The organism is Succinivibrio dextrinosolvens DSM 3072 (assembly GCF_900167015.1).
In the GTDB taxonomy this organism is placed as follows: Bacteria; Pseudomonadota; Gammaproteobacteria; order Enterobacterales; family Succinivibrionaceae; genus Succinivibrio; species Succinivibrio dextrinosolvens.
In genome coordinates this window covers 1-46,645 of record NZ_FUXX01000020.1, presented here as the reverse complement: position 1 = coordinate 46,645, position 46,645 = coordinate 1, and the positions used below count along the sequence as shown (strand labels likewise).

Here is a 46,645-nt window from a genome sequence, read left to right as displayed (position 1 = left end):
ATGCTGGCAGTGTAGGGAGATTACCAATTGGTATCGCTTGTACCTATATTATGCTGACTAGCAAGCCCTCGGATTTATCCGAGGGTATTTGACATATACCTCAAATTGATACTCATATACTCCTTACAATGTTCAATATTCTTTTTTTCTTTCAGAATTCTCTATTTCCCTGAATTTCTGCTGATAAGAAACCTGTATTTCTTTAATGACAGACCTAAACCAGTCTCAAATCCACCAGAAGTACCGCTCATCAGAGAAGACATCACGGGAGGCAGAGATTTGGATAAAACAAAAATAAAAAGGGAAATAAAAATCATCACCATACACTCAGAGTGCTTTAACACGCTGAGTCCTTCCTCATAAAGTTTTGTGGCATCAATAACATCATTAAGAATTCGGCATCCAGTTTTGGTGATAATAAGCACGGTAATAAGCTCAAGACCTTTTGATATAAGGAGCTTTAAATAGTTCACCGCAAGATATCTCGTTGCTTTAAGACCTCCAAAGCCAAGGACAAACACTCCGATTACACATAGGATTTGAGCTGTAAGATAAATGCTGACAAAACGCAGAATTACAAAAAACATCACCACTGAAAAAACAATCATGCAGATAACGATCTGAAGCTTTGAAACCAGACCTAATACATTTGAAGTCATCAGATTGTTTATCTGTCTGTCGATATTGAAAACCAGATCTATAAGCTCCGACGGGCCCATATAATCGTCATCAACCATGGTTACAAAGGAGTCGATAATGGACTTGCCGATTGCATAGTCGTGGCTTAAGAGATAATAGAAAATTCCCGTAAAGAGCACACTTGTAACAAGAGAAAAGAAGAAATCTGAAAAATCACCATTAAAGACACAACGGATGCCTGAAATCACCAGATTTATAGGCACCAGAAGCCAGAACAGGCGCATAGCAGCCTGATGAATAGGACCTGCACTGTCATTGACACAAGAGACAAACTCATCGATTAAAGAATTTAAAATCCCATCAGCATTAAGTTCGACAGCTGCAGCAGAACCAGATAAAAATATAAGGTTCAGTAATAGAAGCTTCACTTACCCCTCCTACATGGTCACATCAAGATGATGAGATTTTGTCTGATTATTGTTGCGTAAAAAAAGCTCATCAGCCTTCTCTTTTAGCTGCTCCTTTTCATGAGCTTTAGTAATTTCACTTGTGGAGATTCTGTTCAGATCAGAAACCTGAGCTGTAAGCTGAACCAGTGCGTTAGCCTGTGTAGCATTTACCTTTGAGAGAGTATCAATAGAATCATTAAGGCCTAAAGATTCCTCAGACTGCATGGAGAATTCATTAAGCTTATCTATGCTTTCAAGCAGCATCTTTTGTGTTTTTACAGCATTCTCTTTTGTATGAGCACAAACGGATAGAGCATCATTATCAATCATCTGATTGAGTTTTCTGAAATTACACGATTCGCTTTTTAAACACTTAAGCCAGGCATCTGATCTGAGTGCATCTTCTGAATACCCAGCTGCCGACTCTGTACTTTTGGCAAAGGCATAGCTGGCCTCAAGAAGCATCAAGGAATTCTGATTAAGCTCGTAAACCTCTTTCCAGGACTCCTTGTTCTGAAAATTTGAATTGTTCTCCTCTCGAGAATTCTCATTTTCAAAATACTTCTCAAGTCTGTTTGCCTTACGGGTATTATCCTCAGACCATGCTTTAATCGCCTTATAGGTTGAATTAAGCTTATCCAGCATCTCACTGCCCTGATGATAAGTCATGCCATATGACTCTGCATAAGTCAGATTGAATATGAGATAACACACGGTACATAGCAGAATAAAGTTAGTATTTAATAAAGTACTCTTCATGATTCGCTCCGTAAGGCTCTTTGAAGAAAATATCCTTGGTTAGAGAAATGGTAAATTTATAGCCGGGCTGAACTTTCAGAGTAGGCGCCAGATTGATGTTACGCTCAATAATCCGGCTCAAAGCCTCAGAGACATCAGATGAAAGTTCTCTTGCCTGGGTTGTATAAAGTGACTGCACACCTGCTGAATTTCTATAGGACTGCTGCACTGATGAAGCTGCAGTAGTAATTGAGGATAGAAAAAAGCAGTTACTTATAATTCTGAAAAGATGATTGTCTACATCTGCATCAAAACCAGCAAAGCCATCAGAAGACTGGCCTGGCATTGAGCCGATGTTTATGGAATGACCATTAGGAAAGATAATACGGTTAAAGCCTAAAAACAGACGCTGAGAACCAAAAGCTGCAGTTGCCCCGTACTGACCTAACAGCTTTGAGCCACGTGGAATTAAAAGAAACTTTCCTTTAATACTGTCTTTTATATCACGAGTCACCATTGCAGTAATCTGACCAGGAAGCTCTGAGTTAATACCGGTAGACAATATCGCCGGAATTACAGTACCCTGCATCAGAGCAAAAGGAGTCTTAGGTTTTACCACTTCATTGTCAAGGGTGAAACTGTCTCTCTCAAAGACATCATATTTGCTCAGTGTCTGATTCTCCTTCTCAAAGCCTGACTCGCGCTCATCAGATATGGAAAAGACATTGTCATCCTCTTTATGAGAAGCACTGACCTTATTACTCCCAGAATGGCTTATTTCCTCATCATGATTGAATCTAAGCTCAACTCTTGTGGGAGCTGTTTTTGCCCTGGTATACATCGCCTGCCTCTGAGGATTTAACTGCAAAGGCCTGGTCTTTACATTTTCAGATACAAAATTCTCCTCATCTGTATATGAGTCATCTGAAACTCTGGTGTTCCTATCAAGCAGATTCCCCTTCTCTCTGTACTTTATATATTCACGCAGATAATCCTCACTCTCAAGAGATGCTGCAGGAGACGTATGCTTATTCTCTGTTTCGTCTGTGTGACTGGAGGTTCTATCTGAAACGTTATCTGCAAAAGCCTCCTTTACATTGTATTCTGATGGAAGAATATTAGACTTTGCATCTGATTGAATATTGGAACTCTTTGTAAGACTGGAGGCCACCTTGTCTGCATATTTCAGAGAGGACTCTACACTGTACTGTTTGACTTCCGTTTTTGCACTGGTCTTCTCCGGAGAATTGAAAAAAAAGCCTGTAAGTACAATCATAAGAATGCACAGTGAAGCACCGATGGTAATGATATAGCCCCATTTCTTTGAAACCTGACCGGTTCGGATTCTCTCAAACATGACTAGCTTTCCTTTATGATATCTGCGTATATAGAATTACTGTCAGAACCGCAGACAAGTCTCAGATGCTCGTAAATACCATCAATGACAAAGGTATGATCTTCAACTCTGAAGTTTAAGAGCGCAGTTTTCTCCTCTCCAAAGAATGGAAGTCCCTCCTCTGTAACTCTGAATACTGTAGGCAGATCTTCGGTATGAAGATCCGGAGGCAACTGAATATAGGTGTTAACGCCATCATCAAAGGCATTTAAAGGCAGAATAGAATCATCACCTTCAACTGAGTAGGCATAGTTTCGTCTTTCTCCTGCTGATCTTGTAGCATCAGTAGGTTCATACTGATAGGAAACAGTAGAAAAATCCGAAGTTCCCCTTTGTGAAGATGCCAGAGAATAATCAAATCTTCTGCTGCTCTCCTCTACATCATAATAAGAAGGGTTAAGCTTTAATGAGGTTCCTGGATAGTTAAAACTTACTGCCGGCATAAAATCTTTTTGCGATGATTTAAGCGCGATGTGATATGTTCTCCTGTTGGTTGTAATGATAAGTGAAGTTTTAAGTCCGTTATCCAGAGCCTTGACCACAATATGCTCTGTTCTATCTGCTCCGCTTCCTGATACAGCACTGTCGATAAGCCATCTTGTGGAATCACCAAGCTGTACGGTAAAGACGCGCTCGCCCTTCTCCATGGAAATATCTGTGATTTCAAAAAGCGCACAGACAACAGTTGGAATACCGCTTCCATAGGAAAACACCACCTGACCTGGCAGTACAGCCTGAGCTGAGACCTGTCTTTTATCCAGAGCATCAAGTTTCTGTATAGTGCTCAGATCTCTTGCATCAAGATTTGAATCAGAATAGCTATAATCGTCATAACTTTCTGCAAAAACGTTAAAGGAGAGCAGAAACATGGTAGCAAGTACAGTTCTCCTAGGCATTCTCAGACTCCTTGGTTATTTTTCTTGAGGTCTTAATCTCGTAGATAAGCAATGACAGAGGATTCAGTCTCAGCTGCTCCACATTCTCAAAGCTTATACTGCCGATTCTGTAGCTTAGGACAGACTTGTAATGCTTTTCAGTGAGATCATCAAACTTCTCGGTAATAAGGGTGTAATCAACCGCAAAGCTGTTATCAGAAAGTCTTGAGACACTCTCAATTTTTACAGTCTGTGAAGTATTTATTCCGGATTTAAAGAGCTCAGAGCCGTTATAGTAGGCATCCAGATGTCTACGAGCCTGACTTTCAAGATCAACCATTGAGTACCCTCTGCGAACATACTCGCGCTGCAGATCAGAGTCATGGCAGATAGAAAACACCTTTTCAATAAAATCACACATAAAGGCAGCAACAGCTGTTTCCGGAATATTCTCATTAGCCTTGAGCTCATCTGAAGCGAGAATACTTCCCTGTCGATCCACTGTTACAATGTATGGAATAACTTTTGGCTCTTTATGGATGACCATAAGGTAAGCAAGTGAGAAAAAGCCAAGAGCAAGACCTCCAATACCTAAAACCATCGGAATGGCATTTCTCATATAAAGCTCTTTAGAGATACTGTTTAAAGTAACAGAGCTGTTATTTTTCTTTTTGTGTAAAAACATTTTTAGAGCTCCCATACAAATTCCCCGCCCTCACTGTTAAAGCGAAGATCCAGTTCAGAACGGTCCTTGGCAGTGAAGGATAAAAGCTTAAGCTCACTTTCTGATATGGCCAGATTGAACTTCATGAAATTCCCTTCCTTATGAAGAAAGAGATCCCGTTTAGGAGTTCCCTCAAAAATATCCTGCTGCTGAAGCTCATTTAAGCCAAGCTTTGAGTAAAGCTCCTTAAGAGAAGGACTTTTTATATCTGCATTAGGCAGATAGATTCTGGTCTTAACACAGTCGAGGATATCTTCAAGAAGCTTTGCTCTTGCAAAATCATTAACCGACTGAGTTGCCAGAATCACCATGGTATTGTGCTTTCTTACAGTCTTAATCCAGGAGAGAAGCTGTGAGCAGAAATAGCTGTTTGAAAGCATCAGCCATGCCTCATCAATAATGATTGCAGAGGATTTAACCTTCAGAATCTCGCTGTTGATTTGAGAGAAAATGCAGTTTAGAACAGGATAGAGATTCCTGTTTCCGCTCTCAAAAAAGTTCCCGCACTCAAAGACGGTCAGAGGAGAATTAAGGTTAGGATTCTCGTTGCCATCAAGAGGACTCTGCGGATTAACACTCCTTATATACTGTCTTAATGAACCTTTAAGCTCGGTATTGTTTAAAAGGTTGTAAAAATCAGTTAAAGAGTGCCTATACGAAGGATTCTCAGACAGTAATTCTACGGTCGAGAAAATCAGACCTCGCTCTGAATCTGTTAGTGTTTTACCAGCATATTCATAGAGTTTCTCTATAAATAGAGCACCTTCAGTAATCTTTGACTTATCTCCAAGATCATAAAGCGGACAGAATCTCTCTGAAGATGCATCACTAAGAGATATATGACGTCCATTTAGGAATCTGTTTAGAGCATAGAAGGACTGACCTTTATCAAAGGCAAAAATCTTCATGCCTTCATATTTCAGAAGGCTTAAAAGAACAGAACCTAAAAAGACTGATTTGCCGCTTCCAGGAGGACCGACCACCAGACAGTTTGCAAGATCCTTTACGTGCAGATTAAGATAAGCCTTCTCTGAATCGGATGAAACCACTGTCATAAGATGAGGTGCACTCTCACCATAGCCTTTATTCGGAGACCGTCTCTCCCCAAGATAATTTTTATGAAGAGGCATCAGATCAGCTACAACCTCACCTGAAACCATGGCTCGTCTTAAATTCTCAATACTGTGTCCTGGCAATGAGCCTAAGTACGCGTCAGTAGCGTTAACTGTCTCCACTCGTCCACTAAAGCCAAGTTTTTCAAAGACCTTAAGAGACATCTGAGCCTTCCGCTCAAGAGACTCAATGGATTCATCAAAAATAATCAGAGTTGATGACAGAGCACCGAAATTATGTTCTTTCTGGGCCATGGACTTTCTTGCCTCATCAACATTCTCCACCATCTCCTCTGCATCTTTGTTTACCTCACTGTCCGCAGAGGATGAGAACATGGAGAAAAATGACTTCCTTCGCTGAATCCAGAGACGACGCAGCAAGGCCAGCTTTAAAGATGACTCAATGGATGAGTAGGAGATAAAGCGGTTTGAGAAACGGTACTCAAAAGGAAGAGTGCATAAGGCTTTGAGCATTCCAAAATCTGATGTCAAAGGAAATCCATCAATACTTATAACACCGATATATCTGTTCCCAAGTTTTGGACATTTTCCAGGAATAAAATCCTCACTTGAAAGTAAAGTATCCAGAAGAGGTCGATGTGAAGGATAGCTAAGCGCAGTATTTACCCCCTTAATACAGCTGTAGAGAAAATTCACAGTCTCAGAGCTTTCTCTCTGATTCTTACCATGACTTATTCCCAGCTCCTTAATTTTACATACAGATGAGAAGCCTTCGATAAAGCTTTTAGCCTCATGATTAAATGAGTCAATCTCAGAGATAAGACTTTCCCTAAAGAACTTCTCTCCTTTTAATAATGAGATGATGTCATCAGAACCAACTGAGCTGTTTAATCTTGTAAAGCTGATAAAGAATTCGTTTTTAAACGTACGGTTACGCTCAAAATACTCTGAACGTTTCTCATAAAGACGTCTTGCAGCATTAGAACCGAAAAAAACAGAATCCTCCTTATCTAAATCAGCAGAACGAATCACATCGCAGTTGACCATATAGGTCTTATCCAGCTTTTTAATGCTGCTGCATAACATAGAGTGAATCTTATGAGCATCATGCTCACTAAGATATGAAGTACATACCGGAATGATTCTGTAAACCTTCATCAGAGCACCGTTTTTTAGAATTACGGTATCCTTTGGACCTAATACTGCATAGTCCAGAAGATCAGTAAAGCTGTATTGTCTTGAGAATCTCTTATATGGAAGAAAAAGCCCAACTGTAACAAAAGCACAAAGCAGCAGAAGAATAATGCCGCATAGCATAAAGGTGGATGGAAGAAGCATAGTTATCGGTTATATTTATTCTTGTATTTTGAATACTCAGATGGCTGTGCCTGATAAAAAGCTCTGTATCTGATGTTTCTTATATAGACCTGTCTGAACAAGGGATCTGCTCTCGTAAGTCTTGCAATTACACACCAGCCTATAAACAGCATTAATACAGTCTCTATTGAGCCTGATAATGAGATATTCAGAGTAAAACCCAGCATACACATCATCAGCCACAGCAGAAACAGAGTTCTTTCTGCGCCGAAGAGAGTATGTACTCTTAATAATGAAGGATAGATCTGATGTTTTTTATTCATGAAAAATAATCGGTAAAGGCAAAGACTATCAGGCTATGGCACTATTCTCGTCACCATTCTGTGAACAGACATTCTGTTTATATAAGACTGAGCTTACATGACTTACACGGCATCTTCTTGAATAGTCTGAATATACCTTTTCAACCACACGCTCATCTGATTCTCTAAAAGCAATGGTTGCTCCATTAAAGACACTGGACATAAAGCTGTTTGCGCCAACAAGCAGAGTCATCACAAACACAAGATAGATAACAGACTTCATGAAACGGTTAATCTCACCGCCTGAAAAGATTAAAGTCACGCCACAGGAGATTATTCCGATAATGGAGATTGAGAAGGCCACCGGACCGGTTAAAGATTTCTGAATAGTCTTAAGCCAGTTCTCATACGGCAGAACTGCGCTGGATGATGTATCTGCAGCAAAAGCAGAACCAACAACAGCACACAGAGAAACCAGAGTAACAAGTGTAACTATAAATCTGTTCATTACATACCTCAGTTATGATTAAAAAGCACATCAGGTGAAATACAGAATGCTTATTCAGGAAATTTTGCTGCACTTAAAGACTGACTTTAAGACAGCCTTTTCGTTTATTTGTTCTAAAGGAAAAAATCAGATAACGTAATCAAGCGTATAGCCTTTAATGTTGTAGCCTTTTATATAAACAATGTTTTCCACATGACGATTCGGGGACTTACCCAAAACAATGATTGCATCTAAAGACAGAGCAATTAGCTCTTCTATTCCTTTCTTCGGAGCATAAGGATGTTTGGAGATTAAAAGCTTTAATCTGTCCAGACACTGAAGAGCAGAGCCAGCATGAATCGAGGCAACACCTCCCTTATGACCGGTAGAAAAGGCATCAATCATATCCAATGCCTCAGCTGAACGAACTTCTCCTATAACAATTCTGTCTGGACTCAATCTTAGAGAGGTCCTGAGAAGCGCGCTCATTGAAATATTTTTTGAGGTAAAAAGACTGACACTGTTATCAATGCTTAATTTCAGTTCTGGAGTATCTTCAATACAGATAATGCGACAGGCAGGATCCAGTAAAGCGATTCTGTTTAATATCGAATTGATGAAACTGGTCTTGCCACAGCCTGTCTGTCCGCATATAAGACAATTCATACGCTTCTTTATGAGACTATCAATTATCTCTGCATGTCTTTCAGTAATAAAGTTACATGAAACAAGCTCGTCAAAACTTAAGTTCAATGCCTTTAAAACTCTAATACAGAAACAGGTTCCCTTAGATAAGGGAGGCATCAGTGCAGAGAATCTGGCATTGAATCTTTCAAGCTCACACTCCACAATGGGAGCCTTAATATCAATATCCATGTTATTGATAGAAGCCACTGTTCTTACAACAATTTCAGAACGAGCCTCTGATAACGTATCCTCATGCGCACAATGTCCGTCTGCATATTTAACAAACAGTCTTCCATCAGGATTAAGCATCAGCTCTTCAATATTCTTTTTATCAAAGGAGCTGATGATTCTCTCCCCCAGGGTCTCATAAAGAGAGCTGTAGAGATTATCTTTGTGCAGATCATATGTGCTATTCATTTTTACCTCGGGCACCATTATCAGGTAAAAAAAAACAGGACTCCGGCTAAAGGGGGCATTTTTTGTGAAAAACCGTAATAACTATATGAAAGCAATATAAAAAGACAGTTCTCGAATAACAGCTTTTTTGTTTAAAAAACAATACAAAAGGTGTTTTCTAAGTCTATCCTAAGGAACAAAAGAAAATGCAATTTTTTATCAGACAAGTCCAAACTAATATAAAGTGACTTAAATAAAGATTACGCCTGTGTCAGTAAGATAGAATCAAACGTTTACGAAAAAAAATTAATAGTAATAGTTACTACTTTTGACAATATTAGGCAAATTAAATTTACAAAGTCATTTTTTTGTAACCATAGCTTGTATAATATATTATTATAAATTCAAATATAGTATTTTAGATTTTGTTATTTTTCAGTGCATTATTGAACAAACATAGTGCAGACTTATAAAAAAATGAAATAATTCTCTCAAACAACAAAAGTTTAATAAATAGGATAAGGCAATTTTTTAAAACTGAACTATTCTTAAAATGCAAGGTGGAAATATTTTGCTTTAACTTTTTTTGCTTTTTAAATTTTAAAGTTTCCACAGCAGTCAAACAAACATAAGTAGCTACTGGAGGTCGTTATGACTATAACCAACAGATTAATTTCTCCAGAACACATGCATTCTTCTGACTGGCATTTTGAGATTCCAAAGAAGAAAGTCCAGATCTCAGGTTTAGATGATGATCCTTTTGCAGATGATCAGTTCTTCCCTGATGATAACGTTAATGATAATGAGGACTACAGCTTCGTATTTGCTTTCTTCAGGAATCAGATAAGCTGGAGCGAATTTAAAGCTGAATTTGATAAGCTTAATATGACTCAGAAGATGAAGGCTCCATTCGTATTCTGCGGAGCAATGATTCAGGACTTTGGATACATTATCAGAGATATATTCTCAATTGCAGTCCCAATCATGTTACTTGCATGTTTAGGCTACGTCGCATGGTCGCTGATGCTACAGTATTTCTTCTGATATCTTCTAAGGGAGGATTAAAGATGCACGGGAAAGAGCGAAAGTTCTTTCCCGTTTGCATTTTTTGAATCTCTACTGCTGTTCTACAGGCTTGCCGTCATCACCAATCTGCATTGATTTTGCTGTTCCGAGATTGCTCTCTTCAGTCTTTTCTTCTGTTGCCATGATTGGTTTTCCATCTTCACCGATTGATGCGGCTCCACCACCAGGCTCAAATGGCTTGATTTCAGGCTCAGCTTCTTTTGTCTGCGGCTCACTTACAGGATCAATAGTGTCTTCAGGCACATCCGGTTCAGGTGTTAATCCGTCTGAGCCTTTCTTTGGCTTTACAGAGTAATCCTTAGGAGCAAGACCTTTAGGCTCTTTAGAAATATAATCAGGTAATAAAGCAACTGGTCCACGGTGATCTTTTGCAAGAGAACTTAAATTCCTGCAGTCATCAAGAACTGTTTTTGATATATCAAAAAAGCCTTCAAGTGGAATCTTATAGACTCGCGGATCGGTATTCTCTCCCTGAAGAACAGCAAATTTCAGACTACCGCCTTCAGATAGCTGCAAAAACAGATCAGAAAGTTTCTTTTCCTGAGCTGCAGTTAGCGGAGCAAATATGATCCTTGCAGGAGGAATGATTTCACCTCGCAGAGAATACTCCTGTCCGTTATCTACAATTACTCTTGCATATACAAATCCGCGCTCAAGATCGCGAATGCCTATGTCTAAAGTAGTCAGATCAAGTCCCAAGGCTGGAGTCTGACTCTGATACATACAGCCCACACGGAAAGTAAATTTTTTAGTTAATGACTGAACGACATTCAGAACTGCCTGTCTGTGTCGTATAGTTCTGTCCATCTGAAGAATCTTTGCAGGAGATCCTTTTGTAAAGACATAGTCAGAATCATCAGCAAGTCTCCAGATATATGAGGTTGACAGCTCCCATCCAGACTGCATTGCTGCATATGATGGAGTCATACACAGTGCAGGCAATAACAGAATACTTTTAAAAAATCTGGATCTGAACGTCATAATAATTTTAAACCTTATGTAAAAGGAGAATACCCTGGCTGTTTGCTTTATATGTATTTAAATCTTTTAGAGCCTGTATTCTAATATCGGTCATAGGCTCTGATATTTTCATTATAGATGATAGAAAGATCTTTTTATAAAAAAATGCAGAAATAACAATAAGAAAAAGAGAAGTAATACATTTTTATGAGGGAGCAATCGGTGGTTCTTTACATTTTTATAGGGAAAAGATCCTTATATATAAGTATAAAAACAACATATCTAAAAAAAATAAGATAACCTCAGCACGTATCGGAGAGAGTCTTGTTATAATTAAATCCAGTATAGAAAGGACTATTTTATGAAAGAAATTGCGTCATCAGAAAATATAGAAAAATTTATTCAGAACAATTGTATCTATATAGATAAAACTGAATATATCTATAATCTTATAAAAAAACATGAACGTGTATTTTTTTCTCGTCCTCGCCGCTTTGGTAAATCTCTAACTTTAAACACAATCGGAACCCTTTTTGAAAAAGGAGTTGAGCCTTACTTTAAAGGAACATGGATTTATGACAAGTGGACTCAGGATAAATATCCTGTCCTGCATCTGAGCTTTCTTAAATACTCAACAACAGATGTTGACGAGTTTAATTACAGTATATGCCAGACCATTCGAGATTTCGCAGCAAAATTAAATATAAAAAAATATACTGATGATTCAAAGCTAGATAATCTTTTAAGAAATCTTTTCACAGCTATGCCTGATGATTTGCAGATTGTTCTGCTTATTGACGAATATGACTGCCAGCTAACAGCAAATATAAATACTCCTAAGCTTTATGAAGATTTCAGAAATCTTATTCGCAAATTCTATGCTGTATTAAAAGGAGAAAAACATATTAAATTTCTTGCTGTAACAGGTGTAACCCGTCTTAAGGATGTATCAATCTTTTCTGTAGGATCAGATATAAAAGATTTAAGTTATGAGCATTCTTTCTCTCAGATGATCGGTTTCACAAGAGAAGAAATTAAGAGATTTTACATTGATTATTTAAAACTAGGTGCAGCTTTCGAGAATAAAAAAACTCCAGATTTAGTTACTGATTCTGAAATAGAATCTCTTTTGGACAGAATGGCTGAGCACTATGACAGCTATTGTTTTGACAACAAATTTCGAAACAAAGTTTTTTCCACCTACTCTGTAAACACATTCCTACAGACACTGGCTTCTGACAAAGAGGTCTTTTTTGGAGATTACTGGTACGATGTTGGCGGCATACCATCGATTCTTAGAAACTACATGGAATCTCACGAAATCGATCTTAAAAAATTCCAGACTTCAGAGATCGAAGTCATTTATGACGATTTCGTTAATCCAACCTCGCTACTGAATATCAATGAGAATGTTCTTATGTGTCAGACAGGATATCTGACACTAAAATCAGATATCAACCAGAATCGTTCTACATTGTTACTTGGATTTGCAAACAAAGAAGTATCAACTGCCCTGTGCAGACTTCTAGGACTAAAACTATTCTCAAAAGCCGTAGAAATTGTTACCTACAATAATGTTAATCTTTTAGAAACAAGCTCAGCTGATGAACTAATAGTTTTATTAAATAGTGTACTTTCAGCTGTTGTTTATGATAGAAATCAGGTTATACATGATGAACCATCTCTCAGAGCTATTATCCAGGTTTATCTGATGGGTAAAGGTGTTGATGTTAGAGCAGAGCAACACAACTTTAAAGGAAGAAGCGATATTCTTATAAATCTTGATAAAAGAAGAATTGTCCTTGAGCTGAAATACTCTGATGACGGTAATAACGTAGATTCTCTACTAGAGGAAGCCGTAAATCAGATTAGAGAGAAGGAATATGGTTCAGAATATCTAGAGGCAAGAGAGCTTGTTCAAATTGCATGTGTCTTTGATGGATCGAATGACAATAGAAAAATAGTCAGATATAAAATTGTGGATAAAGATATGGCCTGACCTTTAAAGACCAGACCATAAGAAGTTTTCTTTATTCCTTTCCTAGAGCTTTTGCGATCTTCTTGTCAGTGTTATAGCCATTCAATGCAAATACAGCCCAAATTGTAGCTGGCAGCCAGCCAATTAATGTGAGCTGCAGAATAAGGCATATAATGCCTGATAATGGTCTACCAATTGTAAAGAAGGTTAGCCATGGAAGGATTAAAGCGATAATTAAACGCATAATATTGTCCTAAAAAAAATAAAACAAAAAAACAGGAATGCTGGTCTGGTATAAAGCTTATTATCTCATTTTATAAGCGCTTTTCTATTCTTCAAATTATTACTTAATCGTCAAATAGAACAACTGGTTTGTTGAGATATGGCTTTTTAAGTTCCTCTAACTCTTTACGAATCTTCTCCGCATTGATTTTATCTGGTGAAGCAGAATAAAGAAAATCACTCAATTCTTCTGTTCTTAGTATTTCCCTTGGTTTAGGGGCATCAAATCGAAATCTATAGCAAATAAAAGAAGCAGTGGCTGATACTTCCTCAAGAAGAGAGTCTTTCTCCGTCAGAGAACTCATTGATAATCCTTATGTAAGATATGATTGCAGTATCAGTAGTGTATCAATTAAGACTTTAGCTAGACTTAGCAGCAATTCTATTTGCTAATTCTTTTCTAGGCTTTTATCTGTATTATCTCTAAATCAAACAAACATATAGTTCCCCGTAAATATATGGTTATATAGGAAAAAACAATGGATAAAGCACAGGAATTAAAGGCTCTTGCCAACTATAAGGAATTATTCGATCTTTATTTAAGACGACCAATGAACGCAGAAGAACAGCAAATCTTTAATGACTGTATCGATTGCAAAATCAGTTTTGAGGAATACAAAGAGAAGCTGATGCAGCTCATTATTGAGAAAGGAAAAAAACTGACCAACCTGTTCTCTGAAAACGAAGAAATGACTGAGAGAAAAGCAAGCGCTTCTTAAAAGAAAACAGAGTAAAGCTCAAACAGAGATTTTTCTTGAAGAATTAACGCAAAAAAAATCTTCCGATCCAAAGTAAGTTCCTTTCCGAGAACATTCTTCAAACCGGAAGATCTTTTCTAATTATCTACTGATATTCCCCGATTAGTACAGAATTCTGCACTTCAGAGTACCTTCGATGTTACGCAGTGAAGGAACAACATCCTGTGGCTTATCAGTATGAATATCCATAACAACATAACCGATATCAGCGGTAGTCTGCAGATACTGAGCAGCAACGTTGATATTTAGCTTGGCGAAGGTTTCGTTAATCTGACGCATTACACCAGGAACATTCTTGTGAACGTGAAGCAGTCTTGAAACCTCTGCTCTCTTGGTTGGAAGAGATACCTCTGGGAAGTTGACAGCGGTAAGTGTAGAACCGTTATCTGAATACAGAGCAAGCTTCTCTGATACCTCAGTACCGATGTTCTTCTGAGCTTCCTCAGTACCGGCACCGATGTGAGGGGTCAGAATTACGTTATCAAACTCACGTAGAGGAGTTACAAATTCCTCACCGTTCTTTGAAGGCTCCTTTGGATATACGTCAACAGCTGCACCTGCAACCTTACCTGAACGTAAAGCTTCACAAAGTGCTTCGATATCAACAACAGTTCCGCGTGATGCATTCAGGAAGCGAACACCATCCTTCATCTTGGCGAACTGAGCCTTTGAAATCATATTCTTGGTAGTTGGAAGCTCTGGAACGTGCAGAGTAACAATATCAGAATTCTCAAGTAACTCATCTAAGGTATTAACCTGCTTTGCATTACCAAGAACCATCTTATTTTCTACATCGTAGAAAATAACTGAAAGACCTAAAGCCTCAGCTAAAATACCAACCTGAGTTCCGATGTGACCATAGCCGATAATACCGATAGTCTTGCCGCGAGCCTCATGACAGCCGTTTGCTGCCTTGTTCCAGCCACCACGGTGTAGAAGAGCATTACGGGCAGGAATGTCACGTAACAGCTGCAGATATTCACCAGTAACAAGCTCAGCTACTGATCTGGTGTTTGAGAATGGAGCATTGAATACAGGAATACCCAAAGCTGCAGCAGCTTCAAGATCAACCTGATTTGTACCAATACAGTAACAGCCGATACCGATCAGTTTCTTTGCATGCTGCAGAACTTCAGCTGTTAAATGAGTACGAGATCGAATACCGATGAAGTGAACATTCTCGATAGCATCTAAAAGCTCCTGACCATCAAGAGCCTTTTTCTGATACTCAACATTTGTATATCCAGCTTTGTTTAATGCATCTACAGCACTTGGATCAACTCCCTCTAAAAGAAGGATCTTGATCTTTGATTTTTCTAAAGATAATGAAGGCTGCATGTTAACCTCTATGATACATACTTATTAAAACAAAATGCCCGTCAGATGGCGGGCACTAAATCACTTTGCTATTTCTTGTTGCGCTTTCTGCGCTCTAAAACGGCCTCATTCAACATCGCACAGATCTGCTCTGTATCATCAATTCCGATGCACGCATCTGTAATTGACTGACCGTATACAAGATTTCTTAAATCCTTTGGAAGATCCTGACGTCCCTCAACCAGGTTTGACTCAAGCATCAGACCAAAGATTCTGTTGTCGCCCGCAGCAATCTGGGCAGCAACATCACGAGAAACATCAACCTGCTTCTTGTACTGCTTGTTAGAATTTGAGTGAGAAGCATCAATCATAACCATTGGCTTCAGGCCAGCCTTCTCAAGAGCAAGACAGGTCTTCTCAACATCCTTTGAGCTGTAGTTAGGCTCTTTACCGCCACGTAAAATAACGTGACAGTCCTCATTGCCCTTGGTATGAACAATTGCTACATGTCCCATCTTGGTAACAGACATGAAAGTATGTTCATTTTCAGCAGCAATAGCAGCATCAATTGCAATCTTTACAGAGCCATCGGTTGCGTTCTTAAAGCCGATTGGGCATGACAGACCTGATGACAGCTGACGGTGCAGCTGAGACTCTGTGGTACGGGCACCGATAGCACCCCATGAAATAAAGTCATCGATGTACTGAACAGTGATAGGATCCAGGAACTCAGTAGCTGCTGGCATACCAAGACTGTTGATGTCACATAGAAGCTTACGGGCAATCTTTAAGCCCTGATTGATATCATGTGAATCATCGAGGGTTGGGTCATTGATCAGTCCCTTCCAGCCTACAGTGGTACGAGGCTTCTCAAAGTAAACTCTCATTACAACAACAAGCTGATCCTGATACTTCTGACGAAGTTTCATCAGTCTGTTTGCATAATCAAAAGCAGCTCTGGTGTCGTGTACAGAACAAGGTCCTGCAATCACAACTAGTCTGTCATCTACACCGTTGAAAATGTTGTGAATCTCTCTTCTTGTCTGGTCCACAACGTTATTTGTAAAATCTGTTGCCGGAAATTTCTCGATCACGGCAATTGGGGGAATTACCTGGTACATTTCGCTGATTCTCGTATCTACGATACCATGCCCCGCTTCATTAGGCGGGGTAAGGTTCAAATTCTTGTCAATAGTCATATAAACCGCCTAATTATCTAAAGTTATAAAATCGCCAATAATAATAGTTAAAAGAGTTCTTTAAAGCTGAAGAATTACTTTGCTTAAATATGCTACAAGGAGCACTCCCTTTTAAAAATATATTATTAGTATTCACGATTTTCATCCTAAAAGTTATTTATCAAATTATTACGTGGCAAACCTTACAATGCCACTCTCATAAAAGTCTGTAGTTCATTATAAATACGGTTTGAAATTTTATTCAAGTAAAATGGGGCTAAAACGGCTTTGAAAATTTTACTGCTCAGAATTTGTGCAATGCTCAATATATGTGCAGAAAATGCCTATTTTGACGGCACAAAGATTAAATATCAGTAAAAAAGAGAGTGTTTAATAAAATTTTAGAAAGGATAAAGACGAAAAAGGATGGTTCTGACAAGGCAGAACCATCCAAATATCAAAAGGAATATTAGATGTCAAGCACAAGAGTTACAGGACAGTGATCAGATCCCAAAACTTCATTCTCGATTCTTGCATCAACGATATTATTTTTAAGTTCATCAGAGACAAAGAAGTAATCAATTCTCCATCCGATGTTCTTTGATCTTGCAAAGGTCTTGTATGACCACCAGCTGTAGCAGTCAGGCTTATCACCATTTACCTGTCTGAAGGTATCTACGTATCCGGCATCTACCATTCTGTCTAAAAATGCACGCTCCAGTGGCAGGAAGCCGGTATTGGTCTCATTTGTCTTAGGTCTTGCCAGATCAATTGGCTTATGTGCAATATTGAAATCGCCACAGACAACAATTGGCTTATCCTCTCGCAGCTTCTGAGCATAATCAAAGAAGCAGTCAAAAAATCCCATCTTATAAGGAACACGCTTGAATTCACCGGTAGGTCTGCCCTTCTCGTTTAGAATTGCAGCTCCTCCGTTTGGGAAATAACCGTTGAAGAAATGGAACTTCTCAAACTCAAGATGAATGATTCTGCCCTCCCCCTGAAATTCAGGACTAGGGAGCTCATATTCAACAGACAGAGGTTTCAGCTTTGAGAATACAGCTGTACCTGAATAACCTTTCTTTACAGTTGATGAACAGAAAAAGCTCTCATAGCCAGGCTTTGTCTTAAGAGAATCATCAAGCTGATCTACACTGGCCTTGGTCTCCTGAAGACCAATCACGTCATAGGATGAATTACGGAACCAGTCAAAGCCTTCTTTGCCGGCAACAGCTCTAATGCCGTTTACATTCCATGAACTTAGGGTAATCTGCATATTAGTCCTTAACAATCTCGTCTATTCTGTTGTCGTTATCTCCGCCGATAGCAGTCATCAGTGCCATGGTGGATTTAAGGTTATTAAGCTTGGCCTCAAGGTAGGAAATCTTGGCATTTCTCATGGTGTCAGCTGAGGTCAAAAAGTCTGTCAGAGCAACCAGACCAGACTCGTATCTTACCTTGTAGCGCTCGTAGTTACGAACAGCAAGCTCATATGAATGCTTATAGGTCATAAGAGACTTCTGATAGTAGTCCACATTGGAGATATCATCGTAAACTTCCTGTACAGCCTTGACGTAATCAGCAACAAAGTTGATGCTTGCAAGATCGATATCCTTCATTGCGCTCTTCTTCTCTTTTGTAAGCTTATTGAAGTTCAGGAACGGGAAGGTAACTGATGAGCCGAGAGCACCAACCGGATTAGCAAGGAATCTTCCGATAGTACCTGAATCACCGGAGGTTATTCCTGCAGTCAGAGTAAAATCAGGGAAGAATGCCATCTTGGCCTCATTATAGTTGGCATATGCCTTTTTAAGGGTAGCCTCATCCTTCATCAGATCAGGACGTCTTGCCAGAAGCTCTGATGGAACTGATAAAGAGAACTCAGGTACCGAAGAATCATCAAGAGAAGCTATCTCAAAGTCATGATCTGCAGTTGAACCTAACATGGTTGCAAGTGCTGTTCTGGCCTTTTTAAGGTTGTTTCTGCGTGAATCCAGTGTTGCCTGAACCTTCAGATGATTGATATGTGCATCATCCACGTCTAAAGAATCAGCTGCACCGGCAGAGAATTTGTTCTGAACCAGAGCAAGACGCACCTGGGAATCCTTTAAATCCTGTTCGCCGATGGCTACCGCCTCTTTGGCATAGGCATACTGCCAGTAGGCTGCAGCCGTTGATTCAATCACGGTAAGTCTCATTGCAAGATAATCGTAAGCTGTTGCCTGATAGTTTGCAAAGGCGGCATCATCTGCAGCTTTAAGCTTTCCGAATAAATCCAGCTGATAGGATAAGGAGAAGCTGCCACTTGAACTCTTATGAGTGGAATCATGATAATCTAATGCTCTCTTTGCAGTTGAGCCTATGGATGCAGATGCTGTCGGATGATCGTTGGCGGCAACAATATCAACATTGATAAGAGCCTTCTCTACATTCACATATGCAGTTCTCATATCAAAGTTGTTTTTAAGAGCAACCGCCATCAGAGTATTGAGCTTTTCATCCTTAAACTGTTTCCAGTATTCAGCCTCAATAGGAGCGCCAACAAAACGGTAGGCATCATGATATGAGGCAACTGTCGGAAAAACCGGCGCTTTATAATCAGTAAAGAACAGACTGCATCCGCACAGGCATGCACTCATACATACAACAGAAAGCTTTTTTAACATTTACAGTCCTCTGAGGGTTTCTTCAAGATAGAGACGCCAGTCTGGCAGGTCTCTTCTGAAGGTGTTTGCAAACTTGTCTGAATTCATACGGGAATCGGCAGGACGTTTTGCCTTTGCCCCAAACTCCTCTGATGTGATTGGATGTACTTCAACATCATGGGAGAGCATTCCGATTTCACGTGCTTTATCTAAAATCACTCTGGCAAAATCGTTTCTTACAATTGAAGGATATCCGCAGTAGTTGTAAACACCAAAATCTGTACAGCTGTCGTTTAAAATGGAATCAGCAATATAGCAGATGTCGTCTGCTAAAGCTCTGGCGGGGGTAGGATTACCAAACTCGTCACAGACTACCTTAAGTGAATCTCTTGAGGCTGCAAGATTAGCCATAGCCTTTACAAAGTTCTTTCCGTAACGGCCGAAAATCCAGCTTGCTCTCAGGATTACAGCGCGAACACCGCTGTCTAAAATAAAACGTTCGCCAAAAAGCTTGGTCTTGCCGTAAACACAGCGTGTTCCAGTTCCTTCATTCTCTGTATGCAGACCTGTTTTACCATTGTCATAAACATAATCAGTTGAAATATGAATCAGAGGGATATCTCGTTCTTTACATTCCAAAGCCAGATTTTTAGGCCCCAGAGCATTAACTGCGTAGGCAGCCTTTTCCTCATCTTCAGCCTTATCAACTGCAGTGTATGCGGCACAGTTAATCACAAGAGAAATAGGAGTTGATTCAAACAGAGAGGAAACCTCATTTTCTGATGTGATATCAAGATCACTATGACCGCAGGCTATCACTTTGTAACCTAAGATAAGAAGTTTCTCACATACCTCAACGCCTACCTGACCTCTGGCACCTGTTACAAGAATCGGATTCATATAAAACAACCTATTTTTTAGCTTTTGAACTCTTGTTTTTTGACATTCGTTTTACAAGTGCCTCCACAACCTTATATGAGCTGTTGAACGAATCAACAGGAAGACACTCGTAAGGGCCATGACAGTTCAGACCTCCGGTGAAAATATTCGGAGTTGGAAGTCCCTGATTTGATAGATTTGAGCCGTCAGTTCCACCGCGAACACTCTTTAAAACAACCTTAACACCAGCATCTTTGTATGCCTTGGTACAGATATCCAGAATTTCCTGATTCTGCTTTAAGACCGCTTCCATATTTGCGTACTGGAATTGAAGATCCAGCTCTACTCTGCCCTGACCGTATTTGTTATTTAAAAAATCAACTGCTGATTTTACAAAATCAAGACGTTTTTTCATACCTTCATCAGTAAAATCACGAATGATCATTTTTATTCTGGAAGACTCAACCTCACCCTCAAAACCGTGAACATGGTAAAAGCCTTCCTTATCTCTGGTATTCTCAGGCTTCTCATCTCTTGGAAGCATGCCTATAAATTCAGTTGCCAGAGTAATAGCATTTACAAGATTTTTGTAGGCTACCGCAGTGTGTACTGAAGTTCCGTGGAATTTTACGATGGCGCCGTAAGCATTGAAGGTTGCAACATCAAGCTCACCTAACTCGGTTCCATCCACGGTTATAGCGTAATCACAGTCTATATTCTTTACATCAAGATACTTTGTGGATAGACCGATCTCCTCATCAACTGAAAAGATAATCTTAAGCGGACCGTGCTTTAGACTGCTGTCGGTTTTAAGATTTCTAAGGAGTAGCAGAAGACAGGCAATACCAGCCTTGTCATCAGCACCTAACAGCGTGGTACCGTCGGTCACAATGATATCCTCACCAATGTGAGAGGCAAGCTCAGGACAGAAAGACTGAGTAATGGTAAGACCATTATCAAGCTTAATTCCATCTCCACTGTATTTTCTGACAAGTCTTGGTTTTACATTGGCACCGCTGCAGTCAGGAGCTGTATCCATATGAGCTAAAAGACACAGAGATTTTGCCTTTTCACAGCCTTCTGATGCAGGAACCTTTACAGTTACAACTCCGTGCTCATCCTGTTTAGAATCATAGCCAAGCTCAGATATAGCGGATGAAAGATAGGCACCGAAACGAAGCTGCCCCACGGATGAAGGAACAGTCTTTGAACTTCCGTCTGCCTTGGTATCAAAGGATATCAGATCAGAAAAAATCTTAACTAAAGGATCAACTCCGCAAAGATTGTCAAAGTCCTTTGAATTTCCTGTCTGCATATATACTCCTTAATTTTTATTCACGAGCCAGCGCATCAATTGGATTCAGTCTTGCAGCCGAACGGGCTGGCATATAGCCAAACACAATTCCTATTATAGACGAAGTAATAACCGCAACAACAATAGAGGTCACAGAGAAGGACAAAGGAATTGCCGGCATCACAATTGAAAGCACAAAGCCAAGAATCATTGAGAAAATCACACCTAAAAGACCACCGATGATACATACGGTAATTGACTCAATGAGAAACTGAGTCATGATATCTGATCTTCTTGCACCGACTGCCACACGAATACCGATTTCGCGGGTTCTCTCTGTAACAGAAACCAGCATGATATTCATAACACCGATACCGCCTACCACAAGAGAAATAACTGCAATCGCTGAAATCAGTAGAGTAAAGGTTCCGGTGGTCTGAGAGATTGACTTCATAATAGTATCAGAGGACTGCAGGAAGAAATCCTTTCGTCCGTGTCTGGTCTTTAGAAGATTCGTAATTGAAGCCTCTGCAACAGCAGGAGAGAATCCATCCTTGGTTCTGACAATAATGGATGAAATATAGTTCTGCTTGATGATTCGGTTCATCAGAGTGGTATATGGAATATAGACATACAGATTGTCAGATGGTCTGAAGGCAACTTCCTTGTTAACCAGGACTCCAATAACAGTTATAGGTTTTCCTTTCACAAGAATTCTTTTGCCGATAGGATCTTCATATGGGAAGAAGGTCTTCTTGGTGTTGTAGTCAATGACACCAAACTGAGGAGACATCTCTGACTCATCCTTGGTGAACATTCTGCCCCTCTCTATCTCCATACCGTATACGCGGAAATAATCCTCACTGACACCATATACAGTAACACTTGCCTCAACATTCAGTCGGTTTACTGTGGATGATGTCTGGACAGTTGGCGAGGCTGAATCGCAGTATGGCTGACCTTTTAAGGCCTTAAGATCCTTGACACTTAAGGTTCTGACCTTACCTGAACGCATATCACCCATTTTCTCTCCGGGCATAATGGTAATGGTGTTGGTTCCCATTGAGGAGATATTTTCAATAACCTTATCCGAAGCACCTCTTGCAAGAGCTACCACGCAGACCACCGACATAATACCGATGATGATACCCAGCATTGTCAGAAGAGTACGCATACGATTGGAAATCATAGCTCTGATTGCCATTACGTAAGCTTCACGGAAACGGTCAAAATAGGCATGGAAGGAGTTAATCTCATCGCCATAAGATATCTCCTTATTCTCAGCCACATCCTGATGATCAGATACAGACTCATTGATACTGTCTGACTCAACGTTACCGTCCTTAATCGTAATCACACGATGAGCATGAGCTGCAATCTTAGGATCATGAGTAACAAGTATGACGGTATGTCCCTGTGCATTTAACGAGGTCAGAATATCCATAACCTCAGCACCTGACTTGGAATCAAGAGCACCGGTTGGCTCGTCAGCAAGAATAATCTGTCCGCCATTCATAAGAGCACGTGCAATGGAAACACGCTGCTGCTGACCACCAGAAAGCTGGGATGGCTTATTAAGAGTCTTATCCTCAAGACCAAGTCTGGTTAAGAGTTCAACTGATTTTTTAGAACGTGAATCTTCCTTGATACCGGCATATATGGATGGTACCTGTACATTCTCCTGGGCATTCAGATGACCTAGAAGATGATAACGCTGGAAGATGAAGCCAAAGAAGTCTCGACGCAGAGCTGCAAGTTCATCCGGCAGCATATTGAAGGTATCATTGCCGTCTACCTGATAGCTTCCGGTAGTTGGAGTATCAAGACAGCCTATGATATTCATGAGAGTGGACTTGCCTGAGCCTGAAGGTCCAACAATGGCAACAAGCTCTCCACGGTTTATGGTAAGGTTGATGCCGTGAAGTACTTCAACCTTGGCTACTCCACTACCATAGGATTTGGTAATATTCTCAAGTTTCAGAATAGGCTGTGCCATTAGAATGGACCTCTTCTGCGTCTGCCGTTCTCAGCAGCTGCAGCTTCCGCTGTTTTAACATCATCACCGATTACAACCCTGTCATCTGAAGTAAGACCGGAGAGAACTTCAATATACTGATCATCCTTAAGACCGGTCTTAATAGTCTTTTCAACCACGCGATCAGCTCCTTCTAAAACATATACAGTTGCAACATCTTCTTTAGAGGAACGAAGTGTTGATAGAGGCAGAGCCAGAGCCCCCTTCTTGTCGGCAATATCAATTACCACATCCGCTGTCATATCAATACGCAGGGTTCTATCCTTATTCTCAGTCAGAATATTTGAGTTGTAGTAAATCGCAGTTGAGGAGCTAGATGAACTTGAAGAGCTTGATGAAGTTGACGTACTTGATGACTCATAGCTTGAAGGAGCAGGAGCGATTGACTCTAAGGTTCCTTTAAAGGTTCTGTATGGAAGTCCTAGAATTGTAAAGGTACACTCCATGCCAGGCTTGACATTGACCACATCAGCCTCAGATATTTCGGTTTCAACCTTCATGGTATCAAGATTAGCCAGTCGCAGAATAGTAGGTGTAGTCTGATTGGCGTTAACGGTCTGTCCCTCAGATACCACCGTTGCATATACGGTTCCATCCATAGGAGCTAAAATCTTGGTATAACCAAGGTTGGTTACAGCTTCATCCACAGAAAGCTGAGCCTTTTCCTTCTGAGCCTTAAGCTCATCTAAAGCAGCCTTAGCCATATCATAGTTTGCAAGCGCAGCTTCGGCATCCTGCTTTGAGGTTGCATCCATCTTTACAAGACGTTTCTGACGGGAATTTTCTAAGGAAAGCTTTTTAAGCTCAGCATTCTTTGATGCAATCTGAGCGTCGATAATATCTACTGATGCCTTTGCAGTCTTAAGTGAAGTCTCTAAAATCTTAGGGTCGATTTCACACAGTAAATCACCTGCTTTAACCTCGTCTCCGGTTTTGACATACAGTTTGATAACCTGGCCTGAAACCTGAGCACCAACATCAACCATGGTAGAGCCCTCAATGGTTCCTGTAGCATAAACCTTTTTAGAAATATCTCGTATCTGAGCTGAAGTTGTCATGTAGGTTACTGTTGATTTTGAACAGGAAGTGAATACAAAATAACCACCGACAAGAATCAGAACTGATGCAACAATAGCGTTTCTTTTAAGATTTCTTGAATTTTTTATGGATTTGAGAGCAATCATATGAAACCGTTATTTAACCGAAAAATGTGAGATAATGTCGCTGAATATATGGACATTCACTTAGTGCAAACTTAGCTACCATAATATATTATTCGATAGAATTAACTAACAAACTTTTTTTTGATTTTTGATTGTATTAACTAACTAATTTAAGGCAATTTATGACCGATTCATCTTCAAAAGCTGTAGTAAAACTCAACGCTGACAGACAGAAATCTCTACTACGTCATCACCCATGGGTTTTCTCAAAAGCAATTCAGTCTGTTACTGGTGATCCTAAGAACGGCGAACCTGTAACCATAGTGGATGATAAGGAGAACTTTCTGGCGTACGGTCTATACAGTCCTCGCTCTCAGATCCGAGTCAGAGCACTGTCATTTGATGAGAACACAAAAATCAGCGAAGAACTGATTCATGATCGTATTGTTCAGGCAAATCAGTTAAGAGCAAGAGTTTTTGCACGAGGCAATGACGGCGTACGACTGGTCTCATCAGAAGGAGATCTGCTGCCAGGTCTTATTGCCGATAAATACAACGAATACATTGTTATCTCTATTTCATCATGCGGTATGGAATACTACAAGGATGTAATCGTCTCTACTCTGCATGAACTGTATCCAGAATGTTCAATCTATGAAAGATCTGATACCAAATCAAGAACCAAGGAAGGTCTTGAGGAGCATAAAGGTGTCATTTTAGGAAAAGAGCCTGAAGATACCATTTATGTAAAAGAAGAAGGTCAGGTTTATATTCCTGTAGACATCAAGAACGGTCACAAGACCGGAGCATATCTTGATCAGAGACTGAGCAGAATCAAGGTTGGTTCACTATCAAAGAACGCTTCTGTTCTAAACTGCTTCTCCTATACCGGTGGCTTTGGTCTATGGGCACTTAAGGGTGGAGCATCAAAGATAGAGAATGTTGATGTATCGGAGCATGCACTGAATGCCGCCAAGACAGGTGTTGCCTTTAACCATCTTGACCCTGGTCGCTGCAAGTTTTTAAAGAAAGATGTATTCGCCTACCTCCGTGAGCAGGTTGAAAAAGGCACCAAGTATGATCTTGTTGTGCTTGATCCTCCAAAGTTTGCTGAGTCTGCAGCAAATCTTAAGAAAGCATGCAGAGGATATCAGGATATCAATCGTCTTGGTCTGATGCTAGTTAAGAAGGGAGGACATCTTCTGACCTTCTCATGTTCAGGTCTAGTAGATCCTGCCCTGTTCCAGAAGATTGTTGCCGATGCTGCTTTAGATGCTAAGGTTGACGGCAGAGTTGTAGGAACTCTTCGTCAGGATGAGGATCATGTTGTATCTCTGCCATGTCCTGAGACCTTCTACCTAAAAGGTCTTGATATCGCAGTAATGTAGAAGATCAAAAACAATAAGGAGTTTACCGTGATTGATTACAAGACAGTTTTCGTTTCACCTTTCATGCAGAACTGCAGAATCTTCTACAACGAGGAAACTTTAGAGGCCTGTGTAATTGATCCTGGTGACAATGCCGACAGAATTATGGGAGAGATTAAGGATAGAGATTTTACCTTAAAGGCTATTCTTATCACTCATATGCATCTTGATCATGTCGGCGGCGTTCATGATCTGCTTTCTATGCAAAAGGTTCCTGTATATGGAAGTGCAATTGAAGACAGACCTTTATATGAGACACTTGATAATCAGGCAATTGCCTTTGGACTTGATAAAACAGAGTTATTTGATACTCAGTGGGTTACAGACGGACAGATACTTGAACCAATTACCGGTCTTAAATTCAAGGTAATAACCACTCCTGGTCATACTCCAGGTGGTGTCTGCTACTATTGTGAAGAAAAGAAACTTCTTATTAGCGGAGATACTCTATTTGCGGGATCAATCGGCAGAACCGACTTTCCTTTAGGAGATTTTGATGATCTGATTGATTCAATTAAAAACAAGCTTTACAAGCTTCCACCTCAGACTGACGTACTGTCAGGTCACGGACCAAACAGTACCATCGCAGATGAGATTGAAGGAAATCCTTATACTGTCTGATTATTTAAACAGATCAGACAGATCTTCTTTACTAATAAGAAACTTATTCTCATGAAGTTTTTATCGGTGTAATATCCGGTATATCGAATCTATATCTTATTGCACTTACAAAATACCATAATACAAATACACCTGTATTACATTTGTATTGTATATTCTATATAAATACTATAATTATTAATACAAAGAAGATAATCTCACAAAGGAGAATTGATGATGGCTACTTTACAAGTAAGAATTGACGACGACTTAAAGAAAAGCTCTGATTCTTTATTTGCAGGACTAGGATTAGACACTCCAACCGCTATAAGAATTTTCCTGACAATGGCACAGGAACATAATGGATTTCCTTTCAGCATAGCTCACAGAAGAGAACAATCAGAATCAAAACAAGCTATGGAAGATGCAAGAAATCATACTAACCTCTATGGACCTTATCACTCAGCAAAAGATGCAGTAAATGCAATGCTTGAGGATTAGCATGTATACAATTTATTTCACAAAAAAAATGAAAAAAGATCTAAAGCTGATGAAAAAACGAGGCAAAGACATCTCAATGCTTACAGATGTTCTAGATATACTTTAATGTGGACAGAAACTTGCTGAACGATACCGAGACCATCAGCTTTCAGGAGACAAAGCCGATTTCAGAGAATGCCACATTGAACCAGATTGGTTACTTATCTACAGAATTGAAAAAGACAAACTGATTCTCACCGCTACAGAAACCGGTACTCATGCTGATTTATTCGGTATGTAGTTATTTGAAAAGGTCTGACAGCTCTTCTTTAGACAGAGGATCTAAACCTCTGTACTTTCTTTCCTGATTGATCAGATTCTCTTCAACATCCTCAAGATCAATTCTCAGGAAATATCCCTTGGTAGCCAGTGCTTCTTCAAGATCTTCAACCTTTACCTTAGGCAGTGATTTATGCTTTGATAAGGCAAACATCATTACAAACTCAGGTACTCCAAATGCATCAAGAAGTCCTGCTGGTATATGGGCAAAGACATCCTTCTCTTTTAAATAAAGGTAACGTCCCTGCTTATTTCTGCTTTTGTATACAAATACCAGTCTATCTGCCATTTTTTCATCCTAAAATCATTGCGTAAATAGAATTTGCTAGGCTATTTTAGCTCTTACCATCATCAAAGAATAGCCTAGAAGATTTTTACCTTTCCACTTTGTTCTGTCAAACCTGTTTGGATCAGACATCGAAAGTCCAATACCCCATACAAGATCTCTTACAGCACACTCTGCCAGAACAGCATCACCGGTTGCAAGAAGATAATCTTTTAAAGAGGCATTCTGCTGGAATTTTGCAAGAAGGCCTTCATAGACAATAATCTGCCTAACTCCGTTCCAATAGTTCTCATCAAAATTATGAACTAGACGACCTAGTTTCTTAATTTCAGCAACATTAGAGGAGGACATAATTCTATCTGCAATCTCAGTATCGCAAAAGCATTCTGCCTTTTTAAGCATCATATACTGTTCCATCGAAGAGAAAGTACGATCTTCAATGGTAAAATTAGACAGATACCAGTTGCTGAAGACTCCGTTTTCCTCATCTGGATTATGAAAACATACAACCGACATTAAAGAGCACCTACCTTCTTTATAGCAAGTTCCAGATCCTAATCAAGAATGACTTTTGACATTTCCCAATTATCCGTTAAGGAAAAGACTCAATAAAAACTGCTAATAACTATACATTATCTATATAGTTTTTTCTTTACTACTTTATCACGACAATTGAAATTAATTCTTTGAAATCACAAAAAAAACGCCGTCAATGATCTTACTCACTGACAGCGTTCATAGAAAAGGTAATTAAAGATTATCTCTGATGACAGAAGCTCTGAGCCTTTTCTCTCTTAAGACGGGCATGTTCCCATGAAGCTAAGGCATCATCAGTTGGTTCTTCATCTAAACTTCTCAGATACTCAGCCTCATTACCCCATGAATAAATACCATCTGTAGAAGGTAAAACTGATGGAGAGAATTCAGGATCCTTAATACCTAGGGACTGCTGGAGTCTGTAATCCTTTAATGCAATGAATACAAACTTGGAAAGCTTAACAATTGCATAAAGATTGGTAATGGTTAACAGAGCCATAAATAAGTCTGCAAGATCCCAAACAAGAGAGAGACTTGCGTAAGAACCAAAGAACACCATGGCAACAACAAAAATTCTGAATATGCTCATGATGAATAGATTTTTGGTCAGAAACTGAATATTAACCTCACCATAGTAATAGTTACCGATAATTGAGCTGAAAGCAAACAGCACAATGGTAAAGGTCATAAAGTATCCTGCCCATGCACCAAGCTGAGATGTTAGAGATGACTGAATCAGATTGATACCAGTTAAGTCTCCACCAATTTCATACTGATTTGACAGCAGAACAATTGCTGCAGATGCTGTACAGATAACCAGAGTATCGATGAAAACACCGAAAGCCTGAATCAGGCCCTGCTTTACAGGATGGGAAGTTGTTGCACATGCAGCTGCATTTGGAACAGAACCCTCACCAGCCTCATTTGAGAATAAACCTCTCTTAACACCTGTCAGAATTGCAGCACCAAAACCGCCAGCAACAGCCTGCTGAGGATGGAATGCATCGTGAACAATCAGATACAGCATATCAGGCACAGCAGAAATGTTCATGCAGATAATTACAATAGCGATCAGGAGGTACAGAATTGCCATAATTGGAACCATAAACTCTGTAACTCTTGCAATTCTCTGAACACCGCCGAAAATAACCATTGAAACAAGGATACATAAAACCAGACCGGTGATGTAGTTAGCATAGCCATCAAGTGATGACTCAAGGTCAAAGGCAACAACAATTGCACTGGTAATGGTATTTGACTGAACTGAGTTATAGGTCAGAGAGAAAGTAATACTGATTAAAACTGCGAAGATTGCAGCAACAAAAGGCTGACGTAAAGCATTCTTAATGTAGTATGCCGGACCGCCATGATATCCGCCGACACTGAAAGGAACCTTATAAATCTGAGCCAGAGTACTCTCGACAAAACCGGTTGCACTTCCGATTAAGGCAATCACCCACATCCAGAAAATAGCTCCTGGACCGCCAAGAGTAATTGCAATAGCAATACCAGCAATATTACCAACACCTACACGTGATGCGGTACTGATACAGAATGCCTGAAATGAACTTACCTCTTTACCTTTCTTTTTCTGTCCGGTAATACCGTGCTTTAAAACACGCATCATCTCAAAGAAATACTTGATCTGAACTATTCCAGAACTGAAGGTAAAATATAGACCAATGGCAATCAATAGAGTTATGACAATATATGTCCATAAAAATCCACTGACATCATTAACCAATGAATTCAATATATCTAGCATGTTTAAATCTCTTTGTAATTATAGTTAGCAGTTAACTGCGATAGTTTACCACCAACTTTTTGTTTATTTAATTTTCACAAAAAATAGGCATTTTCTGCCCATTTTGGTGAGAAAAAAATTTTGAAAATAAAAAAATGTTTAATTGAATTTTCAAAAATCCGACCTAACTATTATTTTTTGTATTCCGTAATATAAAAAATAAGTTTCTCCCCGTCATAAACAATACATTTTTTGACCATTATGGTAAGATAGTTTTTTGATAAGGAATAATAGATAAATAAGGCAGGTAAATGGACTCTTTTGCAGATACTGGCGACACAAACATGGGCGCTAGCATTTCAAGAACAGGATATTCTTTTAACACTATTGAAATGCACAAAGGAACTGTAGAAGAACTTACCGAACTGTTAGAGCAGAAGGTTTTACCCCGTGCAGAAATTTATCGTAATTCTCCAGTTGTTATTGATGCAGCGAATATCGACTATCTTAAGGATCTTGATTTCGAGCTTTTATCCTCAACCTGCAAGAATTACGGACTGTTTCTGATCGGTATTTCAGGAATTCTGACAGAAGACCGAGCCAAAACATTAATAGAAAGGAACATTCCTATAGTTAACTCTACTAAGTTCGCAAGAATGCGTGAAGAGAATTTCAAGCCTAGAGTTATCACTAAAACTGTGGAAGTAAAGGTTCCTGTACATATTCCTGAGCCTTATGAAGTAAAGGTCCCATATGAGGTCCGAGTCACTGAGCCAATGATGGTGGTATCCCACTCTCTCCGTTCAGGTGAATGCATAAGTGCTCCTGATACTTCAGTTTTGATTTTAGGTAATGTGGCTAGAACAGCCAGAATTATTGCAAGCCATAATGTGTTTGTATTTGGAGATATGCATGGTGAAGTCTACGCAGGTTCTCCAAAGGATAAGGATACAGATGGTTATGAGAAAGGCATAATTTACGTCAGTGGCGTATTCCAGCCTACTCTGGTTGCAATCGCTGGTAATTATCAGACAGCTGATGATATGGAGAATAACCAGTCCTTAAAATCATTATATGGAGAAGATAGTTCAGTAATAGTTTCACTAAACGGCAGAAGTTTAAACTACTGCCACGTAAAAGACGTACAAACAATTCAATCGAGATTCTAACAAGGATTAAAAAAATATGGCAGATCAAATCGTTAAGAAAGAAGATGACGCTGAAAAGAAAGTTGAAGAAGTTTTAGCGGCAAATGATTCTGAAAAGGAAGAGGCTAAGGTAGAAGAGACCAAAGCTGAAGAAAAGAAGGAAGCAAAACCAGCTATCAGCAAAGAGCCTTTCAAGAATTTACACGTTATCGTTGTTACCTCAGGTAAGGGCGGTGTAGGTAAAACCACTTCATCAGCAGCTATTGCAACCGGTCTTGCACAGAAAGGTCACAAGACTGCAGTTCTAGACTTCGACGTAGGTTTAAGAAATCTTGACCTGATCATGGGCTGCGAGCGTCGCGTTGTTTATGATTTCATCAACGTAATTCAGGATGAAGCTAAGTTAAATCAGGCTCTAATCAAAGACCGTCACGTAGAGAATCTGTTCGTTCTGCCTGCTTCACAGACCAAAGACAAGGATGCTCTGACTCTTGAGGGTGTTGAGAAGGTATTCCGTGAGCTTGACAGCATGAACTTCGAATACGTTGTCTGTGATTCTCCTGCAGGTATCGAAACCGGAGCTCTAATGGCTCTGTACTTTGCAGATGAAGCAATCGTAACCACCAACCCAGAAGTATCATCAGTTCGTGACTCAGACCGTATCATCGGTATTCTTAATGCAAAATCACGCAGATCAGAACTTGAAATGGAACCAGTTGCAGCAAAATTACTGTTAACCCGTTATGTTCCAAGCAGAGTTAAGAGATCTGAAATGCTATCTGTAGAAGATGTTCAGGAACTTTTAACTATTCCTCTATTAGGTGTTATCCCTGAGTCAGAGGATGTTCTAAAGGCATCTAACTCTGGTAACCCAATCATTCTGAACGAGGCTTCAGACGCAGGTAAGGCTTACGGTGATGCCGTTGAAAGACTTCTTGGCAATGAAGTTCCTTTAAGATTTGTTACAGAGAAGAAAGGTATTTTCGCAAAAATCTTTAAAAAATAATAAATAAGGAGATAGCATGTCATTATTAAAGGCAATCTCCGATGCCATTTTCGGAGACAAGAATGAGAGCTCAGCTGAATCAGCAAAACAGCGTTTAAGTGTTGTTCTGATCAGCGACAGAGCAGGCAGAGACACTCCTGATTACATGCCTAAACTAAGACAGGAAATTTTCGAAGTACTAAAGAAGTACATCAAAATTGACTCTGAACAGGATGTAGAATTCAACATTGCTAATAAAGACAACACTTCCATTATGGAAATGTCTGTTTCTCTAAAGAGAGATTAGCTCAAGATAAGACGTCCTCCTTTGAGGACGTTTTTTATGGGCGAGAATATTTTTTTCGCTCCCATCTAATTTTTTTCTATAAGAAATGTTCTATAACTGCCAGCAGACTTGTTAAAACAAGAGCGGGTAAGATTCTTTAATCGGAACAATAAAAATGAAATACACAAATCTAATAGCTTCAGCTTTAGTAGGCTGTGCACTTCTTTCATCATGTGCTCAGACTACAAAATCAATGTTTGGTGAGGATAGAAATCAGTTCATGCTGGTTTCAGAGCAGACAATTAACGCTCAGTCAGCTGAAGAGTACAAAAAAGTAATTGCAGATGCCAAGAGCCAAAATAAACTTGATACCACTTCAAACTACTCAAAAAGAGTAAACAGCATTTCCAAAAAGCTTATCAAGGTTGCTCCTTCCCTAAGAGAAGACTGCAGCAGCTGGCAGTGGGAAGTAAACACCATCAAAGACAACACTGTTAATGCCTGGTGTATGCCTGGCGGCAAAATTGTCGTTTATACAGGTCTTATCAAAGAGCTAAGCCTGACAGATGATGAGATGGCAGCTATTATTGGACACGAAATCTCTCATGCTCTAAAGGAGCACTCTAGAGAAGCAATGAGTAAAGCAATGGTACAGTCAGGTGTTACCTCTGTTGCAGGTCTGTTTGGAGTAAGCTCAACTATTACCGATTCAGCAAATGCTGTTTACAATGCTACAGTTGCCCTACCATTCTCTCGTGATCAGGAAAGCGAGGCTGACAAATACGGACTTGAGCTGATGTATAAGGCAGGCTTCAATCCTCAGGGTGCAGTCAGCGTTATGAAGAAGATGGATGCTTATGAAAAGAAGGTAACCGCAGCATCAGGTGCAGGTAATTCAAAGGCAACATCTTTGCTAAATTCAATAACCAGCACTCACCCTACATCAGAGAAGAGATACAAGGATCTTCAGGCTTTAATCGACAAGTACGGTCTAAAATCTGAAATCTAAGTAGAAAGGCTCATCATATCCGAGAGTATTGCTCTCGGATATTAGAATTAGGCTTGAATTGAATCGATAACGATGACATCGCCATCATCGAATTTATCAGCGTGAGACTTGTAGCGCTCAAGAATATAGTCAACAGCATCAGTTGTACATTTGCTTAGTGAAGATATAAGCTGTGAACCAGACTGATTTTTCTCCTTAATCTGATTTACATTTTCAATAAACTCATATCCACGTTTATCAACCTTAAAATTCTTCGCATCAAATCTAACTTTGACACTGGTTTCAGCCCCATCCATCTTCACACGGTATAAATCTATATCAATACCTTCGACAAATCTGGAATGGGAAATAATCTCCAGAAGCAGGATCAGATAAGCTTTTGCCTTGTTTCTGATTTCAGCTTCAGAATTTGTATCCAGAATAACGAATCTTAATTTTTCCTCGAAGCATTTCTGAATATACTCGTAAATTGAAGCATCACGAGGAACTTTATGTTCGATTACATCAGACAAAAACTCATACACAACCATTGTCATGATTGGTGAAAGATTAGATTCTACAAGCAAATCCTTAAGCTGAGCTGCACATTCATAAGGATTGTATGCTGAATCATCTGCGGGTTTCCTACGATTTTTAAGCATATATATTCCTTTGTCTATATCTCTCTTATAGTTGAAAAACTTAAATTATGATGGATAAATAAACCGAAACTACGGCAATAAGCACAACTACAGATAAAGACATTTTACAAAGAGCAGCAATGATCGCAAAAATTGCTCCAATATAACCAGCATACTGATTATTTTCGACGCAGTAGAAAATACCGGGAAACACTAAAGCAGTAAGAGCGGTGTATGGAACAAGATCAAGAACACGCTGCCAGTATGAGCTTAAAGAAAGCTTAGATATAAACAGTGCTGGTATAGCTCTGATTGGATAGGTAACCAGAAAAGATATAAGAATAATATAAAGGTAGTAATTACTATCCATTTAAATTCTCCTGACTCTTTACTTCAGACATCTCTTTAGCTGCAGATTTTTTATTATCCATAAATAAGGCGCCAACCAGAGAACTGCAGACAATTGTTACAAGAATAGCCCAGCAGGCATTCATAAATAAAGTAAGAACAATATTCATTACAGCTGCACTGACGATTATCAGCATCAGTTTAAAGTCAACCTTTGCAGGTGGAACAATAATCGCTATGAAAAGCGCATATAAAGCCACATTCATAGCATTAACAAGATCAACCGGCAGATAGTCATTAGCAGTCGCGCCAATTACAGCTCCCAGAATCCACGAGAACCATGATGTCAGAACCAGACCTGATAAATATGACAGCCTTACCAGTTCCTTTGGCGCTGTTGTAAATATGGCAAAAGGCTCATCTGTAACATAGTGAGCGAAAACAGCTCTTGATAGATTAGAGAGCTTTTCAAATCTTGAGAATATACAGGTACTCATAATGAAATATCTGAAATTCAGCAAAAACAGGCCTAAGGCAATTGCGATTAGAGAGGAGTGCTCCTTTGCCATGGTTACAGCAAAGAACTGTCCAGAGCCGCTGTAGCTGAAGACTGACATTAGAATAGTTTGAAACTGGGTATAGCCAGACTGCATAGCCATTACTGCATAAGCAGTACCAACTGAGATGTATCCAAGGCAAATTGGAATGGAATGTCTAGCCCCTAACAAAAAAAGTTGTTTATTGTTCAATTCAGGTTCCACTTTTTGTTCATTCTGCTCTTTTTAGGTGCCATTATGCACTATTATGGACATAATGTATATTACAATTGATAAAGATCTTAAGTCTTTTTAATATGTATGTATGCAAGTTTTTTTCGATAACAAATTTTGGATACATAATAATATATGGAAAATTTAGATATAGCAAAGTTTGGTGGAACTTCTGTAGGAAATTTTGAAGCAATGTCTTCAAGCTACAAGGTTGTCATCGGCAATAAAAAATCACGCGTTGTCGTAGTGAGCGCATGTGCAGGCGTTACCAATCTTCTTGTTGAGCTTGCATCAGGAAAATGCAACAACGAAAGAGTTGAAGAGATCATCGCAAAACTTCGCAGTATCCATGAAGATATTATTTCACATTTAGACAATCAAGATGAACTTAGGGAGTTCGTAGAAGGACACATTAAGGAGATTAGAGAACAGACTGCTCAGGCTGCAAAACAGACATCAGATCAGTTAACCGACAGTCTTGTTTCTCACGGTGAGTTAATGTCATCTTACCTGTTCGTCGCCCTATTCAAGCACTTCGGAACTGACGCAACATGGTTCGATGTTAGAGAGGTAATGAGAACTGACTCCAAGTTCAGCAGAGCAAAACCTCTGACAGATGATATCCGTGTATTAACCCGCGATAAGCTGATGCCTTTAATCAGTGACTCAACTGTTATTATCACTCAGGGCTTTATCGGTTCTAATATCATCGGTGAGACCACAACTCTAGGTAGAGGCGGCTCCGATTACTCCGCAGCCCTACTTGGTGATGCTCTTGGTGTTGCTACCATCTCAATCTGGACTGATGTTCCAGGTGTATTCACCACCGATCCTCGCATCGTAAAAAATGCACGCCCTATTCCAGAGCTTACTTATATTGAAGCTGCTGAAATGGCAAATTTCGGTGCAAAAGTTCTGCATCCTTCAACAATGCTACCTGCTGTTGAGAAGAAGATCCCTATTTTTGTAGGTTCATCACGTGAACCAGAAAAAGGCGGTACCTGGGTTAGATATGAGACTGAGTCTCAGCCTAACTTCAGAGCTCTGGCACTAAGAAAGAATCAGACTCTGATTATTCTTTCTTCTCCTGTTATGGTTGGTGCAACTGGTTTCTTGGCAAATGTATTCGCAGTATTTGCAAAATACAATCATTCAATTGATCTGGTTTCAACATCAGAAATTTCAATTGCTGTTACTATTGACGGCGGAACCAGCACCTCAGGTTCTGCACAGATTAGTGAAAACATGCTAAATGAATTACGTCAATTCTGCCATGTTAAGGTTGAAACAGGATTGCCACTTATTGCCATCATTGGCAATAAGATGTCCGAGAATGCAGGTGTTATTACCAAAGCGTTTGACTCTATCAAGTCTTTCTCTGTAAGAATGATCTGCTACGGCGCATCAAAGCATAACCTATGCTTCCTGCTTAAGGACGGCGATACCTCAGATGCCCTAGTCGCATTACATGAGCAGTTATTAGAAGACTAAATACTTCTGGCATAACTATTGCAAAGCTTTTCTCTCAAAGAGAAAAGCTTTTTTTTATTTCAGATATAAAGATCTCACATATAAATGCCGTTAAGTAGAGAGAGAGGGATTAACCTATAATAATTTTATAGGGATAAAGAGGTTAGAGATTATGGCTTCAATAGTAACAAATGCAGGTACAGGTTCAGGAAATGATTTTGAATCAATCATTTCTGCAATGGTTTCATCCAGAAAAAATCTACTCAATAAAAGAGTAACTGTTAAAAAGGCTGAAGTAGAAATCGAGCAGCAAGGTGTTTCAAAGCTGACTTCTGCGCTTAAGTCTTTCAAATCTACTATTGATAATTCTAAAGGTATTGATGTATTAAATACCCACAAGATTACAACCTCTCAATCCTCTAACTATACTGCATTTTCTATTACTGCAAAATCAGACTGCTCAAATACCAGCATGTCTGTAGCTGTTAATCAGCTTGCAAAAGCCGAGTCTATTTCAACAAAAATCGCTACAAAATCTACAAAAGAAAATGGCGAAGAAACTGTTTTTAATAACTCATTTGAAGCAGGAACCTTAACCATCAGCCTTGGCCAGGATGATGAGGGTAACGAGCGTTCATTTGAAGTTGAGATCTCTGAAGGCGATACCTTAGAACTTATCCGTAGAAGAATCAACACCAGTAAAGATAACTCCTATGGTGTTAGCTGTAATGTTATTAAGACATCTGATGGATACTCTTTCTCTCTTGTAGCTGGAGAAACTGGTCTTGATACTCAGAACCTTTCAATCTCTGTATCAAACGCCAGTGGCACTGAGGGCAAGGATTCATTAAGTCTTCTAGCAGTTAACCACTCAGACACAGAAAGCAGTGATAGTAATGGCAAATTTACGTCAAATGGTAATACCTGGACATATTCTTCAGGACAGGATGCAGTTATTACAGTAGACGGTAATAGGCTTACCTCACATACAAATGAATTTAAGGATCAGATTGCAGGTGTTGAGATTGTAGCTCAGAGAGAATCCGAGAAAGAAACAGTAAATGGTGAAGAAGGATCAAAATCATATCAGGTAGATATTACCTCAGATGATTCAGCTGCAGCAGCAAAGATTCAGTCATTTGTAAATGCCTACAACAGTCTGATGTCTACACTGAATACCCTTACACAAAGAAATACCTATACAGATGGTAAGAACAACTACGACGGTGGTGACCTTGCAGGTGATTCACAGGTAAAGGCTCTACAGAATAATCTGATTTCTCTTGTTACAAGAGGTAGTGCTGACGAAAGCGGACTTGATTACTATTCATGCGGACTTGAGTATAACAAGGACGGAACTCTGTCATTAGACACAGAAAAATTCAGCAAAGCATTAAATGACAATATTAATGCAGTAGAGAGACTGTTCACCGATAGTGATGGTCTGATTGACAAGATATCTGATCAGGTTTATGAGTATACAAAATTCGGTGGACTACTCACAGATAGAGAAACTGAGCTTAAGAGTCAGAGTGACTACTGGACGCAGAAAGAAAATAGAAATACCGAAATATTAGAAGCATACGAGGCTAGTCTCAGAACCAAATATGGTAATCTGGACTCTCTGATGGCAAGTTATCAGACTTCCCTGTCTTACCTGTCAAATGTAATATCTAGCGTCAATGCTTCAAGCAAGAGCTCGTCTTAAAATTTCCATAAAACAAATTCGGTGGAGGCTTATGCCTCCATTTTTTTTTGTTTTTTTTAAACTGGTTACCTTTTTAGGAATTCAAAAAACAAAAGGCACAGACTCATATGAATCTGTGCCTCTCTGTCATTTACAGCTAATGTAAATAACTATGATCTCAAAATTATAGAGAATCCTTTGAACCTAAGCGCTCAAATGCTTCCTGTAATCTCTCAACCATTGATTCCTGGCCTTTACGTAACCATACACGTGGGTCGTAGAACTTCTTGTTTGGAACGTCTGGATCGGTACCATCACCTAACTGGCTCTGTAGACGGTTCTCGTTCTGCTTGTAGAACTGTAGGATACCATCCCATGTTGCCCACTGAGTATCGGTATCGATGTTCATCTTGATAACACCGTATGATACTGACTCACGGATTTCCTGCTCAGTTGAACCTGAACCACCGTGGAATACTAGGTTTAGAGGCTTCTCTGACTCAGTGTGGAACTTGTCGTGAACATACTTCTGAGAGTCACGTAGAATGGTTGGCTTTAACTTAACGTTACCTGGCTTGTAAACACCGTGTACGTTACCGAATGAAGCAGCGATAGTGAAGTTAGGAGAAATAGCTGATAACTTCTCATATGCATATGCTACGTCTTCTGGCTGGGTGTAAAGAGCTGACTCATCCTTACCTGAATTGTCAACACCGTCTTCCTCACCACCGGTGCAGCCTAACTCTAACTCTAGAGTCATGCCGATCTTTGACATACGCTCTAAGTACTTGCAGCAGATGTCAACGTTGTCCTTTAATGATTCCTCTGAAAGATCGATCATGTGAGATGAGAATAATGGCTCACCGTGCTCTTTGTAGTACTGCTCGCCAGCATCTAATAGACCGTCGATCCATGGTAATAACTTCTTAGCGCAGTGGTCAGTGTGAACTACTACAGGAACACCGTAGTACTCAGCAACGTTACGTGCGTGAAGAGCACCAGAAATAGCACCCTTGATAGCAGCGAACTGAGGAATATCTGACTTCAAGCCCTTACCAGCGATGAACTGAGCACCACCGTTTGAGAACTGAACCATAACAGCTGAACGAGCCTTTGCACCAGCCTCGATAACAGCGTTGATTGAATCAGTACCAACACAGTTTACTGATGGGAATGCATAACCATTCTCACGTGCTAGCTTGAATAACTTCTGAAGATTCTCACCAGTTACAACACCTGGCTTGATAACGTCTAAAATCTTAGTCATAAGATTATTACCTTTTATTAAAAATAAAGAAAAATTCTACAGACAAATGCCAGTCAAATAGACTGGCATTATCATGAAAAGCTATTATTCAGCTGCTCTCTTCTCTAAGATTTCAACAGCTGGTAACTTCTTGCCCTCAACGAACTCAAGGAAAGCACCGCCACCAGTTGAAATGTAAGAAATCTTGTCAGCAACATTGAACTTCTGGATTGCGTTGATGGTATCACCACCACCAGCAACTGAGAATGCAGCAGACTCAGCGATAGCCTGTGACATTGACTTGGTACCAGCAGCAAACTGCTCGAACTCGAATACGCCTACAGGGCCGTTCCAAAGAATGGTCTTAGCCTCTTTGATAACCTTGTTGATGTTAGCCATGCTCTTAGGGCCTAGGTCGAAGATCATATCATCATCAGCGATATCCTTCAGATCCTTGGTAACAGCAGGAGTCTTCTCATCAAACTCTTTACCAACTACAACATCAACGAACTCAGGTAACTGAGTCTTTGAAGCTAGTTCCTTAGCATTTGGAATTAAGTCTTCTTCACATAGAGACTTACCAACCTTGTTACCAGCAGCAGCGATGAAGGTATTAGCAATACCACCGCCAACGATTAACTGGTCACAAACCTTTGATAAGGTATCTAAAACGGTTAGCTTGGTTGAAACCTTTGAACCACCAACGATTGCAACCATTGGACGAGCTGGGTTATCCATTACCTTGCCTAGAGCCTCTAGCTCAGCAGCTAGTAGAGGACCAGCACATGCAACAGGAGCGAACTGAGCTACACCGTAGGTAGTAGCCTGTGCACGGTGAGCGGTACCGAAAGCATCCATTACGAATACGTCGCATAGAGCAGCGTACTTCTTAGATAGGTCTTCAGCGTTCTTCTTCTCGCCCTTGTTGAAACGGCAGTTCTCTAGAACAACTAACTCGCCTTCTTTAACGTCAACACCGTTTAAGTAATCTTTTTCTAAACGAACATTTACACCAGGAAGCTTAGTAGCGATGTAATCTGCAACAGGTTTTAGTGAGAACTCCTCAGCATAAACGCCCTCTTCAGGACGGCCTAGGTGAGAGATAACCATTACCTTAGCGCCCTGCTCCAGAGCCTTCTTAATTGTAGGTAATGTAGCCATAATACGTTTATCTGATTGAACCTTACCATCCTTTAAAGGTACATTTAAATCAGCACGGATTAGAACGCGCTTGCCTTTCAGGTCAAGGTCGGTCATCTTTTTAATTGCCATAGTTCGTTTTTCCTCGTATATAAATCGTCTTTGTTAGACTTTAAAACTAAGCTTTAACAGTGTTAGATTTTAGCACATGTTTACAACATTTCAATTTCTAGCGTGTATTTTTAGCTATTTTGAAACAAATTTTCGTAAATTGTATAGAAGCGTTAACAAGATCACTTTTTTTATTTGATTTTAATCATAGTTCTGACCCATCACAGCGCAGAAACGTCAAGTTGTTTTTTATGTGTCTTTTAAGACAAACAACGGTCTTCACAAAACGTTAACGCTAAAACAACAGGATATACTGTTAATGGAATGAAATAGGATAGATCTTTTTTGACTGACATCTCCACATGGCTAAAGACTGTGTAGATGTCAAATCTAGCTAGTGCTGTATTTTTTCAGCAGGATGCTTTTTTTTAAGCCTCTTTTCAAGGCATTATTCCGCTCTCAAACAGTGAATTCTCTTTCTTTGTGATGTTGTTTTCTGTAGTCTGTTCATTTGTATCGTCAAGCATGCTTTTCCAGATTTTGCAAGCATAAACAAATTTCTGAATCATAATGGCTATATCATCAGGGCTGTCCAGTCTTTCATTGAAATCATAACGCTGTATGCAAAGGTGGTCGGTATCTCCATTGATTGCCAGAGTGCAGCCTCCGGTCCCCTGATAAAGATAGTTTGCTTCAAGTGATGCTGACAATATACGCTCTCGGTTTTTCTCTGGAAGTACTCCAAGATCGGACCTTAGTAAAATCAGATCGTTGCAATCCTGCATAATTACAGGAATTCCATCTATTTCAATTCCGCATACTCCTCCAGCATTTTCAAGTTCCACATCAAGTACAGTACTAAGTTTTTTTATAATCTTGGAAAAATTCACTGTATGTATCTCCTTGTATCTTTATGACTTATATGTCGCAGAAAGAGGAATTTCTACGACTAAAACAAAGTCTAAATACCTATATCCAGCTGGTAGGAGTTATCTCCTCCCATATTATGTGTATCGTTCACAATTGCATTTAAAACATTGCTTGGTAACATTGATCCAAAGAATCCTAAACCAAGTTCGTCCTTTGCGATTTCTCTTGCTGAGTTTGCCAGACTAAGTCCATCTTCTGCAAAAGTATTGTTGATAAGTTCTGATGCCACATCAACATTATCAAAGAATGTCTTCATGATTACGCTTGCAAATGAATCAGGAACTTCTGCCTTGGCATTATTTGCCTGCTCATCTAGAAGATATGAATTGCCTAGCATATTTACAGAAGTTGCTACACCTGTACAGTATTCTGTTACAAATTGCATGATGGCAGACTCCTTTTCTTCTGGAGTTGGATTTAACAGCATAACAGTCTTGAATTCACTGATAATTTCCTCGAACTTTGTTTGAGTATTCTTGTCAATATCACTGTGTTCAGGATCCAGTTTCTCGAGGGTTGTTGAAATAAGTTCCTCTACTGTTTTTACAGGATCTTTTGCGTTTGCAATTCTGTCTTTCACGGTATTGAAGTAGTCTCCTCCCACCTGGAAATTTCCTTTCTTCTCAATTTCAGTTATCTTGAGGGAATAATTAGGGATCTCTTCATCACCAGTTTCAACCATTTTCTTTCCCTCTTTTGTAAGGCTGAAATACTGCATCTTTCCCAGAATATCACATTCATCGGTAGGTCCCTTGTCAGGATCAAGCTCAATATTATCAGCCGTTTCCAGAAGCTGCTTACACTGATTCATAATAGTATTCATTTCAGCCACGGTATTCTGAAGACGAGTCATGGACTGAACAAAGCAGTTAATCTGTGGAGGCAGTTCCAGACCAAGCTTCTGCAGTTCAGAAATAGCTCCCTGTAATCTGTAGCATACATCAAAGGAGAAAGCTCCTTTTGAAAGCAGTGATTCAACAATTGCTTCAGCCTTATCTCGATTTGCTGCTAAAGCTGATTTTCCTGCAGGAGACAGAAGATTTTCAAACCCCTTCATGAAGAAGTCCTTACGGCGCAGGGTGGCACCTATGATCAGACGAAGTAGTTCGCTGCGTTCATCCAACATCACAGGCTGTCCATTCTTATCTGTAACAGCTTTACCATCCGCATCCAGGGCAGGTTTGGTTTCGAGCTTGTACAGATTTCCAAAATCAATGAAGGTAGCCTGTCCGCCTGAAATCATGATATTACCGGCATGGCAGTCACCATGGAATTTTCCGCTGCCCAGTACAGCTTCACTGAACCATTGACGGGCTGCCTGAAGAATCTTGGTGTGTGCATTCTTCAGGGTAACAAACTCTGAGGATACTTCTCTATGAATCAAACCTGGAGCTGCAGTGGAGAATTTCTCCTTTAAAAGAGGTTTCTTTGTTTCTTTATCCCATAAAACCTTATTTGTTACAGGATCACGCTGATACAGTGATGCAACCGCATTCTGAATACTTGTTGTGCATTCCTTGAAAAACTTATCTACGGTCTGACCTGAAGCCTTGGTTATTACAAGAGCATTCTTTGAAGGAGGAACCACCTCTGAAGCAACCTTCATGCAGTCTACGTTAGGCGCAATAGCATATGCTGGATGTTGGCGATTGTTGAAAACATGGTATATCTCATAACCTTCATTAGTGTTCTGAGCTTCGGTGGTGAAATCAAATTCCTTCATATACTGTTGAAGCTGACCTTCCCAGGTCTTGAGCATACCAGGACCAATCTTGGCTGCAGCGGCAGTGAATATTTCTGCCTCTCTGTTTACTCTCTGCTCAGCATCATGTCTCATCAGCTTAACCACATAAGGGGATTTTCTGATTTTGCCATCTTCTCCCTTGATGCTGAAATGGCATAAGAATGCTTCACCAACGGAAGCGGCTCCTAAAGATTGGTCTACTGATATATCAACGATATTATTGTTAGACTTAATCATTTTCATCATGTGAGCCTGAACAATCTTTCGTGGAATTGGAGCAAGACTTGATTTCATATCATCAAGAGCATCAGCAAATTCTCCCATAACTGACTTAGGGAGTCCCTGCATCATTTTCTGGAGAAGAGGACTTGTTCCCTTAAGAATAGCTCCTGTATATTTATTCAGGGCTGCATTCTTGGCACTGTTCAGTGCATCTCCGGTAAGTTGTACTCCCTTCTTGTCCTTAAATTCGAAGGTATCAGCATAACGCAGTGCAGCTGCGAAGGATGAGCGCTTATCGGCCTTTGACATATTTATAAAGTATTCACTTAAAACCTGCTTGAACAGTCCAACCTGACCTGGTACTGTGGCGTCAGTAGATGCATCATCGAGGATCTTGTTCAGACTCTTTGCATCAAGCTCTTCCTTAATCTGAGCTGCAGTCTTATTTTTGTATGGTTCGGTGGTGATACCGCCCTGAGCATTCAGATCCTGGACTCCAGTCTTGAAAACCTTGTTGATGAAAGACTGAATGTTTTCACAGCCGCGATTTGCCATGTTCTGAATAATGTTGTCGAACTTGGAAAGCTCCACTCCTGGCAGGGTTTCCTGGTTTTTCAGAAATGCAGAGAACTTCTGCAGATACTGAGGATCATTTAATGCCTCTTCGATGTTTTTTCCCTCTGAGGCTGCATAAAGAGGAAGCAGAATATCTCTGATCTTATTGAAGCCGTCCTTTAACACAGGAACAACCTCTGTAGAAGATACTTCCTGAAGTACATCTGGATTTTTTACAATCTCTGCAAATGCGTGGATATTCTTATCTGCTGTAAGAATGTTACGCATGGTTTCTCCTGGTCGGTTAATAACAACATCTGCCACCATGGTGTCATCGGAGAAAACCAGATCTGCTACAAAATTTTTGATTTCTTTAACTGGTACCGTACGATTCTCAAGAGGAGCATCAACGTGTATCTCCTGAGCAATTTCATGAATCTCACCGACGATAGGAGGTTTTACATCAAATAGCTGATCCTCTTTGTTTGCTTTTAAAGGAATGGTTGCTACATCTGCAAGCATAGCCTTCATTTCATCGGTAAGACCACTGTTGTTTTTTACCAGTTCGGCATGATAACGTTCAACCTGCTCAGCTGTTGCTATGTTTCCATCAAGAGCATGTTCTGCAACTTCAACCAGTAGTCCGGTATTGTAATTTCCTCGGAATACATGATCAAAGTTAAGATCGCCTGCCCTCATTGGCTAAAATGATGGTAGCGAACTGTCTTGTCAGACTTGAGTGGTCTGCTGCGGTAAGGGTACCTTCGAGATCTTTGTCGTAAACCTGATTTAGAAGGCTTTTAACGTTTGATGCGCCCAGAAATTCCTGATCAACAGCAACCTGTCCCATGAGTAGGTTAATTAACCTAGGAACATCGTATCCGAGCTGGATTTTTGTGGCAGTTGCGCCTTCTCCTACCATTGCGGATACATTTCCGTTATTTTCTTTTATCAGTTTTACTGTCTGGTTGCATAAACGGAAGCTTTCACTTTCATTTTTTCCTTCTTTTAGAAGAGATAATGCCTGAGAGAAATAATTCTTATAACTGTTACATAAGGAAGTATGGTCTGCTACTCTGTTGTTTTCCGCATTAAGACCTCTAATCAGGCTACTGCGGGTATTTCCGATTTTGGTCAGAGAAGATTTTAGAGTCAGGAGGTCAAGAGTATGCGCAAAGTTAGTTTTATATGCCTTGGTCTTGATGTTTTTGTTTAATGTATTGGTTAGATCTCTTTTTGCAGCATTTTTCTTACTCATGAAGCGAGTGTTATAGGCAATCTCCTGTTCTTCACCGTTTTGTCCATTAATACCGTTGAAACAATCTCTGCCACTGTATGCATATTCATCGAGTATCTCTCTTACCTGCTGACGGGTCAGTGGTTCAAGTCGACGCTGTGCGAGTTCGGCGCTTTTCTCTCTGCCAACAGCATCTATATCTATAACTGAAGGAATACCGATTTTCTCTCGAATTTCAGAGATATTTAGAGGATCAACTCCGCCTTTTTCAAGAGCATCAATGAAGGCCTGCTTTACTCGGAGAATATTTTCTTTTGAGATTGCCACATTGTTTAATTCAATTTTTTTTATGTGATTGTTTACCTTGGTGAGTTTCATTTTTCCCTGTTCATCAGGCGCAATATCAATCTGACCTGCGTTGTACTCTCCAGATGCTATGTAATTGAATTCACGAAGTGAAAAATTATCAGACATACCTTATATCCTGTTCAGTTGTAAATTGGTTAATAAATACTCAGAAAGTATTATTTATCGTTAAATTAAAAAAAGTTACTCTTTATATCACTATAAAGGGGATAAATCTGACCTTTTTCTTTATTTTGAGGTCTTATTAACATTAATAATCATATAAAAAACATGAGAACAGATTATCTTTTTGAACTACGTTAATATAGTATACGATAATGTGATGGAGCTTAAGATGTTTATTCTGACTTTTCTTATGGTTATTTTTTTTTACTTACTCCCCATGACTGAGTATGGCCCGATGTCATAAAGGAAGTGGAGAAAACAGTCTGCATGACTGTATACAAAAAGGTTGCATGGTCAAATACCCTCGGATAAATCCGAGGGCTTGCTAGTCAGCATAATATAGGTACAAGCGATACCAATTGGTAATCTTCCTACACTGCCAGCATCATCGGACAATTGACAATGCCCGCTTTGAAAAAGAGTTTACTCTTAATCAGTTCTTATCCTTTTTGTATCTAGGATTCTTTTCTCCTGACAGCCATCTCTTTCCAAGATTCTGAATATTCATGGCTCCAACTCTGTCATCATTGGATTT

Annotated in this window: 43 protein-coding genes and 1 pseudogene; 13 read left to right on the top strand and 31 right to left on the bottom strand. The window is 39.7% G+C overall.

Translation table 11 applies throughout. The annotated features are described in order from the left end of the window. Positions 1-161: 161 nt before the first annotated feature. From B5D46_RS06785 to B5D46_RS06745, 9 genes are all read right to left on the bottom strand, one after another. A complete protein-coding gene (locus tag B5D46_RS06785) occupies positions 162-1,067 on the bottom strand; it encodes a type IV secretion system protein (protein ID WP_078928826.1) in 906 nt (301 codons plus the stop codon). Between the two features lie 9 nt (positions 1,068-1,076). Continuing rightward, positions 1,077-1,847: a hypothetical protein gene (locus tag B5D46_RS06780; protein WP_078928825.1), complete on the bottom strand. Its 771-nt coding sequence runs from the start codon at positions 1,845-1,847 to the stop codon at positions 1,077-1,079. Then, the gene (locus B5D46_RS06775; protein ID WP_078928824.1) at positions 1,822-3,183 is read right to left on the bottom strand and encodes a TraB/TrbI/VirB10 family type IV secretion system protein; all 1,362 of its coding nucleotides are present in this window, start codon (positions 3,181-3,183) and stop codon (positions 1,822-1,824) included. The genes B5D46_RS06780 and B5D46_RS06775 overlap by 26 nt, the downstream gene beginning before the upstream one ends. Positions 3,184-3,185: 2 nt before the next feature. Beyond that, the gene (gene trbG, locus B5D46_RS06770) at positions 3,186-4,118 is read right to left on the bottom strand and encodes a P-type conjugative transfer protein TrbG (RefSeq protein WP_078928823.1); all 933 of its coding nucleotides are present in this window, start codon (positions 4,116-4,118) and stop codon (positions 3,186-3,188) included. After that, complete coding sequence (locus B5D46_RS06765; protein WP_159443044.1) at positions 4,111-4,782, bottom strand: VirB8 family type IV secretion system protein; 672 nt, start codon at positions 4,780-4,782, stop codon at positions 4,111-4,113. Before B5D46_RS06765 ends, trbG begins: the two co-directional genes overlap by 8 nt. A 2-nt stretch (positions 4,783-4,784) precedes the next feature. Beyond that, complete coding sequence (locus B5D46_RS06760; protein ID WP_078928821.1) at positions 4,785-7,232, bottom strand: VirB4 family type IV secretion/conjugal transfer ATPase; 2,448 nt, start codon at positions 7,230-7,232, stop codon at positions 4,785-4,787. 2 nt (positions 7,233-7,234) lie between these two features. Continuing rightward, complete coding sequence (locus tag B5D46_RS06755) at positions 7,235-7,534, bottom strand: VirB3 family type IV secretion system protein (RefSeq protein ID WP_031492552.1); 300 nt, start codon at positions 7,532-7,534, stop codon at positions 7,235-7,237. Positions 7,535-7,562: 28 nt separating this feature from the next. After that, complete coding sequence (locus B5D46_RS06750) at positions 7,563-8,021, bottom strand: TrbC/VirB2 family protein (RefSeq protein WP_078928820.1); 459 nt, start codon at positions 8,019-8,021, stop codon at positions 7,563-7,565. A gap of 126 nt (positions 8,022-8,147) precedes the next feature. Continuing rightward, entirely contained in the window at positions 8,148-9,104 is a 957-nt protein-coding gene (locus tag B5D46_RS06745; protein WP_159443043.1) for an ATPase, T2SS/T4P/T4SS family, read from the bottom strand. Positions 9,105-9,734: 630 nt separating this feature from the next. Between B5D46_RS06745 and B5D46_RS06740 the strand changes: the two genes are divergently transcribed. Beyond that, the gene (locus B5D46_RS06740; protein ID WP_078928818.1) at positions 9,735-10,127 is read left to right on the top strand and encodes a hypothetical protein; all 393 of its coding nucleotides are present in this window, start codon (positions 9,735-9,737) and stop codon (positions 10,125-10,127) included. A 72-nt stretch (positions 10,128-10,199) separates the two neighbouring features. Here the strand turns inward: B5D46_RS06740 and B5D46_RS06735 are convergent, their stop codons facing one another. Continuing rightward, positions 10,200-11,096: a hypothetical protein gene (locus tag B5D46_RS06735; RefSeq protein WP_143675621.1), complete on the bottom strand. Its 897-nt coding sequence runs from the start codon at positions 11,094-11,096 to the stop codon at positions 10,200-10,202. A gap of 394 nt (positions 11,097-11,490) precedes the next feature. Here B5D46_RS06735 and B5D46_RS06730 point away from each other — a divergent pair, with 394 nt between their 5' ends. Beyond that, a complete protein-coding gene (locus tag B5D46_RS06730; RefSeq protein ID WP_078928816.1) occupies positions 11,491-13,128 on the top strand; it encodes an AAA family ATPase in 1,638 nt (545 codons plus the stop codon). Positions 13,129-13,159: 31 nt separating this feature from the next. Here B5D46_RS06730 and B5D46_RS06725 read toward each other — a convergent pair whose 3' ends face one another. After that, positions 13,160-13,351 carry a YqaE/Pmp3 family membrane protein gene (locus B5D46_RS06725; RefSeq protein WP_078928815.1) on the bottom strand — a complete coding sequence of 64 codons (192 nt, stop codon included), beginning with the start codon at positions 13,349-13,351 and terminating at the stop codon, positions 13,160-13,162. Between the two features lie 103 nt (positions 13,352-13,454). Then, on the bottom strand, positions 13,455-13,694 hold the full coding sequence (locus B5D46_RS06720; RefSeq protein ID WP_078928814.1) for a hypothetical protein: 240 nt from the start codon (positions 13,692-13,694) through the stop codon (positions 13,455-13,457). A 174-nt stretch (positions 13,695-13,868) separates the two neighbouring features. On the opposite strand from B5D46_RS06720, the gene B5D46_RS06715 reads away from it, so the two are divergent. Beyond that, positions 13,869-14,108, top strand: coding sequence for a hypothetical protein (locus B5D46_RS06715; protein WP_078928813.1), 240 nt, complete (start codon positions 13,869-13,871; stop codon positions 14,106-14,108). 141 nt (positions 14,109-14,249) lie between these two features. On the opposite strand, the gene serA is transcribed toward B5D46_RS06715, so the two are convergent. The 8 genes from serA to B5D46_RS06675 all read right to left on the bottom strand — a co-directional run bounded on the left by serA (position 14,250) and on the right by B5D46_RS06675 (position 24,679). Beyond that, positions 14,250-15,485 (bottom strand): phosphoglycerate dehydrogenase, encoded by a 1,236-nt coding sequence (gene serA / locus B5D46_RS06710; protein WP_078928812.1) that lies wholly within the window; start codon positions 15,483-15,485, stop codon positions 14,250-14,252. A 68-nt stretch (positions 15,486-15,553) separates the two neighbouring features. Then, positions 15,554-16,663, bottom strand: a complete 1,110-nt coding sequence (locus B5D46_RS06705) for a 3-deoxy-7-phosphoheptulonate synthase (protein WP_078928811.1) — start codon at positions 16,661-16,663, stop codon at positions 15,554-15,556. A gap of 448 nt (positions 16,664-17,111) precedes the next feature. Further along, the gene (locus tag B5D46_RS06700) at positions 17,112-17,918 is read right to left on the bottom strand and encodes an exodeoxyribonuclease III (RefSeq protein WP_078928810.1); all 807 of its coding nucleotides are present in this window, start codon (positions 17,916-17,918) and stop codon (positions 17,112-17,114) included. A 1-nt stretch (position 17,919) separates the two neighbouring features. Beyond that, a complete protein-coding gene (locus tag B5D46_RS06695; RefSeq protein ID WP_078928809.1) occupies positions 17,920-19,308 on the bottom strand; it encodes an efflux transporter outer membrane subunit in 1,389 nt (462 codons plus the stop codon). Next, complete coding sequence (gene rfbD, locus B5D46_RS06690; protein ID WP_078928808.1) at positions 19,309-20,187, bottom strand: dTDP-4-dehydrorhamnose reductase; 879 nt, start codon at positions 20,185-20,187, stop codon at positions 19,309-19,311. A gap of 10 nt (positions 20,188-20,197) precedes the next feature. Continuing rightward, positions 20,198-21,481, bottom strand: coding sequence for a peptidase T (gene pepT / locus B5D46_RS06685; protein WP_078928807.1), 1,284 nt, complete (start codon positions 21,479-21,481; stop codon positions 20,198-20,200). Between the two features lie 16 nt (positions 21,482-21,497). Beyond that, positions 21,498-23,456 carry a MacB family efflux pump subunit gene (locus B5D46_RS06680; RefSeq protein WP_078928806.1) on the bottom strand — a complete coding sequence of 653 codons (1,959 nt, stop codon included), beginning with the start codon at positions 23,454-23,456 and terminating at the stop codon, positions 21,498-21,500. Next, positions 23,456-24,679, bottom strand: a complete 1,224-nt coding sequence (locus tag B5D46_RS06675; RefSeq protein ID WP_031492489.1) for an efflux RND transporter periplasmic adaptor subunit — start codon at positions 24,677-24,679, stop codon at positions 23,456-23,458. The genes B5D46_RS06680 and B5D46_RS06675 overlap by 1 nt, the downstream gene beginning before the upstream one ends. 161 nt (positions 24,680-24,840) lie before the next feature. Between B5D46_RS06675 and B5D46_RS06670 the strand changes: the two genes are divergently transcribed. The 4 genes and pseudogenes from B5D46_RS06670 to B5D46_RS12515 all read left to right on the top strand — a co-directional run. After that, on the top strand, positions 24,841-26,046 hold the full coding sequence (locus B5D46_RS06670; RefSeq protein WP_078928805.1) for a class I SAM-dependent rRNA methyltransferase: 1,206 nt from the start codon (positions 24,841-24,843) through the stop codon (positions 26,044-26,046). A gap of 27 nt (positions 26,047-26,073) precedes the next feature. Next, entirely contained in the window at positions 26,074-26,706 is a 633-nt protein-coding gene (locus tag B5D46_RS06665; RefSeq protein ID WP_078928804.1) for an MBL fold metallo-hydrolase, read from the top strand. Positions 26,707-26,922: 216 nt separating this feature from the next. After that, on the top strand, positions 26,923-27,186 hold the full coding sequence (locus B5D46_RS06660; RefSeq protein ID WP_078928827.1) for a type II toxin-antitoxin system RelB/DinJ family antitoxin: 264 nt from the start codon (positions 26,923-26,925) through the stop codon (positions 27,184-27,186). Between the two features lie 121 nt (positions 27,187-27,307). Then, a pseudogene (locus B5D46_RS12515) lies at positions 27,308-27,466 on the top strand (type II toxin-antitoxin system YafQ family toxin); the annotation flags it as partial. Here the strand turns inward: B5D46_RS12515 and B5D46_RS06650 are convergent. The 3 genes from B5D46_RS06650 to B5D46_RS06640 form a co-directional block, all read right to left on the bottom strand. After that, positions 27,467-27,793, bottom strand: coding sequence for a YcgL domain-containing protein (locus tag B5D46_RS06650; RefSeq protein WP_031492493.1), 327 nt, complete (start codon positions 27,791-27,793; stop codon positions 27,467-27,469). Positions 27,794-27,829: 36 nt separating this feature from the next. After that, positions 27,830-28,306, bottom strand: a complete 477-nt coding sequence (locus B5D46_RS06645) for an NADAR family protein (RefSeq protein WP_078928803.1) — start codon at positions 28,304-28,306, stop codon at positions 27,830-27,832. A 241-nt stretch (positions 28,307-28,547) separates the two neighbouring features. Continuing rightward, positions 28,548-30,092, bottom strand: a complete 1,545-nt coding sequence (locus B5D46_RS06640; protein WP_078928802.1) for an alanine/glycine:cation symporter family protein — start codon at positions 30,090-30,092, stop codon at positions 28,548-28,550. 290 nt (positions 30,093-30,382) lie between these two features. Here B5D46_RS06640 and B5D46_RS06635 point away from each other — a divergent pair, with 290 nt between their 5' ends. From B5D46_RS06635 to B5D46_RS06620, 4 genes are all read left to right on the top strand, one after another. Continuing rightward, positions 30,383-31,240 (top strand): septum site-determining protein MinC, encoded by an 858-nt coding sequence (locus B5D46_RS06635; protein ID WP_078928801.1) that lies wholly within the window; start codon positions 30,383-30,385, stop codon positions 31,238-31,240. A gap of 16 nt (positions 31,241-31,256) precedes the next feature. Then, positions 31,257-32,225: a septum site-determining protein MinD gene (minD, locus tag B5D46_RS06630; protein ID WP_078928800.1), complete on the top strand. Its 969-nt coding sequence runs from the start codon at positions 31,257-31,259 to the stop codon at positions 32,223-32,225. Positions 32,226-32,241: 16 nt separating this feature from the next. Then, positions 32,242-32,511: a cell division topological specificity factor MinE gene (minE, locus tag B5D46_RS06625; protein ID WP_031491435.1), complete on the top strand. Its 270-nt coding sequence runs from the start codon at positions 32,242-32,244 to the stop codon at positions 32,509-32,511. Between the two features lie 154 nt (positions 32,512-32,665). Next, the gene (locus B5D46_RS06620; RefSeq protein ID WP_078928799.1) at positions 32,666-33,499 is read left to right on the top strand and encodes a M48 family metallopeptidase; all 834 of its coding nucleotides are present in this window, start codon (positions 32,666-32,668) and stop codon (positions 33,497-33,499) included. Between the two features lie 47 nt (positions 33,500-33,546). Here B5D46_RS06620 and B5D46_RS06615 read toward each other — a convergent pair whose 3' ends face one another. Genes B5D46_RS06615 through B5D46_RS06605 form a run of 3 tightly spaced genes read right to left on the bottom strand, consistent with a single transcriptional unit; the run spans position 33,547 to position 35,216 of the window. Beyond that, a complete protein-coding gene (locus B5D46_RS06615; protein WP_078928798.1) occupies positions 33,547-34,140 on the bottom strand; it encodes a hypothetical protein in 594 nt (197 codons plus the stop codon). Between the two features lie 40 nt (positions 34,141-34,180). Further along, the gene (locus B5D46_RS06610; protein WP_078928797.1) at positions 34,181-34,489 is read right to left on the bottom strand and encodes an AzlD domain-containing protein; all 309 of its coding nucleotides are present in this window, start codon (positions 34,487-34,489) and stop codon (positions 34,181-34,183) included. Beyond that, positions 34,482-35,216, bottom strand: coding sequence for an AzlC family ABC transporter permease (locus B5D46_RS06605; protein WP_143675620.1), 735 nt, complete (start codon positions 35,214-35,216; stop codon positions 34,482-34,484). Before B5D46_RS06605 ends, B5D46_RS06610 begins: the two co-directional genes overlap by 8 nt. A gap of 156 nt (positions 35,217-35,372) precedes the next feature. Here B5D46_RS06605 and lysC point away from each other — a divergent pair, with 156 nt between their 5' ends. After that, positions 35,373-36,728: a lysine-sensitive aspartokinase 3 gene (gene lysC / locus B5D46_RS06600; RefSeq protein WP_078928795.1), complete on the top strand. Its 1,356-nt coding sequence runs from the start codon at positions 35,373-35,375 to the stop codon at positions 36,726-36,728. Positions 36,729-36,879: 151 nt separating this feature from the next. Then, positions 36,880-38,415 (top strand): flagellar filament capping protein FliD, encoded by a 1,536-nt coding sequence (gene fliD, locus B5D46_RS06595; protein WP_078928794.1) that lies wholly within the window; start codon positions 36,880-36,882, stop codon positions 38,413-38,415. A 163-nt stretch (positions 38,416-38,578) separates the two neighbouring features. Here fliD and fbaA read toward each other — a convergent pair whose 3' ends face one another. The 5 genes from fbaA to B5D46_RS06570 all read right to left on the bottom strand — a co-directional run bounded on the left by fbaA (position 38,579) and on the right by B5D46_RS06570 (position 46,053). Next, entirely contained in the window at positions 38,579-39,661 is a 1,083-nt protein-coding gene (fbaA, locus tag B5D46_RS06590) for a class II fructose-bisphosphate aldolase (protein WP_031491427.1), read from the bottom strand. A gap of 84 nt (positions 39,662-39,745) precedes the next feature. Then, on the bottom strand, positions 39,746-40,912 hold the full coding sequence (locus tag B5D46_RS06585; protein ID WP_074943449.1) for a phosphoglycerate kinase: 1,167 nt from the start codon (positions 40,910-40,912) through the stop codon (positions 39,746-39,748). Between the two features lie 419 nt (positions 40,913-41,331). Further along, positions 41,332-41,781, bottom strand: a complete 450-nt coding sequence (locus tag B5D46_RS06580; RefSeq protein WP_159443042.1) for a type III secretion system chaperone — start codon at positions 41,779-41,781, stop codon at positions 41,332-41,334. Positions 41,782-41,852: 71 nt separating this feature from the next. Next, the gene (locus tag B5D46_RS06575) at positions 41,853-45,041 is read right to left on the bottom strand and encodes a protein kinase family protein (RefSeq protein ID WP_078928792.1); all 3,189 of its coding nucleotides are present in this window, start codon (positions 45,039-45,041) and stop codon (positions 41,853-41,855) included. Next, positions 45,022-46,053: a hypothetical protein gene (locus B5D46_RS06570; RefSeq protein ID WP_078928791.1), complete on the bottom strand. Its 1,032-nt coding sequence runs from the start codon at positions 46,051-46,053 to the stop codon at positions 45,022-45,024. The genes B5D46_RS06575 and B5D46_RS06570 overlap by 20 nt, the downstream gene beginning before the upstream one ends. Positions 46,054-46,645 lie beyond the last annotated feature (592 nt).

Coding starts and splice junctions, on each gene's coding strand:
- B5D46_RS06645 (WP_078928803.1), bottom strand. CDS start 28,306: ATGTCGGTTGTATGTTTTCATAATCCAGATGAGGAAAACGGAGTCTTC.
- B5D46_RS06585 (WP_074943449.1), bottom strand. CDS start 40,912: ATGGCAATTAAAAAGATGACCGACCTTGACCTGAAAGGCAAGCGCGTT.
- B5D46_RS06700 (WP_078928810.1), bottom strand. CDS start 17,918: ATGCAGATTACCCTAAGTTCATGGAATGTAAACGGCATTAGAGCTGTT.
- B5D46_RS06765 (WP_159443044.1), bottom strand. CDS start 4,782: ATGTTTTTACACAAAAAGAAAAATAACAGCTCTGTTACTTTAAACAGT.
- B5D46_RS06750 (WP_078928820.1), bottom strand. CDS start 8,021: ATGAACAGATTTATAGTTACACTTGTTACTCTGGTTTCTCTGTGTGCT.
- B5D46_RS06735 (WP_143675621.1), bottom strand. CDS start 11,096: ATGACTCCATCATATGCAGCAATGCAGTCTGGATGGGAGCTGTCAACC.
- B5D46_RS06745 (WP_159443043.1), bottom strand. CDS start 9,104: ATGAATAGCACATATGATCTGCACAAAGATAATCTCTACAGCTCTCTT.
- pepT (WP_078928807.1), bottom strand. CDS start 21,481: ATGCAGACAGGAAATTCAAAGGACTTTGACAATCTTTGCGGAGTTGAT.
- B5D46_RS06780 (WP_078928825.1), bottom strand. CDS start 1,847: ATGAAGAGTACTTTATTAAATACTAACTTTATTCTGCTATGTACCGTG.
- fliD (WP_078928794.1), top strand. CDS start 36,880: ATGGCTTCAATAGTAACAAATGCAGGTACAGGTTCAGGAAATGATTTT.
- rfbD (WP_078928808.1), bottom strand. CDS start 20,187: ATGAATCCGATTCTTGTAACAGGTGCCAGAGGTCAGGTAGGCGTTGAG.
- B5D46_RS06720 (WP_078928814.1), bottom strand. CDS start 13,694: ATGAGTTCTCTGACGGAGAAAGACTCTCTTCTTGAGGAAGTATCAGCC.
- B5D46_RS06670 (WP_078928805.1), top strand. CDS start 24,841: ATGACCGATTCATCTTCAAAAGCTGTAGTAAAACTCAACGCTGACAGA.
- B5D46_RS06640 (WP_078928802.1), bottom strand. CDS start 30,092: ATGCTAGATATATTGAATTCATTGGTTAATGATGTCAGTGGATTTTTA.
- B5D46_RS06740 (WP_078928818.1), top strand. CDS start 9,735: ATGACTATAACCAACAGATTAATTTCTCCAGAACACATGCATTCTTCT.
- B5D46_RS06610 (WP_078928797.1), bottom strand. CDS start 34,489: ATGGATAGTAATTACTACCTTTATATTATTCTTATATCTTTTCTGGTT.
- B5D46_RS06575 (WP_078928792.1), bottom strand. CDS start 45,041: ATGAGGGCAGGCGATCTTAACTTTGATCATGTATTCCGAGGAAATTAC.
- B5D46_RS06695 (WP_078928809.1), bottom strand. CDS start 19,308: ATGTTAAAAAAGCTTTCTGTTGTATGTATGAGTGCATGCCTGTGCGGA.
- B5D46_RS06680 (WP_078928806.1), bottom strand. CDS start 23,456: ATGGCACAGCCTATTCTGAAACTTGAGAATATTACCAAATCCTATGGT.
- B5D46_RS06660 (WP_078928827.1), top strand. CDS start 26,923: ATGGCTACTTTACAAGTAAGAATTGACGACGACTTAAAGAAAAGCTCT.
- B5D46_RS06755 (WP_031492552.1), bottom strand. CDS start 7,534: ATGAATAAAAAACATCAGATCTATCCTTCATTATTAAGAGTACATACT.
- serA (WP_078928812.1), bottom strand. CDS start 15,485: ATGCAGCCTTCATTATCTTTAGAAAAATCAAAGATCAAGATCCTTCTT.
- B5D46_RS06730 (WP_078928816.1), top strand. CDS start 11,491: ATGAAAGAAATTGCGTCATCAGAAAATATAGAAAAATTTATTCAGAAC.
- B5D46_RS06760 (WP_078928821.1), bottom strand. CDS start 7,232: ATGCTTCTTCCATCCACCTTTATGCTATGCGGCATTATTCTTCTGCTG.
- B5D46_RS06620 (WP_078928799.1), top strand. CDS start 32,666: ATGAAATACACAAATCTAATAGCTTCAGCTTTAGTAGGCTGTGCACTT.
- B5D46_RS06725 (WP_078928815.1), bottom strand. CDS start 13,351: ATGCGTTTAATTATCGCTTTAATCCTTCCATGGCTAACCTTCTTTACA.
- B5D46_RS06635 (WP_078928801.1), top strand. CDS start 30,383: ATGGACTCTTTTGCAGATACTGGCGACACAAACATGGGCGCTAGCATT.
- fbaA (WP_031491427.1), bottom strand. CDS start 39,661: ATGACTAAGATTTTAGACGTTATCAAGCCAGGTGTTGTAACTGGTGAG.
- B5D46_RS06650 (WP_031492493.1), bottom strand. CDS start 27,793: ATGGCAGATAGACTGGTATTTGTATACAAAAGCAGAAATAAGCAGGGA.
- minD (WP_078928800.1), top strand. CDS start 31,257: ATGGCAGATCAAATCGTTAAGAAAGAAGATGACGCTGAAAAGAAAGTT.
- trbG (WP_078928823.1), bottom strand. CDS start 4,118: ATGCCTAGGAGAACTGTACTTGCTACCATGTTTCTGCTCTCCTTTAAC.
- B5D46_RS06570 (WP_078928791.1), bottom strand. CDS start 46,053: ATGTCTGATAATTTTTCACTTCGTGAATTCAATTACATAGCATCTGGA.
- lysC (WP_078928795.1), top strand. CDS start 35,373: ATGGAAAATTTAGATATAGCAAAGTTTGGTGGAACTTCTGTAGGAAAT.
- B5D46_RS06715 (WP_078928813.1), top strand. CDS start 13,869: ATGGATAAAGCACAGGAATTAAAGGCTCTTGCCAACTATAAGGAATTA.
- minE (WP_031491435.1), top strand. CDS start 32,242: ATGTCATTATTAAAGGCAATCTCCGATGCCATTTTCGGAGACAAGAAT.
- B5D46_RS06675 (WP_031492489.1), bottom strand. CDS start 24,679: ATGATTGCTCTCAAATCCATAAAAAATTCAAGAAATCTTAAAAGAAAC.
- B5D46_RS06775 (WP_078928824.1), bottom strand. CDS start 3,183: ATGTTTGAGAGAATCCGAACCGGTCAGGTTTCAAAGAAATGGGGCTAT.
- B5D46_RS06705 (WP_078928811.1), bottom strand. CDS start 16,663: ATGACTATTGACAAGAATTTGAACCTTACCCCGCCTAATGAAGCGGGG.
- B5D46_RS06615 (WP_078928798.1), bottom strand. CDS start 34,140: ATGCTTAAAAATCGTAGGAAACCCGCAGATGATTCAGCATACAATCCT.